General features: G+C 49.7%; 59 protein-coding genes and 1 riboswitch (2 of these 60 cut by a window edge). Of the genes, 21 read left to right on the top strand and 38 right to left on the bottom strand.

Going from position 1 to position 57,232, the window contains the following annotated elements; all coding sequences use genetic code 11:
• The 6 genes from KNQ03_RS12785 to KNQ03_RS12760 form a co-directional block, all read left to right on the top strand.
• Positions 1–752: the 3' portion of a ZIP family metal transporter gene (locus KNQ03_RS12785; RefSeq protein ID WP_023467025.1), read on the top strand. The gene continues 61 nt to the left of window position 1, outside the view; only the last 752 of its 813 coding nucleotides appear in the window; its start codon lies off the left edge, out of view; its stop codon occupies positions 750–752.
• A gap of 357 nt (positions 753–1,109) precedes the next feature.
• A complete protein-coding gene (locus KNQ03_RS12780) occupies positions 1,110–1,946 on the top strand; it encodes an undecaprenyl-diphosphate phosphatase (RefSeq protein ID WP_149426781.1) in 837 nt (278 codons plus the stop codon).
• Between the two features lie 107 nt (positions 1,947–2,053).
• On the top strand, positions 2,054–2,647 hold the full coding sequence (locus KNQ03_RS12775) for a LemA family protein (RefSeq protein WP_050677130.1): 594 nt from the start codon (positions 2,054–2,056) through the stop codon (positions 2,645–2,647).
• Entirely contained in the window at positions 2,644–3,381 is a 738-nt protein-coding gene (locus KNQ03_RS12770) for a TPM domain-containing protein (RefSeq protein ID WP_149426780.1), read from the top strand. Before KNQ03_RS12775 ends, KNQ03_RS12770 begins: the two co-directional genes overlap by 4 nt.
• Positions 3,382–3,399: 18 nt before the next feature.
• Entirely contained in the window at positions 3,400–3,663 is a 264-nt protein-coding gene (locus KNQ03_RS12765) for a DUF1294 domain-containing protein (protein WP_251133417.1), read from the top strand.
• Positions 3,664–3,843: 180 nt separating this feature from the next.
• Positions 3,844–4,806: an EAL domain-containing protein gene (locus tag KNQ03_RS12760; RefSeq protein ID WP_055970200.1), complete on the top strand. Its 963-nt coding sequence runs from the start codon at positions 3,844–3,846 to the stop codon at positions 4,804–4,806.
• Positions 4,807–4,860: 54 nt separating this feature from the next.
• Here the strand turns inward: KNQ03_RS12760 and KNQ03_RS12755 are convergent, their stop codons facing one another.
• Positions 4,861–5,886, bottom strand: a complete 1,026-nt coding sequence (locus KNQ03_RS12755; RefSeq protein ID WP_149426778.1) for an iron-containing alcohol dehydrogenase — start codon at positions 5,884–5,886, stop codon at positions 4,861–4,863.
• A 132-nt stretch (positions 5,887–6,018) separates the two neighbouring features.
• Between KNQ03_RS12755 and KNQ03_RS12750 the strand changes: the two genes are divergently transcribed.
• Positions 6,019–6,834 (top strand): aldo/keto reductase, encoded by an 816-nt coding sequence (locus tag KNQ03_RS12750; RefSeq protein ID WP_214725041.1) that lies wholly within the window; start codon positions 6,019–6,021, stop codon positions 6,832–6,834.
• Between the two features lie 111 nt (positions 6,835–6,945).
• Here KNQ03_RS12750 and KNQ03_RS12745 read toward each other — a convergent pair whose 3' ends face one another.
• The 3 genes from KNQ03_RS12745 to KNQ03_RS12735 form a co-directional block, all read right to left on the bottom strand.
• A complete protein-coding gene (locus KNQ03_RS12745; RefSeq protein ID WP_133208351.1) occupies positions 6,946–7,689 on the bottom strand; it encodes a general stress protein in 744 nt (247 codons plus the stop codon).
• A gap of 128 nt (positions 7,690–7,817) precedes the next feature.
• Entirely contained in the window at positions 7,818–8,135 is a 318-nt protein-coding gene (locus KNQ03_RS12740) for a DMT family transporter (RefSeq protein ID WP_214725039.1), read from the bottom strand.
• Positions 8,132–8,461, bottom strand: a complete 330-nt coding sequence (locus tag KNQ03_RS12735) for a DMT family transporter (RefSeq protein ID WP_149426776.1) — start codon at positions 8,459–8,461, stop codon at positions 8,132–8,134. The genes KNQ03_RS12740 and KNQ03_RS12735 overlap by 4 nt, the downstream gene beginning before the upstream one ends.
• A 269-nt stretch (positions 8,462–8,730) precedes the next feature.
• Between KNQ03_RS12735 and KNQ03_RS12730 the strand changes: the two genes are divergently transcribed.
• Both KNQ03_RS12730 and KNQ03_RS12725 read left to right on the top strand, forming a co-directional pair.
• Complete coding sequence (locus tag KNQ03_RS12730) at positions 8,731–9,285, top strand: GNAT family N-acetyltransferase (RefSeq protein WP_023467014.1); 555 nt, start codon at positions 8,731–8,733, stop codon at positions 9,283–9,285.
• Between the two features lie 140 nt (positions 9,286–9,425).
• Positions 9,426–11,981, top strand: coding sequence for a C40 family peptidase (locus KNQ03_RS12725; RefSeq protein ID WP_251140307.1), 2,556 nt, complete (start codon positions 9,426–9,428; stop codon positions 11,979–11,981).
• Between the two features lie 58 nt (positions 11,982–12,039).
• Here the strand turns inward: KNQ03_RS12725 and KNQ03_RS12720 are convergent, their stop codons facing one another.
• Positions 12,040–12,333 carry a putative quinol monooxygenase gene (locus KNQ03_RS12720; RefSeq protein WP_029340705.1) on the bottom strand — a complete coding sequence of 98 codons (294 nt, stop codon included), beginning with the start codon at positions 12,331–12,333 and terminating at the stop codon, positions 12,040–12,042.
• Positions 12,334–12,410: 77 nt separating this feature from the next.
• Here KNQ03_RS12720 and KNQ03_RS12715 point away from each other — a divergent pair, with 77 nt between their 5' ends.
• From KNQ03_RS12715 to KNQ03_RS12700, 4 genes are all read left to right on the top strand, one after another.
• Positions 12,411–13,589 (top strand): M20 metallopeptidase family protein, encoded by a 1,179-nt coding sequence (locus KNQ03_RS12715; protein WP_149426774.1) that lies wholly within the window; start codon positions 12,411–12,413, stop codon positions 13,587–13,589.
• 62 nt (positions 13,590–13,651) lie between these two features.
• A riboswitch (SAM riboswitch) is annotated at positions 13,652–13,755 on the top strand.
• 94 nt (positions 13,756–13,849) lie between these two features.
• Positions 13,850–14,380, top strand: coding sequence for a peptide-methionine (S)-S-oxide reductase MsrA (gene msrA / locus KNQ03_RS12710; RefSeq protein ID WP_023467010.1), 531 nt, complete (start codon positions 13,850–13,852; stop codon positions 14,378–14,380).
• Positions 14,381–14,610: 230 nt separating this feature from the next.
• The gene (locus KNQ03_RS12705; protein WP_064300613.1) at positions 14,611–15,210 is read left to right on the top strand and encodes a winged helix-turn-helix domain-containing protein; all 600 of its coding nucleotides are present in this window, start codon (positions 14,611–14,613) and stop codon (positions 15,208–15,210) included.
• A 14-nt stretch (positions 15,211–15,224) separates the two neighbouring features.
• Positions 15,225–16,445, top strand: coding sequence for an MFS transporter (locus KNQ03_RS12700; RefSeq protein WP_214725037.1), 1,221 nt, complete (start codon positions 15,225–15,227; stop codon positions 16,443–16,445).
• Between the two features lie 260 nt (positions 16,446–16,705).
• Here KNQ03_RS12700 and KNQ03_RS12695 read toward each other — a convergent pair whose 3' ends face one another.
• The 4 genes from KNQ03_RS12695 to KNQ03_RS12680 all read right to left on the bottom strand — a co-directional run bounded on the left by KNQ03_RS12695 (position 16,706) and on the right by KNQ03_RS12680 (position 19,389).
• The gene (locus KNQ03_RS12695; RefSeq protein ID WP_149426772.1) at positions 16,706–17,188 is read right to left on the bottom strand and encodes a DMT family transporter; all 483 of its coding nucleotides are present in this window, start codon (positions 17,186–17,188) and stop codon (positions 16,706–16,708) included.
• A 12-nt stretch (positions 17,189–17,200) separates the two neighbouring features.
• Positions 17,201–17,869 (bottom strand): Crp/Fnr family transcriptional regulator, encoded by a 669-nt coding sequence (locus KNQ03_RS12690; protein ID WP_023467006.1) that lies wholly within the window; start codon positions 17,867–17,869, stop codon positions 17,201–17,203.
• Between the two features lie 15 nt (positions 17,870–17,884).
• The gene (locus KNQ03_RS12685; RefSeq protein ID WP_050678968.1) at positions 17,885–18,313 is read right to left on the bottom strand and encodes a DMT family transporter; all 429 of its coding nucleotides are present in this window, start codon (positions 18,311–18,313) and stop codon (positions 17,885–17,887) included.
• 137 nt (positions 18,314–18,450) lie between these two features.
• Positions 18,451–19,389: an NAD(P)H-dependent flavin oxidoreductase gene (locus tag KNQ03_RS12680; protein WP_214725035.1), complete on the bottom strand. Its 939-nt coding sequence runs from the start codon at positions 19,387–19,389 to the stop codon at positions 18,451–18,453.
• Positions 19,390–19,480: 91 nt separating this feature from the next.
• Between KNQ03_RS12680 and KNQ03_RS12675 the strand changes: the two genes are divergently transcribed.
• Complete coding sequence (locus KNQ03_RS12675) at positions 19,481–20,020, top strand: gamma carbonic anhydrase family protein (protein ID WP_035399020.1); 540 nt, start codon at positions 19,481–19,483, stop codon at positions 20,018–20,020.
• Between the two features lie 56 nt (positions 20,021–20,076).
• On the opposite strand, the gene paaX is transcribed toward KNQ03_RS12675, so the two are convergent.
• The 12 genes from paaX to KNQ03_RS12615 all read right to left on the bottom strand — a co-directional run bounded on the left by paaX (position 20,077) and on the right by KNQ03_RS12615 (position 30,472).
• Positions 20,077–20,961 (bottom strand): phenylacetic acid degradation operon negative regulatory protein PaaX, encoded by an 885-nt coding sequence (gene paaX / locus KNQ03_RS12670; protein ID WP_023467002.1) that lies wholly within the window; start codon positions 20,959–20,961, stop codon positions 20,077–20,079.
• Between the two features lie 73 nt (positions 20,962–21,034).
• Positions 21,035–21,802 (bottom strand): enoyl-CoA hydratase-related protein, encoded by a 768-nt coding sequence (locus KNQ03_RS12665; RefSeq protein WP_023467001.1) that lies wholly within the window; start codon positions 21,800–21,802, stop codon positions 21,035–21,037.
• On the bottom strand, positions 21,799–23,007 hold the full coding sequence (locus tag KNQ03_RS12660) for an acetyl-CoA C-acyltransferase (RefSeq protein WP_149426768.1): 1,209 nt from the start codon (positions 23,005–23,007) through the stop codon (positions 21,799–21,801). Before KNQ03_RS12660 ends, KNQ03_RS12665 begins: the two co-directional genes overlap by 4 nt.
• Entirely contained in the window at positions 23,004–23,870 is an 867-nt protein-coding gene (locus tag KNQ03_RS12655; protein WP_214725033.1) for a 3-hydroxyacyl-CoA dehydrogenase, read from the bottom strand. The genes KNQ03_RS12660 and KNQ03_RS12655 overlap by 4 nt, the downstream gene beginning before the upstream one ends.
• 74 nt (positions 23,871–23,944) lie before the next feature.
• Positions 23,945–25,453 (bottom strand): aldehyde dehydrogenase family protein, encoded by a 1,509-nt coding sequence (locus KNQ03_RS12650; RefSeq protein WP_214725031.1) that lies wholly within the window; start codon positions 25,451–25,453, stop codon positions 23,945–23,947.
• A 5-nt stretch (positions 25,454–25,458) separates the two neighbouring features.
• Complete coding sequence (locus KNQ03_RS12645) at positions 25,459–26,238, bottom strand: enoyl-CoA hydratase/isomerase family protein (protein ID WP_214725029.1); 780 nt, start codon at positions 26,236–26,238, stop codon at positions 25,459–25,461.
• Positions 26,216–26,539 carry an EthD family reductase gene (locus tag KNQ03_RS12640; RefSeq protein WP_023466996.1) on the bottom strand — a complete coding sequence of 108 codons (324 nt, stop codon included), beginning with the start codon at positions 26,537–26,539 and terminating at the stop codon, positions 26,216–26,218. Before KNQ03_RS12640 ends, KNQ03_RS12645 begins: the two co-directional genes overlap by 23 nt.
• A gap of 15 nt (positions 26,540–26,554) precedes the next feature.
• Positions 26,555–27,049, bottom strand: a complete 495-nt coding sequence (gene paaD, locus KNQ03_RS12635; protein ID WP_035399031.1) for a 1,2-phenylacetyl-CoA epoxidase subunit PaaD — start codon at positions 27,047–27,049, stop codon at positions 26,555–26,557.
• Positions 27,050–27,063: 14 nt separating this feature from the next.
• The gene (gene paaC, locus KNQ03_RS12630) at positions 27,064–27,849 is read right to left on the bottom strand and encodes a 1,2-phenylacetyl-CoA epoxidase subunit PaaC (RefSeq protein ID WP_023466993.1); all 786 of its coding nucleotides are present in this window, start codon (positions 27,847–27,849) and stop codon (positions 27,064–27,066) included.
• Positions 27,846–28,190, bottom strand: coding sequence for a 1,2-phenylacetyl-CoA epoxidase subunit PaaB (gene paaB, locus KNQ03_RS12625; RefSeq protein WP_023466991.1), 345 nt, complete (start codon positions 28,188–28,190; stop codon positions 27,846–27,848). Before paaB ends, paaC begins: the two co-directional genes overlap by 4 nt.
• A 14-nt stretch (positions 28,191–28,204) precedes the next feature.
• The gene (paaA, locus tag KNQ03_RS12620) at positions 28,205–29,176 is read right to left on the bottom strand and encodes a 1,2-phenylacetyl-CoA epoxidase subunit PaaA (protein ID WP_087681930.1); all 972 of its coding nucleotides are present in this window, start codon (positions 29,174–29,176) and stop codon (positions 28,205–28,207) included.
• An 18-nt stretch (positions 29,177–29,194) separates the two neighbouring features.
• Complete coding sequence (locus tag KNQ03_RS12615) at positions 29,195–30,472, bottom strand: phenylacetate--CoA ligase family protein (RefSeq protein WP_214725027.1); 1,278 nt, start codon at positions 30,470–30,472, stop codon at positions 29,195–29,197.
• A 331-nt stretch (positions 30,473–30,803) separates the two neighbouring features.
• Between KNQ03_RS12615 and KNQ03_RS12610 the strand changes: the two genes are divergently transcribed.
• The 7 genes from KNQ03_RS12610 (at position 30,804) to KNQ03_RS12580 (ending at position 37,657) form a co-directional block, all read left to right on the top strand.
• Complete coding sequence (locus tag KNQ03_RS12610) at positions 30,804–31,205, top strand: thioesterase family protein (RefSeq protein ID WP_075642678.1); 402 nt, start codon at positions 30,804–30,806, stop codon at positions 31,203–31,205.
• A 37-nt stretch (positions 31,206–31,242) separates the two neighbouring features.
• Entirely contained in the window at positions 31,243–32,385 is a 1,143-nt protein-coding gene (locus KNQ03_RS12605) for a Glu/Leu/Phe/Val family dehydrogenase (protein WP_050678955.1), read from the top strand.
• A 13-nt stretch (positions 32,386–32,398) separates the two neighbouring features.
• Positions 32,399–33,448, top strand: coding sequence for a pyruvate dehydrogenase (acetyl-transferring) E1 component subunit alpha (gene pdhA, locus KNQ03_RS12600; protein ID WP_214725025.1), 1,050 nt, complete (start codon positions 32,399–32,401; stop codon positions 33,446–33,448).
• A gap of 1 nt (position 33,449) precedes the next feature.
• Positions 33,450–34,448 carry an alpha-ketoacid dehydrogenase subunit beta gene (locus KNQ03_RS12595; RefSeq protein ID WP_058265564.1) on the top strand — a complete coding sequence of 333 codons (999 nt, stop codon included), beginning with the start codon at positions 33,450–33,452 and terminating at the stop codon, positions 34,446–34,448.
• Between the two features lie 13 nt (positions 34,449–34,461).
• Positions 34,462–35,679: a dihydrolipoamide acetyltransferase family protein gene (locus tag KNQ03_RS12590; protein WP_214725023.1), complete on the top strand. Its 1,218-nt coding sequence runs from the start codon at positions 34,462–34,464 to the stop codon at positions 35,677–35,679.
• 1 nt (position 35,680) lies between these two features.
• Positions 35,681–37,078 (top strand): dihydrolipoyl dehydrogenase family protein, encoded by a 1,398-nt coding sequence (locus KNQ03_RS12585; protein WP_214725021.1) that lies wholly within the window; start codon positions 35,681–35,683, stop codon positions 37,076–37,078.
• A gap of 78 nt (positions 37,079–37,156) precedes the next feature.
• Positions 37,157–37,657 (top strand): methylated-DNA--[protein]-cysteine S-methyltransferase, encoded by a 501-nt coding sequence (locus KNQ03_RS12580; protein ID WP_064300599.1) that lies wholly within the window; start codon positions 37,157–37,159, stop codon positions 37,655–37,657.
• Here the strand turns inward: KNQ03_RS12580 and KNQ03_RS12575 are convergent.
• The 17 genes from KNQ03_RS12575 to KNQ03_RS12500 all read right to left on the bottom strand — a co-directional run.
• On the bottom strand, positions 37,631–38,041 hold the full coding sequence (locus KNQ03_RS12575) for a VOC family protein (protein ID WP_214725019.1): 411 nt from the start codon (positions 38,039–38,041) through the stop codon (positions 37,631–37,633). The genes KNQ03_RS12580 and KNQ03_RS12575 overlap by 27 nt on opposite strands.
• A gap of 130 nt (positions 38,042–38,171) precedes the next feature.
• On the bottom strand, positions 38,172–39,176 hold the full coding sequence (locus KNQ03_RS12570) for an aldose epimerase family protein (protein WP_214725017.1): 1,005 nt from the start codon (positions 39,174–39,176) through the stop codon (positions 38,172–38,174).
• Complete coding sequence (locus KNQ03_RS12565; protein ID WP_214725015.1) at positions 39,173–40,669, bottom strand: UDP-glucose--hexose-1-phosphate uridylyltransferase; 1,497 nt, start codon at positions 40,667–40,669, stop codon at positions 39,173–39,175. Before KNQ03_RS12565 ends, KNQ03_RS12570 begins: the two co-directional genes overlap by 4 nt.
• A gap of 29 nt (positions 40,670–40,698) precedes the next feature.
• Entirely contained in the window at positions 40,699–41,697 is a 999-nt protein-coding gene (gene galE / locus KNQ03_RS12560) for a UDP-glucose 4-epimerase GalE (RefSeq protein WP_214725013.1), read from the bottom strand.
• Complete coding sequence (locus KNQ03_RS12555) at positions 41,698–42,870, bottom strand: galactokinase (protein WP_214725011.1); 1,173 nt, start codon at positions 42,868–42,870, stop codon at positions 41,698–41,700.
• A complete protein-coding gene (locus tag KNQ03_RS12550) occupies positions 42,867–44,990 on the bottom strand; it encodes an alpha-galactosidase (RefSeq protein ID WP_214725009.1) in 2,124 nt (707 codons plus the stop codon). The genes KNQ03_RS12555 and KNQ03_RS12550 overlap by 4 nt, the downstream gene beginning before the upstream one ends.
• Positions 44,991–45,004: 14 nt before the next feature.
• Positions 45,005–46,999: a beta-galactosidase gene (locus KNQ03_RS12545; RefSeq protein ID WP_214725007.1), complete on the bottom strand. Its 1,995-nt coding sequence runs from the start codon at positions 46,997–46,999 to the stop codon at positions 45,005–45,007.
• Between the two features lie 25 nt (positions 47,000–47,024).
• Positions 47,025–47,810, bottom strand: a complete 786-nt coding sequence (locus KNQ03_RS12540; RefSeq protein WP_023466970.1) for a carbohydrate ABC transporter permease — start codon at positions 47,808–47,810, stop codon at positions 47,025–47,027.
• Between the two features lie 13 nt (positions 47,811–47,823).
• Positions 47,824–48,786, bottom strand: a complete 963-nt coding sequence (locus tag KNQ03_RS12535) for a carbohydrate ABC transporter permease (RefSeq protein ID WP_214725005.1) — start codon at positions 48,784–48,786, stop codon at positions 47,824–47,826.
• Positions 48,787–48,858: 72 nt separating this feature from the next.
• Positions 48,859–50,169: an ABC transporter substrate-binding protein gene (locus KNQ03_RS12530; protein ID WP_050678942.1), complete on the bottom strand. Its 1,311-nt coding sequence runs from the start codon at positions 50,167–50,169 to the stop codon at positions 48,859–48,861.
• Positions 50,170–50,198: 29 nt separating this feature from the next.
• The gene (locus KNQ03_RS12525; protein WP_050678941.1) at positions 50,199–50,681 is read right to left on the bottom strand and encodes a hypothetical protein; all 483 of its coding nucleotides are present in this window, start codon (positions 50,679–50,681) and stop codon (positions 50,199–50,201) included.
• Positions 50,682–50,902: 221 nt separating this feature from the next.
• Positions 50,903–52,063: an ROK family transcriptional regulator gene (locus KNQ03_RS12520; RefSeq protein WP_023466966.1), complete on the bottom strand. Its 1,161-nt coding sequence runs from the start codon at positions 52,061–52,063 to the stop codon at positions 50,903–50,905.
• 110 nt (positions 52,064–52,173) lie between these two features.
• Positions 52,174–52,878 carry a hypothetical protein gene (locus KNQ03_RS12515; protein WP_214725003.1) on the bottom strand — a complete coding sequence of 235 codons (705 nt, stop codon included), beginning with the start codon at positions 52,876–52,878 and terminating at the stop codon, positions 52,174–52,176.
• 107 nt (positions 52,879–52,985) lie between these two features.
• Complete coding sequence (locus tag KNQ03_RS17185; protein ID WP_255359383.1) at positions 52,986–53,114, bottom strand: hypothetical protein; 129 nt, start codon at positions 53,112–53,114, stop codon at positions 52,986–52,988.
• A 77-nt stretch (positions 53,115–53,191) separates the two neighbouring features.
• On the bottom strand, positions 53,192–54,040 hold the full coding sequence (locus KNQ03_RS12510) for an MBL fold metallo-hydrolase (RefSeq protein ID WP_023466961.1): 849 nt from the start codon (positions 54,038–54,040) through the stop codon (positions 53,192–53,194).
• Between the two features lie 84 nt (positions 54,041–54,124).
• Positions 54,125–56,791: an MMPL family transporter gene (locus KNQ03_RS12505; RefSeq protein ID WP_214725001.1), complete on the bottom strand. Its 2,667-nt coding sequence runs from the start codon at positions 56,789–56,791 to the stop codon at positions 54,125–54,127.
• Positions 56,792–56,822: 31 nt separating this feature from the next.
• Positions 56,823–57,232 carry the 3' portion of a MarR family transcriptional regulator gene (locus KNQ03_RS12500; protein WP_029343331.1) on the bottom strand. Its footprint extends 34 nt past the window's final position, so the window shows 410 of its 444 coding nt (coding positions 35–444); its start codon lies beyond the right edge, outside the window; it ends in the stop codon at positions 56,823–56,825.

The following is a 57,232-nucleotide window of genomic DNA, read 5'->3' as shown; positions in this document are numbered from 1 at the left end:
CGTGGGGGTTAACCGCACTTGGTGCGGCACTCGTCTTCGTCTTTACGACGATTGAAAAACGCGTCATGAACATGATGCTCGGTTTTGCTGCCGGCGTCATGATTGCCGCGTCGTTTTGGTCGCTGCTTGCTCCTGCGATCGAGTTCACGGAGCAGGATGGAGGAATCGCCTGGATTCCTGCCGCCATCGGTTTTCTCGCTGGTGGATTTTTCGTCCGTCTCCTCGACTTCGTTACGCCGCATTTGCACTTATCTGCACCACTCGAGACAGCGGAAGGTCCTTCGACAGGACTCAAGAAAACGACGTTACTATTTCTTGCGATCACGTTGCACAATATTCCCGAAGGTCTTGCGATTGGTGTCGCTTTTGGCGCCGCTGCCTTAAACATGGACGGGGCGACCGTCGCCGGTGCCTTGACGCTCGCACTCGGTATTGGGATACAAAACATGCCGGAGGGAGCTGCCCTATCGATTCCACTACGCGGTGAAGGCATGTCGCGTCGGCGCGCCTTCCATTACGGTCAATTGTCAGCAATCGTCGAACCGATTGCCGCGATGGTCGGAGCAGCCGCGGTCTTCTTCGTTCAACCGCTTCTACCGTATGCGTTATCGTTTGCTGCCGGAGCGATGATTTTCGTCGTCGTCGAAGAATTGATTCCGGAATCACAAGCAGAAAACGGATCCGATTTAGCAACGCTTGGTCTGATGGTCGGGTTTACGGTCATGATGATTCTTGACGTCGCTTTAGGATGATCCCGTTTCAAAACGAGTAGTGGACGATACTGTCTCCTGCTCGTTTTTCTGTTTGTAGATCCAGACATATTCCAGTGAAACCAATCGATTTGAAGTTTTTCTGACCTTGTGTCCTAACAGAAAGATTCCCTTTTCCTTCATGCCGTTTTAGTATGAATGAAAATGACCGGATTTCCTGATCTATCCGATGATACCTAAATCCATCTATTATCTTATCCAAACGAATTTAAATCGGACAACGCGTCTTACACGTCCGATCGTCTCTCAGACCTGCGCCCGATATTCCAATTAGTTCTATCTCACAAGAATAAAACATGATATGTTTTTAACTAGCACATCATATAGAAGGAGATTATCATGACAATCATTGAACTTTTAAAAGCGCTCTTACTCGGTTTCGTCGAAGGGATGACGGAATTTGCACCGGTCTCTTCCACAGGTCACATGATCATCGTCGATGACATGTGGTTGCAAACGACCGATTTTCTCGGTAAATATTCGGCGAACACCTTTAAAATCGTCATTCAGCTCGGATCGATTCTTGCGGTCGTCGTCGTCTTTTGGAAACGCCTCTTCAGCTTGATCGGTTTGTATAAGATTGAAGGCGAACACGACGCATCAGGGACACACAAATTAAAGCTACGTCACGTCTTGATCGGTCTTCTACCAGCAGCTGTTCTCGGATTGTTATTCGAAGATTTCATCGATGAGAACCTCTTCTCGATTGAAACGGTCATCATCGGTCTTGCTGTCGGTGCCCTCTTGATGATCGCAGCCGATAAATTCGGACCAAAGGAACCAAAAACGACATCGCTTGATCAGATTACATATCGCCAAGCAGCACTCGTCGGTCTGTTCCAATGTATTTCCCTTTGGCCTGGCTTCTCCCGTTCTGGTTCAACGATTTCCGGAGGGGTCTTCCTCGGGATGAATCACCGGACGGCAGCTGACTTTACGTTCATCATGGCTGTACCGATCATGTTCGGTGCTAGTTTCCTTTCGCTCGTTAAGAACTGGGAGAACATTCAACCGAACCACTTCGCATTCTATGCTGTCGGTTTCGTTGCGTCGTTCGTGTTTGCCCTCTTATCGATTCGCTTCTTCTTGAAGCTGATCAACAAGATCAAACTCGTTCCGTTCGCCATCTACCGTCTTGTCTTAGCAGCTATCTTAGCTGTCATCGTCTACATGTAAGTTCAAACCGTTAGCTATTTTAGCTGACGGTTTTTCATTTTTTTGAAACTAATTCAGTCGCTTAAGGGTATATAGGGATGAGACATAACTAAAGGAGTGAATGCCACATGGCACGCAGAAGTCGGAGTACATCAAAACTCCCATTAATCATCGGAGTCGTTGTTGTCGCCGTGATTGCCTTTTTAGCAATCGGACAATACAACAGCCTCGTCAATGTAGAAGAAGATGTATCGAATAAATGGTCGCAAGTCGACAACCAAATCAAGCGTCGTGCGGATTTGATTCCGAACCTCGTTGAAACTGTTAAAGGTGTCGCGGGTCAAGAAGAAAAAGTATATGGAAAAGTCGCAGAAGCCCAAGCGGGTCTTGCGCGTGCTGCGTCAACTGAACAACGGATCGAAGCCGACCAACAAGTCACGTCTTCGCTTCGGGGATTGATTGCCTTGCAGACGACTTACCCGGAACTTAAATCAAGCGAACGATTCCAATCCTTGATGGACACGCTGGAAGGAACAGAAAATCGTCTAGGGATCGCCCGCAAGGATTACAATGATGCTGTAACCCTCTACAACAAAAAACGTCGGAGCTTCCCAACGACACTTTACGCATCCGCCTTCGGATTCGAGAAAAAGCCGTATTACGAGATTTCAGACAGCGACCGGGAAAATCCGACCGTCGACTTTAACAGTGATTCGAAATGATTCGGCGGTGGACGCGACTTCTGTTGAGCGCGTTCCTCGTCTTCTTCCTCTTCGTTCCAACAGCTAGTGCCGTTTCAGAACGGACGGGAGCAGCCTTCTTCATTCAGGATGATGCTCAGCTGCTCACCCCTTCGGAAGAAGCCGAACTCGCGCAACTCGGTCAGGAACTCGAACAATATACGACAGCACAAGTCGTCCTCAAGACGGTTCCCGATCTAAAGGGACAGGATTTAAGCTCTTACGCCAATGAAACGTTCCGGCGCCAAGGCATCGGTCAAGAAGGAAAAGACAATGGTGTTCTTGTCGTCGTCGCTCCGAACGAAAAGGATCGCCAATTCCGGATCGAGGTCGGTTATAAACTCGAAGGGATTTTGACAGACATCACAGCCGGACGTATTCTCGATCAGTATGCTGTTCCTTACAAGGAAAACAGTGAGTATGGAAAAGCAGCATCCGAAACATATAAAGCGGTCGTCAGTGTCATTTCAAAGGACCAGTCGCTTGAGTCACAGGATCCTCCGAAAACACAAAATGACGACGGACTTCCGCTTTGGACGAAGATTCTGATCGGTGCTGGATTACTGATCTTATTGTTCCTCGATATGAAGTTCACCGGTGGTATGTTCTTCTTTGCGATTTTGAACATCTTCTCCGCGATCATGCGTGGTGGCGGTGGAAATGGTGGCAGTCGCGGTGGTGGCGGAAGTTCCGGCGGTGGTGGTGCCGAACGGTAGAAAAGGAGTCGTTTTTTCATGAGGATCATCTTAGGGTATTACCTCCTCCTGACACTCATCGGATTTGTATCGATGTGGCAGGATAAACGTCGGGCGCGGCAACATGCTTACCGAACACCCGAAGCGACACTATTGACGATTGCTTTCCTCGGTGGTGCGCTCGGTTCTTGGATCGGTATGTACACAGTTCGGCACAAGACACGGAAAGCGAAGTTCCAATGGCTCGTTCCAATGGTTGCTGTCTTGCATCTCACTTTCTGGTTTGTTTACACTTCACAATGAAAGAATGTGACCGATAGAGGAGAGAACGTACGGAATTGTGTCCGTCGTTCCCTTCTCTTTTTTGTATGAGGTCAATGATTATGAAGAACAGGTTTAATTTCTTTTTCTCTTAGGGTAAAGAATTTAACCAATTTAATAAATACATCTTTTTTTGATGTACTGAGAGGTGGACATCCCTTTATGTGGCATCCTTGCGCCGAATGTACGACATCAATCCGTTTCGTTGAAGCGGGAGCACTCCATATTCAATCACCAACGCCAGAAATTTATTCCTATCAATCGTTCGAACAGCTCGAACAGCTACTGACATCGCTCTTACGTGTAGCGGATTATCCGGTGTCGTGTCGCGCCACACAATCGCGTTATGTGACAGCACCCATCCTAGCTTCAGCACTTCTAGAACAACTGAAGCATCGGTCTGCGATTGATTTCATCCAGCATGGGGTCATGACAAGCCATTTACAACCAATTTATGATATCCAGCGCAACGTGCTCGTCGCGAACGAAGCCTTATTGCGAGCAGCAGATGATAACACGCCTATCTCGCCTGGTGTCTTGTTTTCGACGGCCTCGAAGATGGGACTTCATTCCCGTCTTGATCAGCGGGCGCGTGAAGAAGCCATCCGTGCGACGCATCATATCGGTGGCACAACAAAAACGTTCATCAACTTTCTCCCTTCGACGATCTATAATCCGGAGTACTGCCTGCGCCATACGTTTGAGATCGTCGAACGTTATCAAGTCGATCCGAGTCGGCTCGTCTTCGAAGTCGTCGAAACGGAAAAAATTGAAGACGTCAACCATTTGAAACACGTCTTCGAACAGTATAAGAAGCAAGGCATTCAAGTAGCACTGGACGATGTAGGCGCTGGTTTCTCGACACTCGATATGTTGTCCTTGCTTCAACCGGATTATATTAAAATTGATCGTTCCTTCATCGATCACTGCGATACGAACTCAGAAAACGAAGCCTTTTTACGAAAAGCCCGTCATCTGACACGAGAAATGGGGATTCAAATCTTAGCGGAAGGCATCGAACGGCAAGAAGAACTCGATCTTTGCCGCGAACTCGGCTTCGATCTTGGTCAAGGATACCTACTCGGTCGCCCTGCTCCTTATGCTCGCTTTGCGAAAGCACAATAAAAATACGCACATGGACCGTTTGATGATTATTCGGCACATGTGCGTCTTTTTATGTTAAGTCGTCGAAACGAAAACCATCTCGTTCCGTGTAATAGCATCCACTAGTTGTTCCATTGACACGATCGGACGCAACAGACGACACAATTCCTCTTTCGATGTCCGTAAAGCAAGTGTTTCGACGACATCGAGCGATAATGCGAAGTCTGCGAGTGCCGTCGGCTGTTCTTGTGCAAGAAGATAGTCACGCAACTCTGCATAATCATCATCATGTCCGAGTAACTTCTCTTGAACGAGTAGTCCGTAACCGACCTTACTCCCGTGCAAGAACGCATGCGTTTCTGGATGAGGCGATAACGCGTTATGCACTGCGTGTCCGATTGCACCACGCGTCGCCGCGTCACCAAAACCACCAATGCTTCCGGCTAACGGAATGACGGTTTCGACGAGATGTTGCATTTCAACGGGATACTCACGAAAACGCGTTTCCGTTATATTCGTCGACAAGATAAGATCCTTACAACGTTCAGCTGTCCGAAGCGCCATCTCGATGACGGGATCTTCAGCCGATGATCCGCTTAAGGCACGTGCTTCATACCACTTCGCTAGCGTATCGACGAGCCCCGCTACAAAATAATCATACGGACTCGCTGCGATGATCCGATGATCGAGTAAAAGGGCTTCAATCACGACGGGGAACGTATCAAATCGGATATACTGTCCCTCTTCGTTATACATGACACTGAGCGGAGTCCACGGAGCACAGTTCGAGACGATCGTCGGAATGATGATGATCGGGCGTCTCAATTGAAACGCGACCTGTTTTGCCGTATCGATGACACTCCCGCCTCCGAGCGCGAGAATCACATCGTACGGAGCACATACTTGTTTGAAAGCTTCCACCTGTTGATCCGTACAATGCCCTTCAAATAAAAGACGTGGTAATGCTGGTAAAGCAAAAGCAGCTGCTTCATAGGCTTGACGTCCATGAATCAGGACTGCTGAACGATTACCTATCACTTCTTTAAGTTGATCGAGCGCGTTTTCCTCATGTATGTATTGTAAAACAGCTTGTCGAATCACAGAATCGCCTCCTAATATTTGTTATCGCTCAGTATACGCAAAAGAACTCGCTTCGGCAATCATTCGATTTTCATAGAAGGAGAGCGTACACTAGAAAAGACAACAGTTCACTACAAAGGAGTCGATGAATCGATGCAACAGATCACGTTAAACAACGGCATCAGCATGCCCCAACTCGGATATGGTGTCTTTAAAGTACCGGAAGAAGAAGTATATGAAGCGGTCAGCGAAGCACTCCGCGCCGGGTATCGTTCAATCGATACAGCGATGATTTACGAAAATGAAGAAGGTGTCGGTCGTGCGCTGCGTGATTCGGGCATTCCCCGAGAAGAGATCTTTCTGACGACGAAAGTCTGGAATTCCGATCACGGCTACGAAGAGACACTTGCCGCTTTCGAGACGAGTCTGCAAAAGCTTGGTGTCGATTACGTCGATTTGTACCTGATTCATTGGCCGATGCCAAAAGAAGATCGTTATGTCGAGACATGGCGGGCGCTCGAACATCTCTATGCAGAAGGAAAGACGCGTGCCATCGGTGTTTCGAACTTCCATATTCCTCATTTGGAACGAATTTTAGCCGAAGGATCGATCGTTCCTGCCGTCAATCAGATTGAACTCCATCCGTTCCTTAGCCAAGAAGCGATCCGAGACTTTTGTCGCAAGCACGGTATCGTCGTTGAAGCTTGGAGTCCGTTGATGAAAGGACGCGACGCGTTGACGCATCCGGTCATCGTCGATATCGCCGATCGTCATCAGAAAACGCCGGCTCAAGTCGTCCTCCGTTGGCACTTGCAACACGACATCGTCGCGATTCCGAAATCCGTCACGCCAAGCCGCATTCGCGAAAATCTTGATGTCTTCGACTTCAGCTTATCAGACGTTGATATGAAAGCCATCGATCAATTGAACGCCAACGTGCGTACAGGATCAAATCCGGATCATAAATAAGACGAGACGATTCTCGTCTAATCTCCATACAAAAAGAAGGTACCTTTCGGAATTGATCCGGAAGGTACCTTCTTTGATGATGACCCTGATGCGTGATTCTAATCTATTGTTTTAGCGGTCTAAATTATTTCCATGATCTTGCTTGGCGATGTCATCCGATTGATGTTTCGATTGACGACGTTCTTCGCCGTCTTGCGTTGCATCATGTTCTTTTTCCTCGCGTTCTGTTTCCGGCCGGCGGAAATCGTCATCCCGACGCATCGCGATGTCCGGTTCCCGGTTCCCGTCGAGTTTTTTTGAATGATCGATTGCCTGCTCGTCTTGCGGCATCTTGTCCGTACCGGCACGGTGCAAATCAATCTCTGCATGCTCTTCCTTCGAATCTTTATCAACATCAAGCGGATTACCGGAGCCGAGCTGTGCATTGGAGTTCGCATCTGATGACGTATGCGTCTCTTCGCCACTACCATAACGGACTTTTACATCAGGATGCGTATTGTCTGTATTTAAATGTGGATCGAACTGGATGTCTTGGACTTCAAGTAACAGAACGAAGCCCCCACCTTCGACTTCCGTTTTGCGTTGTTCGATCTCATTGTCTGATAGATCAAGTGACCCGAACAGATCATCGACTTCTTGATCACGACCTTTGTTCCCACGAATCCGATCAATCCAAGACGGTTTCGTCGTCGCGATTTCTGCGTCCATTTGGCTACGGACGAGTGCGATGTTCGACTTCTCCTTGACGATGACGTAGAAGTCTTCCTCCCGGTGTCCTTGAATATGCAGTTCGTCCATTTTTGAAATCAATTCTTCCTCTGAATAGAACGTTCCGATATATTGTTTTGTTTTCATGGATGTTCTCCCCTTATTAACACGATTTGTCATGCGTGACTTCTATAAGGAGTATTTCCTCTTTTGCGTTAAAATATGCCAAAAAATATGCGTTCCGTTAAAACGTCATCTGTTTGACATGTAAACAATCATTCGCCGACGAGTTTCAGACCAATCGTCGCACTTAAGACGAGACCGATACAAACCAGTCGCTTCCAGTCTTTTGATTCGTTATAGAGCACCATGCTGAGAATCGCACCGCCCGCCGCTCCGATTCCCGTCCATACCGCATACGCCGTTCCCATCGGTAAACCATTCATTGCAAGCGTTAAGAATAGGAAACTGAGTCCGAATCCTGTTCCCATCAACAGTAGATTCTTCGCATTCTTATTTTGATTGAACGTATTGATCAAGACGACACCCAACATCTCAAAGATTCCGGCAATGATTAAATAAATCCAACTCATGCTGATTTCTCCTCTCCACTGACTAACTTCAGACCGATGACGCCGACGAGTAAGACAGCGATCAATGCTAATTTCATCACGGAAGCCGCTTGATCGAATAACACGATGTCCGTCACGACCGTCCCTGCCGTTCCGAGACCGACGAAGACAGCATAGACCGTTCCGACCGGTAAATGGTTACTCGCTTTGATCAGCACGGTAAAGCTAACGATGATACAGACGATCGTTGCAGTCCACTCAAGTGGTGTTGCCGCATGTTTTAATCCAATGACCCAGCCGACTTCAAAACATGCCGCGACGATGATCCCAATCCAATACTTTGCCATAGTAATTGCCTCCTGATAGGTAAATTCAAATGAAAAAGCCCGGGAGTAAGCGAGACGATTCGCTTTACTCCCGGGCTTTTATCCCTCCGTTGCATGGACAAACGTCCATGTTCCTCCCTCGGTCCAGCCGTACGGAACCCTAGAGGATACTCCCTATTCCATTCGATACAACCACCCTAGCACGCCCTTTTTCCCGTGTCAAACAGGAATCCGTTCCCCATCTGTCAAATAGAATCAAAGTGACTTCATCTGAAAGAGGAGGATGCTGCATGCGTTATAAAATCAATGATCAACTTCGGATTCGTCGTTTTACACCAGAAGATGTAGAAGCGGTTCACGCCTATGCCTCACAACCCATCGTCAGTCAATTCCAGTCGTGGGGACCGAATACCGAAACGGATACGAAACAATTCCTACACGATGCGCTTGAAAGTGAACTCGAGACACCAAGACGTCGTTATGTCTTTGCCGTGACGTTTCCAAGTGACGTCGTCATCGGTGCCGGTGAACTCGTCATCACAGACGTTGAGAATAAAATCGCCGAAATCGGATACGTCCTCTCGCCTGATGAATGGGGGAACGGATACGCGACGTCGATTGCCTCTTTCCTTCTCCAATTCGGTTTCGAAAAACTAGAACTACACCGCATCACGGCAACGTGTGACCCGCGGAACGTCGCTTCCGAACGCGTGTTGCAGAAAGTCGGCATGACGAAGGAAGGACAGCTTCGCGAGACGGTCTATCTCGAAGACCACTGGCGCGATTCCTTGATTTACGGCATGCTCGACTGGGAATGGCAAGTGGATCACGAAGAAGATAACTAACATAGGACTTCAAACGGTGTGCCGAGGCATACCGTTTTTTATGGACAATCTCCTATTTTTTTGATTTTTATCAATTTTTAAACAAGCGCATGCTACACTATTCATAATGACAAATTTTAAGAATTGGAGTGAACCTCTTGATGAAAAAATGGACTGCTCATGTTGCTGGACTTGCCGCAACGTTAATGTTGAGCTCGGTTTTACCCGCACCGGCTTTCGCTGAATCGCCACCTGCTCAACCGACAGCAGAAACACAAACAGTCACCGAGACGACCGGGGCGGCTTATTTAAAAGAGGATGCTGCGTTGCTACAAACGGCTGATTCCACAACGGTCATTCAACAACTACCAGCAGGAACGACATTCAAGACACTCGGCACGGACGGTGACTTCACTCGTGTCAGTTGGCAAGAAGGTACTGCGTATGTCGCAACAAACGCGTTAACGCAAACAGCACCTGTCTTTCAAAAACAAGCTACGCTGATGTCGAAAAGTCCACTCTCATTAGTTGCTTCACCATTTGATCCCACCGTCGTGACGACACTTCCCGCCTATCAGCGAATCGATACATACGGCACTTTCGACACGTTCACGCGTCTGAAATGGAACGAGCAATACGTCTACGTACCGACGGCACAACTCGAGCAACTTCCGAAATTAGTTGGAACGCGTTATGCCAAACGAACGACTTCTCTTTTCGTTGAACCGAAGACGACGAGCGCGAAGTCAGCTGTCACTCAAAATCAAGCATTCGAAACGTTTGGTACGACGGGTACTTTTACACGCGTGGCCACTAAAACGGGTTACGCCTTCGTATTGACAACTGATTTAGCTGATGCGCAGGTCGAAAATTATCCGGAAACAGGACTGCGTTATGCCAAACGAACGACTTCTCTTTTCGTTGAACCGAAGACGACGAGCGCGAAGACAGCCGTCGTTCAAAATCAAGCATTTGAAACGTTCGGTACGATCGGTACTTTTACGCGTGTTGCGACTAAGACGGGTTACGCCTTCGTATTGACGGTTGATTTAGCTGATGCGCCGGTCGTGAACCATCCGGAAACCGGGCTACGTTACGTCCAACAGCAGACAACGGTCTATGCTACTGCGACTACGAAAGGAAAAGTCGTACAATCGATTCCTGTGAATACTTCTCTTCAGACGTACGGCATCGAGGGGTCATTTACACGAATCAAACGAAACGACGAGTATGCCTATGTGTTGACGGCACATCTCGGTACGTTGAAATACTATCCGAAGACTGCACGCCTCTATGTTCAGCGCGCTACGCCAATCTATTCGGACGCCAAATCTTCAAGTCCTGTCTTGAAGCAACACCAAACGAATACGCTGCTGACGGTGTATGGCACAAGCGGTACCTATAGCCGGATCATCTTCCGTGGAGTTCATGCTTACGTCAAGACAGCTGATCTCGGTACTGGAAAAGTCTATGCATCAACCGGGACACGATACGCGAAACGCAATTTGTCCGTCTACACGTCTGCTTCGACGAAGAGCAAAATCATGTATTCCGTCAAACGAGCTGATAAGCTAACGATTTACGGCACAAGCGGTAGTTACACACGCTTGAAAAAAGGATCGGTCTACGGCTACGTCAAGACGACGGATCTCGTGACGAAAAAGCCGGATCTGTATGACGTCACTGGTCAACGCTATGTGACGGAAGACGATGTCGTCATTCGTTCGCAGGCAAAACTTTCGAGCAAAAAAATCGGCACACTAAAAAAAGGTACCTCGATTTCGATCTACGGAAAAAGCGGTTATTATACACGCGTCAAATATAAAAATGCCTTTGGTTTCGTCGATTCGAGTCGTATCGGACTGAACAAGCCGACGGCAAAAGCAAAAAAAGGCACGACATTTTATGTCCACCTGGACCAGACGCCACTCTTCTCTGCCGACGTAGCTTACAGTCGCCCAGCTGCCTATTTGAAGAAAGGGACGAAATTAATCGGTCTAAAATCAATTGATGATGATTTTTGGCAAGTTCGCCTGGCAAATGGTCAAACGGGTTACGTCCTCAACCCTTATATCAGCACGAGCAAACCCGATATGAAACTGACACAAAAAGCGATCGACCGGGCGAAAATCTATACGGTCAAACAGACGACGTCGTTCTTTGCGAGTCCAACAAGTCCAAAAGGTAGCGGACTCGTTGAACAAGGCAAACGGGTTTATCCGCGTCATCGAGTCGGAAACTTCTATGTCATCCAGTCAGGCTGGACACCTGTTTATCTTCCTGTATCCGCTGTGACGATCACGTCCGATAAACGGGTCGTTAAAAAGAATAATACGCGTGGTGAAAAGCTGATCCAAGCAGCCGTTCAACATATCGGTACACCATACACATGGGGTTCGCAAGATGCCGTGAACGGTGGTTTTGACTGTTCCGGTTTGATTCACTACGCGACGAACAAGGCCGGAAAATACGGTGGTCGGACGAACGTTCGTGGCTACTGGTATGGTGCTTTCTTTACAAATCGCCGGACGAGTATTGCAAGCGGTAAACGCTCGGATATCGTCTTCTTCCAGAACACTTATACAGATGGTCCATCGCATATCGGAATCATGCTCGATAGCGAACACTTCATCCATGCGGGCGGTTCACAACTTCAAATCAACTCGATTTATGAACCGCGTTGGCAAGAGCATTTCCTCGGATTTAAATCGATGTAAGACAAAAAAAGACGAATCCGTCGAAATCGACGGGTTCGTCTCTTCTTATCGCAATACGTTAAAATGTCATCTCTACGTATTTCGTTACTTGTCGATCCATCAAGTATAACTCGATCTGTTCACGGTAGGCTTTATAGTGATCGGATGCGATATGCGCTTCAAGTGCCTCTTCATCCCGATACACTTCATACAGCATGAATTGATGCTCATCCTCGATCGATTGATGTAAGGAATAACGTAAGCACCCTTCTTCTTTTTGTGAGGCATGATAGACCGTTTGTAGAATCGGGAAGACTTGATCCGCAAGTCCTGCTTTGATTGTAAGTACAGCGTTGACGACGATTTCTCCCATGTTTCATTATCCCCTTTCGTGATTACCTGTATCTGTACCCATTTTCACGAAAAGACACACGTCAAAGGAGCTTGAAGATGCAAACTCAACTTTTTGAAGCACTTGAACAATTCGAACCGACGATGATCGCGTTACGTCGTGATTTTCATCGACATCCGGAACTCTCTTTCCAGGAAGTCCGCACACCAGAACGAATTGCAAACTTTTACGCGGAGCAGGGCATCCCTTATCAAACAGCCGTCGGAGGTCGTGGTGTCGTCGCGACGATCGAAGGCAAACAGCCTGGTCCGACGATTGCGGTCCGTGCAGATTTCGATGCTTTACCACTTCAAGAAGAGACGACGCTTGCCTTCCGGTCGATCCATCCCGGTGTCATGCATGCTTGCGGGCATGATGGTCACACGGCAATGGTGATGGCCCTGGCTGCTACGCTCTATCCGTTACGTGATCAATTGCAAGGAACGATTCGAATCATTCACCAGCATGGTGAAGAGGTCTTTCCCGGTGGAGCCATCCAAATGATCGAAGCCGGTGTCCTCGAAGGTGTCGATGCGATTTTTGCGACACATCTCGAAAATGATTTACCGGTTGGTACGATTGGGTTTCGGGAAGGACATACATTATGTGCAATCGACGAATTCGAAATCATCGTTCATGGTCAAGGCGGGCATGCCCAAGCACCACATAAAACAAAAGATGCGCTCGTCGCTGGAGCGCAGCTCGTCTGTAACTTACAGCATCTCGTTAGTCGACGGGTCGACCCGTTCGAGCCGGCAGTTCTTGCAATTGGTTCTTTCCATGCGGGAACGGCGCCGAACATCGTCACGGGTGAAGCACGCATCGTCGGTGAAATTCGGACGTTCAATGAGACATTGCGGCATCAGCTCCGGCAAGAAGTCGATCTTGTCGCCAAAACGACATGTGCCGGCATCGGTGCTACCTATTCAATCGACTTCACGACGGGTTACCCGGCGCTCTGGAATCATCCGGACGAGACAAAACTTGTTCAGGAAGCCGCTTCTTTCTTACCGGAAGCATCCGTCCGGGCACTCACACCAATGATGGCTGCGGATGACTTCGCGCATTATCTAACACATGTCCCGGGAAGTTATTTCTTCACTGGCTCCGGATATACGGACGGTCGCGTCAACTATCCACAGCATCATCCGCAGTACGAAATCAACGAACAGGCGTTGTTGATTGGTGCGAAGACACTCGGAGCGACGGTTTTACGTGCCTTAAAACCTAAGGATTGACTTTATTTCTGTGTGAATGGTATCATCACAACAATGATAACGAATGACATCAACTTCATATACCCTTATCAAGAGTGGACCGAGAGATCTGGATCGATGACGTCCCAGCAACCTGCGCATAGCAAGGTGCTACGACCAGCAAAGCGAAAGCTTTGGTTGATAAAAAGCGGCGACTCCTTTTGCAACCAAGCGAAGGAGTCGTTTTCGTTTTCTCGCTGTCAGACATACAATGGGGATTTCCCACGGAGAGGAAGAGACAGATGGAAAAAGCAACATTTGCAGGTGGATGTTTTTGGTGCATGGTGACACCGTTTGAAGAATTACCAGGAATCGAGGGAATCGTATCAGGTTACATGGGCGGACACGTCGACAATCCGACATACGAGCAAGTCAAAACAGGAACGACGGGACATCTCGAAGTCGTCCAAATCACGTTTGATCCGAGCCTGTTCCCGTACGAGCGTCTGCTCGAACTCTACTGGCCACAAACGGATCCGACGGATGCAGAAGGTCAATTCCAAGATCGCGGCACGCAGTACGCACCAGCGATCTTCTATCATACGGATGCACAGCACGAAGCAGCGATCGCTTCCCGTGACGCCCTTGCTGCAAGCAATCGTTTCAAACAACCGATCGTGACGCGGATCGATGCCGCTTCTGAATTTTATCCGGCGGAAGAGTACCATCAAGACTTCCATAAGAAAAATCCAGAACACTATAAAAAAGATCGTGCTGCTTCTGGTCGCGATGCTTTCATCGAGCAGGAATGGAAAGATACGACGACGGTCTAATCACTTCGAACCATATACAGTAGCTGAAACTGATTTCAAACATCTCGTTCTTACCCTACTTTCAGTAAAAAGTGGAGGATGATCGAGATGTCGTGGAATCAGTTTTTTTTGTATGTAAAAAAATGATGTCTTCTTTACCAACACCCTTACATAAATTTGTAATCGTTTACAAAAGAAGCCTTTTGTTTTACGGTTAATAAAAATTAACCGGTTAAAAAGGAGATCAGTGCATGGAACAAAAAGCGATTCACATGTTAGAGAACTATGAACAGTTAAAAGTGATCAGTGATCCGTTACGAACAAAAATCCTCATGTTTCTCGTCGAAAAACCACACACGGTACATCAGTTAGCCCACTTGCTGACGTTATCCCGCGCGAAGGTCCTCTATCACGTACGGGAACTTGAAAAGCATGACTTGATTCGTCTCGTCCGTACGGAAGAACAGGGCGGCAATCTATTGAAATACTATCAAGCGATTGCTCGAGGATACATTCCTGCCGATCATCTACTGAACTTCGTCGAGACGAATGAAGCGACCCGGCAGTCGTATCTTGAGGTACTAGACCGGGCAAAGACACGCGTTCTTACGGCTCCGACAGCTACTTTTTCTCCTTCATCTTCGAACATCGAGGACTGGATGAGCTTATCACTTCAAAAGGAACTGGCGATGTCTGAAGCCGATTTTCGGCAGTTTGCTACAAAATATCGTGCTCTATTGGACGAGTTCACACGGTCCCCTTCACTAGACAAAAAAGATAAAAAACACTTCTATATCATGACGACTGCCTTTGCAATTGATGAACCACTATTTGAGAATGACGACGTCTAAACCGGAGGTGCCACATGCTGCCTATTGAAATGGATACGCAACAATCGCTGTTTAAAAATCGATCTTTTTTATTTTTATGGGGGTCCGGTATGTGCTCTGCCCTCTCCCTATCAACCTATCTGTTTGTTGAACAATGGTATGTCATCCATACGCTAAACCAGGCGTCATATCTTGGATTCGTCCTCATGGCCACCTTGTTACCCCGTATTTTTCTCATGTTATTCGGTGGCGTCTTATCCGATCGCTATAAACGTTCGACGATCATGCGCATCTCGAGCGCTTTACGAATCAGTTTCATTCTCTGTCTTCTCGCATTACTTCATACCGATCAGCTTACATTGCTGACGATTTTAGGATTCGCCTTTCTATTCGGTAGTGTGGATGCATTCTTTTCGCCGGCGAATGCTTCCTTACTTCCTACGCTCGTTCCGAAAGAACAACTCACTAAAGCCAATTCACTGATTCAGACATCTAATCAAATCGCCCTCTTTTCAGGTCCGATTCTTGGTGGAGTCATTCTCAGCTATTCCTCTTACTCGCACGTCTTTCTCGTAATTTTCGGGACACTCTGTCTGACGCTCCTTTTCACGTATGGTATTCGTGAATCTAAGATCAAGCGATCGCTTCAGCATTCAGCTCTCTTTGAACTAAAAGAAGGGCTGCATTACGTTTTTCACTTTCAGCAACTCAAGCAGACACTTTTTCTTGTCATCTGTGTCAATTTCTTTTTCTTTGGACCACTCTTACTCGGAATCCCCTTACTCGTTCATGATGTGCTCCAAGGAGATGCGATGGATTTAAGTTATATGCAAGGTGCTTATCAAATGGGAATGCTCGGAGGGGCGCTCTGGAGTGGTTTTACGCAAACGAAAGTAAATGGGCTTACCTCATCGGTCCGATTAATTGGCGCCTTAGGTCTGCTTCTCTTCCTGCTTAGTCAAGCGCAGCAGATCTTGTTGTACCTGATCATCCTGTTATCACTTGGTGTCCTTTCTTCGATCATCAATATTCGCTTCATTACGTTCATCCAGTCTCAGTGTGCGGAACAGACGATGGGACGTGTCATGAGTGTCGTGAATGCCGCGTCAAATGGTCTCATTCCATTATCTTACGCGCTCCTCTCGTTTCTACTGTCGTTTCACGTTTCGATCACGACAATCATATTGTACTGTGGTCTTCTCATTATTGTTCTCTCACTTTACTTCAGAAGACGAATGGTTCATCTATTCGATTGAGATCAAGTCACAACACATAAAAACATGCGAATCTCCCGATCGAATTAGCGGGAAACGCGCATGTTTTATTTAGTCAATCTAGAACGTGAGTGTTCATCCTCGACTCCTGCAGGGAAAGAAAGCGCGAGTCGCGCTTTCGTCAGGGTCAGGTAAGACCCGGCAAATCGCATAGAATGCGGGATGACGCGGCTTACCTCCCGCCTGCGGAAAGCGAGGATGACAGAAACGTTCGTCAGTCGATCGAACTAGTATCAGATTTTTTAAGAGACTTGCTTCGGTATATCCTTCGCCCTCTCTTCCGGCGCCACGACTTGATACCGCTTCAAGACGAAAATCCCACATACCATGACAGCGAGACCGACGAGTTGACCGAACGATAAATCAATTTGTGGTAAACCGAACCAGCCGAACGTATCGACAGCGAGAGCAAAGCTTAACTGCGAAATCAGAACGACAGAGATTGCGACGGACGGACCAAGTAACTGAATCCCACGCATGACACAAAAAACGACGCCGACACCGACAAGTCCACCAAACCAATAGAGTGGCGATACGTTTTGAATCTGTCCGATTGTTCCACCACGAAACAGAACATACGTGACACTTGCTCCGATGAAACCGACGAAGAAGACCAGCGTCGTCGTCGCCCAAGCGCCAAACGCGTCACTCATCCGAGCATTCAATACCGTCTGTAAACTGATTAACATCCCTGCAAACACGGCACACACGATGCCTATTATCATGTTCGTTCCTCCCTACTCATAGCTGTTGCCGTTCGCCTTCTCGCGAATCCGCTCCAGATCGACGATGATGATTTTCCCGCGTCGTCGAACGAGAATCTCCTCTTCACACAATTTCGTGATGATCCGATTGAGATGGCGATAACTCGTTCCAAGCCAGTCGGCGACGTCATGTAAGTTCGACGTCCGCATCTCCTGATAAAATAAACTGTCACTGGCTTCAGAAGCGATCGACAACAAATACCCTGCAAATCGCTCTTCAACTGTATACAACACATGGTGCGACGCTGATTTCGAGTCGGCATACCACTTCGCTGTGATCGTGCGTAATAAGAATTGCAGAAAGACGTTCGTCGTATTGTGCTCGCGTAAAATCGCATACGGTACGCTCAACACCTCGACATCGGTCACTGCTTCGACTGTATTCAGCACTTCCCGTTCGTTGATGAATTCAGCGTCACCGATCACTGTCAGTGGTGTCTTGAATCGCAGAATCCGTTGTTTCCCTTCTGACGAGGCAGCAGATATCTTAACTTTGCCTGCGACGATGAAGTACATCCGGTCGATCGCTGCCCCTGTCGTACAGAGGAGTTCCCCTTTTTGGAAGGTTTCTTGACGCAACCAAGCGCGCGTCTCTTCCGTCAAAATCGTATCCAGTCCGTACTGTTGAATGACGGTTTCCATGTTTATTCCCTCCCTTTAGGCAAGTGAGAAAATCGCAACTCCTGCAAGCATGAGACCCACACCAACCCACTGACCACGATTTCCTTGTTTTTTTAAGACACCGAACCATCCCTTTAAATCAATCACAAAAGCACATAAAATCTGTGCGACGAGTAATAAACACATCGCCCATGTCATCCCGAGTGTTTGGATTGCTGTCAGTTCCGTTACGACGACTAGCACGCCAATCAAACCGCCGCTTGCATAAATCCACGGTAACTGACGGAAGCCACCGATTTTCCGATCTCGTACGAAACTGTAAATGACTAAACAACCCATCAGACCCACAAAGTGGACGATCAATACGGACAACCACGGTCCGACGCCTGTCGCAAGGCGCGCATTGAATATGCCTTGCAGGGCGATGAACAGACCGCTCATCAAAGCAAACACGACTCCTTGCACGTCATCTCCTCCTTTAATCTCTACACTAGAGTAGACCTTACTCGTGCCCTACTTGAAAAGGACAAATGTCCCATTTTCAAAAAAACATGAAAAAACCCGCTGTCCACAAGTAGAATCACGGGTCCCTCACTATATGCTCATGTCGTAAAACGAGTCGTCGTTTGCTTCAGCTGTTCCTCTGCTTCCGTCATCATGCGCGTAAACAACTCCGCAACAGTCGGCACATCATGAATCAATCCGGCAACCAGTCCAGCGTTGACATACCCTTTCTCCTCATCGCCCTCAAGAGCGCCCGTAATATGATACGACTCATTCGTCTGATCGAGAAAAGCAGCAGGTGTCTCTGCTGTGAGTCGTTCGACGTAAGGACCATCAAGGACACGTCGGACGAATCCGACGGAACGTCCGATGATGCGTGTATCGGTATCGGTCGCATCCATTAAGTGCGCCTTGTATGCCGAATGAACCTTCGCCTCTTCCGTCGCGATCAATCGTGTTCCGAGCTGGGCACCCGCCGCACCAAGTAACAGAACAGCTGCCAATCCACGCCCGTCACCAATCCCACCCGCTGCCAGGACCGGAATGTTGACCCGATCGACGAGTTGCGGAATCAAGGTCAGCGTCGTCAACTCGAGCGGTGAATTGATGCCTGCCGCTTCAACTCCCTCCGCTACGAGTACATCAGCGCCTGCTTGTTCTGCCTTTAACGCCTGTTTGACTGAAGCGACAACAGCGATCGTTTTGATGCCAGCAGTTTGAAGTCGCTCTATGTACGGTGCCGGATTTCCTGCCGACAAGGAGACGACCGGAATCTTTTCTGCGATCGCGAGATCAATCAGTGCTTCCGTATAGGGAGACACACGAATCGCGATGTTCAAGGCAAATGGTTGATCCGTCAGCATTCGTGTCTCGTGAATCCGCGACGACACTTCATCGACCGACAATGTCCCGCACCCGAGCGTTCCGAGTCCTCCGGCATTCGACACCGCTGCCGTGAGCGCCGCATGACTAATGTTACCCATTCCTCCTTGGATCAAAGGATATCGAATTTTAAAGAGCTCACAAATCGGAAACATATCTTTCCTCCGTTCTCGACTTCACTCACATGCTATACTGACATGGAATGAATAGCAGTTCATCTTATTATAGAAACGAGGTCATTCTGTTATGAAGATTCCGTATCAATCGATTCATCCGAACGTCGCCTCCGATGTATTCATCGCTCCTGGTGCTTATCTGATCGGAGACGTCACGATCGGTTCCGAGTCTACCGTCTGGTTCAACGCTGTCTTACGCGGTGACGAAGGACCGATTACAATTGGGAAACGATGCAGTATTCAGGACAACGCGACGATTCATCTCTATGAAGGGGCACCCGTCGTCATTGAAGATGAAGTAACGGTCGGACATAACGCAATTTTACACGGTTGCAAAATCGGACGTCGTTCGATCGTCGGAATGGGTGCGACCGTTCTTGATCACGCAGAGATTGGTGAAGAATGCATCATCGGGGCGAATACGCTAATTCCATCGGGAAAAGTTTTCCCACCCCGTTCGCTGATCATCGGCTCACCCGGTAAAGTCGTGCGTGAACTAACAGAAGCGGATCTTGCGATGATTCAGGAGTCGATTGATTCTTATGTCGATAAAGGATATGCCTTCCGAAACATTCTCGCAGAATCCGCTGAACAGAACACATCTGAATGACACGAATGCGGGGCGGATCAACTGATCCGTCCCGCTCTTTTCATTCGAATAAATCTTCACCGCTCTGCAAACAGCGGGTGTTCCGCCGCGTCGTACGAGGCACTGCGTTGGGACACATCGTGCGTCTCTTCAAAGATCGATTCGAAGAACCGACTCGCTGGTTGTGCGAGCAATCGGTAATATTGTTCGAACAAGAGCGCCGCGTGATGTCCGCTCCACGCATCTGGTAACAGTTCTTGCGGTAATCCGGGATCCGTGAATAGAAACTTCCGGTATTCATGTACGAGCATCGTCCGTTCGACGAAACACTGTTCATCCGTCATTTCTCCGAGTTGGAGCTGACTTTGATGGACGATGTATTGCCGGCTGTAATCCGTGATGAACGTCTCGTAACGCTCCTGCAATTCTTCCAGCGGGAACGCACGCTCGACGAGGGATTGATCCTGCTTCGGACCGTGGTATTCACCGACGAAGAAATCGACATACTCTTCGATCTCGTACGACGCGATCAATCGTTCCGCCTCTTTTTCAAGTGGGTTCGGTGAGATCCAAACCCCGTTCGATAAGTTACCAAACCCACTCCACGTCAGTTCTTTGCGGAGCTCATCACGAATCTGGCGTTTATCCTCCGGAATCGTGTACATCAGCGTCCGCCACTTCCCGTCCCAGTCGTGCGGTGTTGATCTGTAGATCCGGCGTGCGGCCTCCTCCATCCGTTCCACCCCACGTGGTGTCAATGAATAGAAGCTTTTATTTCCTTGTTTCTCGGAGACGAGCCAGCCTTGTTTAACCATTCGGGACACAGCAACCCGAACGGCCTGTTCGTTATGTCCGAACTCTTTGACGAGTCGAATTAAACTCCCGACCCAGATTTGATTGCCGTAATGGCGAATGTAATCGCCGTAAATCGTAAAGATCATCGATTGGGTGTTCGCACTCATGGTATTCACTCTCTCTTCAGTCGTTCATAGTGTGTATCGTTAGTATACGGGTTATTTCAAACGTCGACCATCCTCATCTTCCTTCAAAGCGTGGTGGTCGTTTTTCAGCGAAGGCTTGTAGCGCTTCCTGACGATCAGCCGTCGGAATGACGACTTCATAAGCTTCTGTTTCGAGCTGTAGTCCTTCTTCGAGTGAGACATCCCGCCCTTGATCAATCGCTCGCTTCGCTTGGCGCAAGGCAATCGGACCATTCTGTAACATCTGATTAGCAAACTCAAGGCACGTCGTCATCAACGCTTCCCGGGCAACAACGGCTGTCGCGAGTCCGTACCGTTCTGCTGTCATCGCATCGATTTTTTTCGCCGTGAAGATCAATTCCTTTGCCCGCGTCTCCCCAATCAGTCGTGGCAATCGTTGTGTTCCACCGGCTCCTGGAATGATCCCGAAGCTGGTCTCCGTCAAGCCGACGAGTGCATCCTCGACGAGAAAACGGAAATCACAGGCAAGGATCCACTCGAACCCACCGCCGAGCGCGTGACCGTTGACGGCTGCGATCGTTGGTTGCGGCAATTGTGCGATCGACGTGAAGACGTTGCGGATCGCAAGGACATTGCGCCGGACTTCTTCTTCGTTTAAATGCACGCGTTCTTTTAAATCGGCACCAGCACTAAATGCTTTCCCCGTTCCCGTAAACAGGACGACCCGCGCTTCCGGGTCGACCGATAACGCATCGACCTGTTCTTGCAAAGCGACAAGCGTCGGATAATCGAGACAGTTCAAGCGTTCCGGACGATCAATCCGGACGATTGCGATATAGCCTTCTCGTTCTAAGTGAATCATACGAGTCCCTCCCGATCGACTACAAGTGCGATCCCTTGTCCGACTCCGACACACATCGTCGCGAGACCGTACGTCCGGTTCGTCCGGCGCATCTCATGCAATAATGTCGTTAAAATCCGGGCCCCACTTGCACCAAGTGGATGACCGAAGGCGATTGCTCCGCCATTGACGTTGACTTTTTCACTTGGTAAACCAAGTGCTTCGATACAGGCAAGACTTTGAGCCGCAAACGCTTCGTTCAACTCAATCTGATCGAGCTGTTCGACCGTCAAGCCTGCTCGTCGGAGAACTTTTTTCGTCGCGTCGATCGGTCCGATTCCCATAATGGCAGGTTCAACCCCAGCTGTCGCACTCGCCCGGTAATACCCGAGCGGCGTCAAACCGAGTTCGTTTGCTTTTTCTTCACTCATCAATAACAACGCCGACGCACCGTCGTTGACACCTGAAGCATTCCCCGCCGTCACGGTACCACTTGGGAATAATGGACGAAGTGTCGCCAGTTTCTCACGTGTCGTCTCGGGACGAGGATGTTCATCGCGATCGAAGACGCTGACGTTGCCTTTCCGGTCTGTTTGTGTGACCGCAACCAGTTCGTCCGTGAAGCGCTCTGCCTCGATGGCTCGTTTCGCGCGTTGTTGGCTTTCGAACGCAAAGTCGTCCTGTGCTTCGCGCGAGATTCCGTACTGACGGGCGACGTTCTCGGCTGTCTCCGGCATCGAATCCGTTCCGTATTGATCTGCTAAACGATCATTGACGAAGCGCCAACCAATCGTCGTATCGTACATCGTCTGATTGCCACGTGGATTGGCTTGATCCGGCTTCGCGAGAACGAACGGTGCACGCGTCATGCTTTCCGTTCCACCAGCGATATAGATATCACCTTCACCTAAGGCAATCCCACGCGCTGCCGCGATGACGGCATCCAGTCCAGATCCACATAAGCGATTGATCGTCGTACCGGCGACTTTGACCGGTAGACCAGCTAGTAATCCAGACATCCGCGCGACGTTGCGATTGTCTTCTCCCGCCTGATTCGCATTACCGAAAATGACTTCCTCAATCGTCTTCGGATCGACTTGTGGATTACGCTCAAGCAACGCTTCGATGACACGTGCTCCTAAGTCATCTGGACGAACCTGACGCAACGCGCCGTTATAGCGACCGATCGGTGTCCGAACGGCATCGATGATGGCGACCCGTTTCATGATGTCACCTCGCGATTCGTATAGTCATAGACGCCACGACCTGTTTTACGACCGAGTCGTCCGGCTTTGACATACTGTTCGAGCAGTGGTGCCGGACGGTATTTTTCGCCGAGCTTCTCATGCAGATACTTTAAGTTGTGGAGCCGAGTATCAAGTCCGACCAAGTCCCCGAGTTCGAATGGTCCCATCGGATAGTTTAAGCCGAGTTTGATCGCTTTATCGATCTCTTCTGGTGTCCCGAGTCCTTCTTGTAACATATAGAACGCTTCGTTTCCGACGAGCGCACTGATCCGCGAAGTCACGAACCCAGGAAACTCACGGATGACGACCGTTTCCTTCTGCATCTGACGCGCTACCTGTTCAAGAGCTGCGATCGTCTCATCCGATGTCTCAAGACCACGAACGAGCTCGATCAGTGGCATCAGATGGACCGGATTGAAGAAATGCATCGCCATGACCCGGTCCGCCCGGTTCGTAAAGGACGCAATTTCCGTTGGACTCATCGTCGACGTGTTCGTCGCGAAATAACAGTCCGGACGTGCATTCGCTTCTAGCGTTTCAAAGACTTGCTGTTTGATGCTGAGTTGTTCCGGTACTGCTTCAATGACGAGATCTGCTTGTTGTGCCGCCTCGGCTAGGTCGGTCGACAGATGCAGCCGATCGAACAGTCCCTCGACCTCATTCGCGGACATCTTCCCTCGCGTGATTCCTTTCTCTGCGATGCGTTCGAGTTCTCGATAGGCACTTTCGATATATTCTTCTTTAATATCAACGAGTGTCACCTGAAATCCGCGGTGTGCGGCAACATAAGCGATACCACGTCCCATGACGCCGGATCCGACGACGACGATTTGTTCTACCATCTGAATTCCCCCTTATCCCCTGTGCTGTTAAAAAAGGCTGGACTTCCCGACGGAACTCCAGCCTTCCCTCTTGCTTATAGTCCGAACGGATTGAGTGGACGACTGCCGTAGTACGACAAGATACTTTTTGTTTCCGTGTACAGATCAAGCGTCTCGATACAGAGTTCTCGACCGAAGCCCGATTGTTTATAGCCACCAAACGGTGTGCCCGGGAAGGCAGAAAACGGACAGTTGACCATGACGATGCCGGCTTTGATTTGACTCGCGACACGTGTCGCTTTCGCGCCGTCTTTCGTCCAAACGGCTGATCCGAGTCCAAACGATGTATCGTTTGCTAGGCGAATCGCTTCTTTTTCATCTTTGAACGGCATGACGACGACGACCGGTCCGAAGATTTCTTCATTGACCGCTTTCATCTCGTGTGTGACGTCCGTGATGATCGTCGGTGCGTACCAGAAGCCTTTTTCGTATCCTTCTGGTGCTGTCGCGTGACCACCTGTGACGATTGTTGCCCCGTCTTCTTTCGCTGACTGGACGTATCCATCGATGACATCGACCTGTTGTTGGTCAATGATCGCTCCAACGTGTGTCCCTTTATCGAATGGGTTACCGAGGACGAGTTGTTTTGTCTTCGCGACGAACTGTTCCATGAATGCTTCGTAGATCTCCTCGTGGACATACAGGCGCGAGCGCGCTTCACACGATTGACCACTGTTATAGAAGATTCCGAACAATGAACCATCAACAGCTGCTGTCACATCCGCGTCTTCAAAGACGATGTTCGGTGATTTTCCACCGAGTTCGAGTGTGACTCGTTTTAACGTCTCGGACGCACGTCCCATGATGTCTTTACCGACTGGCGTCGAGCCCGTGAAGGCGACTTTATCGACGTGAGGATGCTCAACGAGATGGTTGCCGATCTCGCGTCCGGATCCCGGGATGACGTTGACGACACCTGCTGGTACGCCAGCTTCTAGACAAATCTCACCGAGAATGATCGCTGTCAATGGTGTCAATGTCGCTGGTTTGACGACGACCGAGCAACCGACAGCGATTGCTGGTGCGACTTTCCAAGCTGCCATCATTAACGGATAGTTCCACGGAATGATTTGTGCACAGACACCGACCGCTTCTTTTTCCGTATAGTTATGGAATTGTCCCGGTACGTTATTGACGACACCACGGTGACCGACGATTGCACCCGCATAGAACTCGAAGTCTTCGATCGCTTGCGTGACTTGTCCTTGCGCCGCTGCCAGTGATTTCCCTGTATCAAGAATCTCCAGTTCGACGATTTCGTTGAAGCGTGAACGCATGATGCTCGCAATCTTATTCAAGATTTGTGCCCGACGCCCGACCGGCCACATCTTCCACTTCCCGTGATCAAACGCATCGCGTGCGGCTTGAACGGCGCGATCGGCGTCTTCCTTCGATGCTTTTGCAACTTCTGCGATCACTTCGCCCGTTGCCGGATTGTATGTTTTGAACGTCTCGCCTGTTGCACCCTCGACTTGTTCGCCGTTGATGAGCAAATGATAGACGGACCGTTTCATTTCAAGTGTTTTTTCATGTACTGTCGACATTGTATTCACTCCTGTTCCTGTTGATTGAAAATCGGTGATCGTTTTTCGAGAAATGCTTGCATGCCTTCTGTTTGATCGGCTGTCGCGAACAAGAGATAGAAGTTACGGCGTTCGTGCTCCATCCCATCTTGTAACGATAAATCGACGGCTTTGTTTGCCGCGTCCTTGATCAACCGCAACGCCATGCTCGGTTGGTTCGATAACCGCTCTGCCATTGCCAGCACCGCCGCTTCGACATCAGCCGTCACCCGGTTGATGATACCGAGTCGTTCCGCTTCCTCTGCCTTCATCCGGTCGCCGGTGAAGAGCCACTCGAGCGCTCGCGTCCGACCGATGCATTTCGTCAAGCGCTGCGTCCCGCCTGCTCCCGGCATGACGCCGAGTCCGACTTCCGGGAATCCGAACTGTGTCTCAGAATCGGCGTAGATTAAATCACAAGCGAGTGCCAGTTCAAAGCCGCCGCCAAGGACGAAACCGTGGACACCCGCGATGATCGGCTTTTTGATTCGACTGATCCGGTCCCAGTCTGCGAACGGATCGAGGAGTTCCATCGAGATCGGTGTCGCCTCGAGCATCTCCTCGATATCGGCGCCCGCTGAGAACGATTTTCCGTTTCCGGTCAAGACGATGACCGTCACCCGTTCGTCTCGGTCGAATGTCTCCATCGCCTCGACGATTTCCCGGACCATCGTCCGGTTCAGCGCATTGTATCGTGCCGTTCGGTCGAGTCGAATCCGACCGATCCGATCGACTATTTCCATCTTAACGTACTGTTGTGTCGGCATGGACATCTTCACCAATCATCAATGTGACGAGATCCCCCGCAAAGCTCATCAAGTCTTTCCCGGACGCTTTTCCTTCGAGCGAACGCATGCCTGCTTGCATCGCTTCCTGACTTTCATAGACCATCTCGCACATCAAGTAATACTTTCCGTCTCCGCCCATTGGTGAGCCGACGATTTTTGTGACATTCATTTCTTGCAGTCCTGGAATTTTTGCTGTCAATGGACCATGGACCTCAAAGTAATGCTGATCGAATGCTTCCTTGTTTTCCGGATGTTTGTACAGTGCGATTAATTTTGCCATATTGATTACCTTCCTTCACATGAGAGTAGAGACGGGTTTCATCGCCTCGAATGGATTTTTACACGATTTACAGTAGAGAATACTTCGACATGCTGTCGGTCCGAATAAGTTTTCCATCGTCACATACGTCGATCCACAATACGGACAGTCAATCTCCCACTTCCCTTGCTCAAACCGAGGAGGAGCGATGCCGAATTCCTTCAATCCTTGCATGCCTTGTTCCGTGATCCGGTCCGATGTCCACGGTGGATCAAACCGGAACTGGACGTCGACCTGTTCGACATTCGGAATCACCTGCAAGGCGGATTCGGTGTTTTTTTTGATGATTTCAAGCGCCGGACAACCGAGGAACGTCGGGAGAAGCGTGACGCGCACTAGGTAACCATGCTCCGTCGCTTCCGCGTCCATCGTCTCGACCATGCCAAGATCTAAAATACTGACGCTATCAATTTCCGGATCCTTCACCCCATTCAGGGCTTCCCGGATTGCATCCTGGAGTGTCGTCGTCATGCTTCCCTCTCCTTTCACCACGTCGCCGTCTGATCGATCAAGTAGACTTCTCCGAGTGTCGCAAGCGCGTCGTTCAAATCTTCCGTGTGATCGCCGTCCCGCCCGTTACGCGTCATCTGCATTTCCGGAAGCGTCACGTTCAATTCGACGAGTAACGGTGTGATCGTCTGATACCAACGATCGAGTAAAATGCCTTGCCCTTCGATTAACCGCATCTCTTCGATCAATTGACCGTGTTCGCCATAATCGAACATGTCACCGAAGTCATAGAGGACTTTTTCTAGGGCTGCATCCATCTTCTGCCGCGCCGTCTCCGTCGATTGATAAAGCTGGGTAAACCACGTTTGCCAGTGCAGCAAATGATAGTACAACTCCATGTTGATCTTGACGGCAGCCGTAGCGAGTGGCTCGTAACTGCTCGACTTCAAAGCATCAATCCGGATCTTTTTCGCGACCGTGTAGCAATAGTTCCGTACGACGGCGAATGCCCAGTCATATTCAGGCTTCTCCATGTAGTAGCCAGGTCCGTTGACACGTTCGACGAGAATCGAATTCTTTCGTTCATGCGCCAGTCGGACATGAGCTAATGCATCAGCATTTCCTTCGCCAAGTTCTTCGAGAAGTTGGTAATACATCGCCGCGTGTCCCATCGAATCTTGCGCAATCGACGACGAAGCGACGTCCTCTTCGATATGCGGTGCGAGTCCGAGCCATTCCGAACCACGATACGCGTAAAGGAAATCATCATCCGCGAGTTGATAGAGTAAGGAAGCGAGTGCCGTCCGTTCTTGTTCCGTCATTTGGAATCGCCTCCTTGCCAAGACATGATCTCTTTTTCATCGAGCATCTGTTGCTCGTAATGACGCCATTTTTTCTTCAAGTAGCCGTACCCTTTCGTCGTCCGGTAGTCCTTATTATCAAGGCGTTGTAACATCTGCTTCTCATCGGGTGATAAACCACGGATATCTTCGCGTTTGACGACCCAGATGTCGACGACCGGTTCCCGGCGCATGAAGTTTTCTTGCGCCATCAACAGTGCCATCTCCTTGTTCGGAGCGAGCAAGCTGAATTGATGGGTGAACGCCGCGTTTGGCGTCCGTTTGCTAAAGACTTCGAATTCGTGATAAAACGTCTCGTTCATCGTGCTTTCCCCTCTCATGCCTTCGTTTCAGCGAGTGCATCCCGTACCCAGGCGTTATTTTCATAAGATGTCCGGCGCAAGTCCAGTCGCTCTTTCGAACGTGGTCCTCCCCCTTGGATGATCGTCTTGAATTTTGTCCAGTCTGGCTGTGCATATTCCCACTGCCCTGTCTCTTCATCAAAACGTAACGTCGGATCCGGAATGACGAGTCCGAGTGAACGAATCCGTGGTACGTACTTCGTAAAGAAGTTTTGCCGTAACTCTTCATTCGTTTTCGTCCGAATCTTATAGGCGATCGTCACGTCCTGTTTCGATGTCCCGGTCGTCTCTTTCGAGGCTGGTCCAAAGAACATCAACAAGGATTCCCACCACTCATCCAGTGATTCCTGAATCATCGCCCGCTGTTCCGGTGTTCCTTCCGCGAGTGCCATAATGATCGACTCTCCGTGTTGCGCGTGGAAGACTTCCTCTGCACAAATGCGTTGCAAAGCCCGTGCGTACGGTCCGTAAGAAGCACCGAGCATGTTCGTCTGCGTGATGATTGCCGCGCCATCGACGAGCCAACCGATCATCCCGGCATCAGCCCATGACCGCGTCGGCATGTGGAAGACGTTATGGAACTTCAATCGTCCCGTGAATAAATCGTCCATCAAATCCCCACGTGTCTTGCCATATGGCTTCATCAAATCTTCGACGACACGAAGCAACAGTTGCCCGTGTCCCATCTCATCCTGGACCTTTGCCATGATGCCAAGCTTCCGACGAAGCGATGGTGCTTTTGGAACCCATTCTTTTTCCGGAAGCGCACCCATGATTTCACTGATACCGTGCATCGAAATCAATTTGATCAGCGTATCCCGGTAAAAAGCAGGCATCCAGTCATCGGCTTCGATCTTTTCACCTTGCTCAATCCGTTCCTTAAAGCGTGCTAATTTTTCTTCTTCCGTCAGTTGGACTGGTTCGAACAGTTGTGTTGCATCATACATGCTAGTTCCTCCTTTGAATCAGACGAGTGATGTCGAGCGTCGATCAACGATTCGAACGGCTTTCCCTTCCGATCGTGGTAACCCTTGATGCGGGTGACAGACGAGATCAATAGAAATGAGACATTCCGACTTGATGGCGTCACATATCGAACGCCTTTGTTGCTCCGAGATATTTTCGAATTCGATATGTAGCTCAACGGCATCGAGTCCCGCTTTACGCACGAGATGGATTTGATAATGCGGCGTCACGTCCGGTTGTTGGAGCAAGACTCGCTCGATTTCTGACGGAAAGACGTTGACCCCTCGGATGATCAGCATGTCGTCTGTCCGACCTTTGACACGTGACATCCGTGTCGTCGTCCGACCACAAGCACACGCCTCATGCGTGATCGATGCTAAGTCACCCGTCCGGTAGCGAATAATCGGAAGCGCTTTCTTTTTCAAGCTTGTAAAAACGAGTTCCCCGACCATGCCATCTGGTACCGGTTCCCCCGTAACGGGATCGATGACTTCCGTAATGAATAAGTCATCCATGATATGCAGACCTGCCTGCTCCTGACATTCCATCGCGACACCTGGTCCCATGATTTCACTGAGTCCATAAATATCGAATGCCTGTAGATCAAAGGTCTGTTCGAGTGTCTGCCGCATCTCTTCCGACCAGGGTTCAGCTCCGAAGATGCCGTAACGCATGCTTGTCTTGCGTGGATCGATCCCCCGTTCGATCATGCGTTCTGCTAATCGCAAGATATAAGAAGGTGTCCCACAGATGCCATCCGGTCGGAAATCCTCGATCAATGTGATTTGGCGATCCGTATTGCCGCCGGAAATCGGCAAGATTGTCATACCTAGTTTTTCAGCACCTGCATGAAGACCGAGTCCACCTGTGAACAGTCCGTAGCCGTATGCATTGTGCAACAAGTCGGCTGATGATCCACCGGCTAAGACTAAGCTCCGTGCCACGGCACCTGCCCAGTCGTCTAAATCTTCTTGCGTATACCCGACGACAGTCGGTTTACCACTCGTACCAGACGAGGCGTGAATTCGGGTGACCTGTTCTCGTTCGACGGCAAATAGCCCGAACGGATAATGATCGCGTAAATCTTGCTTGCATGTGAACGGAAATTTTCGTAGATCTTCGATCGTTTGAAAATCATGTGCCGTCATCTGCAATGTATGCAGACGTTCTTGATAGAACGGGACGCGCGTGACGTGTTCCATCGTTTGACGTAATTGCTCCATCTGCAGTTGCTCCCGCGTTTGCGCATTCATCGTTTCGTGATGTTGATCGTACATACCTGCACCTCCTCATCATGTATACAATAATTAAACGGTCGTTTATTTTTAGTTATATGTTTAACGTACGATACGTTCACAATGTTGTCAATCTTGTTTTGTTAAATGCTCCCAAACGATTCTCACTTTATCACTTCAACGCACCTTACCAGTAAATCAATTGGCTTATAAAGCTATTTTTCATGATCGAGAGTCTTTTTTTGGAAAATATTTCTGAAATGATTTGCTCATTTTGTAACGGGTTGATAAAATATCGTGTGACAAGTGTTATACTATTTTTGGTAAGACCACTTGATTGAATGAGGATTCGTTGTAGTGAAGGGGGATCACGATGAAACCAGGTTTAGCTGTCGGGGATACAGCAGAGATTCAAGCGGTCGTCTCGCAAGATATGTTTGCACGGTTCGAAGGTCAATTGGTTCATCCAGCATACTCCACCGTTTCGATGGTCTACCATATGGAATGGGCAGCACGTCAACTCATCCTGCCTTACCTAGAGGCAGGCGAAGAAGGTGTCGGGGGCGCGGTTTCGTTGAAGCATCTTGGCATGGCAGCAGAAGGCGCACGATTGATCGTGACCGCTACAGTAACACGCGTCACAGCACGTCGCGTTGACGCTGACATCGAAGTCCGAGATGGACAATCGATCATCGGTACAGGAGAAGTGACACAATTCATTTTAGAAAAAAGCCGGATTCAAGAAAAATTGCAAGTGAATGCTCCAACAAAATGAAAGCGCTTACTTATATTTGATAGAGGAGGACTCTACTATGAACATGTTAAACCCATCTACGAATCCAACGCTCTCGATCATGGAAAAAATCGCGGGTCACGAACAAGTCGTCTTTTGCAACGATCCTGTCTCAGGGTTACAAGCAATCATCGCCATCCACGATACGACGCTCGGCCCCGCTCTCGGTGGTTGCCGCATGGCGCCTTACGCTTCTGTCGATGAAGCACTTGACGATGTCCTCCGCCTGTCGCGTGGCATGACGTATAAATGCGCTGCCGCTGATGTTGATTTTGGTGGCGGTAAAGCCGTCATCATCGGCAATCCGGCAACGGATAAATCACCAGAGCTTTTCCGCGCCTTTGGTCGTTTCGTTGATTCGCTCGGTGGACGTTTTTACACCGGAACGGACATGGGCACGACGATGGATGATTTCGTTCACGCTAGCCGGGAAACGTCACGGATCGTCGGCATTCCGGAAGCCTTTGGCGGGAGTGGTGATTCATCGATTCCGACGGCTGAAGGCGTCGTCTACGGACTGCGGGCGACGATCGAGATGTTATTCGGTTCGGACGACTTAAGTCGCGCGACTTATGCGATTCAAGGACTTGGAAAGGTCGGCTTCAAGGTTGCAGAACAACTGTTACTCGCCGGTGCGACGATTTATGTTTCAGACGTCAACGAAGCAGCGCTCGCAGCAATCGTGACCCAAGCCGAAATGGCACCTGGCACGGTTCGCGTCGTCTCGCCTCACGAAATCCATTTAACAGACGCTGATATTTTCGTTCCATGTGCATACGGTGGTGTCATTCACGCTCAAAACATCGCGCTCTTACCGTGCAAAGCCATCTGTGGTTCGGCGAACAATCAACTTGCAGATGAACAGCTCGCTCACGTCTTGATGGATCGCGGCATCTTGTATGCACCAGACTATATCGTCAACGGTGGTGGGTTGATCCAAGTTGCTGACGAACTGTACGGAGCAAATCATGAACGGGTTCTCCTGAAGACGCGTCACATCTATGACGCAGTACTCGAAGTCTTCAAGGAGTCGCAAGCAGAGAACATCACGACGGTAGAAGCCGCGAACCGGATGTGTGAAAAACGGATGCAAATCCGAGCAAAACACAACAACATCTTCACGAATACGACAAAACCAAAATGGGATATCCGTAACCACTGAAGGAGGGACTGACATGGAGCAACATTTTCCGATTCAACGCATCATCGATGAAGAAGGTCGTATCATCGACGCATCAAAAGAACACGATCTGACGAAAGAGCTCGCCATCACCCTATATGAACAGATGCACCGGATCCGGACGTTCGACCGGAAGGCGATCAACTTACAACGCCAAGGGCGCCTCGGCACTTATGCACCGTTCGAAGGACAAGAGGCGGCGCAAGTCGGTAGTGCACTTGCGTTGTCCGATCAGGACTGGTTATTCCCGACATACCGAGATCACGGTGCGACGTTGACGTTCGGTGCCGACATGGTGCGGACCCTTCTCTACTGGAACGGGCGCGTCGAAGGTTGCGTGCCGTCTGAGAAACACATCTTCCCTCCTGCCGTACCGATTGCGACGCAAATTCCGCATGCCGTCGGTGCCGCATGGGCAGAAAAACGAAAAGGTACGACGAACGTTGCGGTCGCCTACTTTGGTGACGGGGCGACGTCTGAAGGCGACTTCCATGAAGGAATGAACTTCGCGAGTGTCTTCCAAGCACCAGTCATTCTGTTCAACCAAAACAATCAATTCGCGATCTCTGTCCCGATCGAAAAACAGATGCATTCCGAAACGATCGCACAAAAAGCGATTGCCTACGGGATGCCAAGCGTCCGGATCGATGGGAACGATGCATTTGCCGTCTATTTCACGATGCAAGCAGCCGTTGCGCGTGCCCGATCTGGCGGTGGACCAACATTGATTGAAGCCGTCACGTGGCGATTTGGTGCGCATACGACAGCAGACGATCCAACGAAATACCGTGATCAAGCCCGCTCGCGTGACCGGGTCGATCCGCTCGATCGACTTGAACAGTTCTTACAACACCAAGGCTACTTTGACGAAACCTGGATGCAACAGCTACAGGAACGGCACCAAGCAGAAGTCGAAGCGGCAGTAACTGCGATGGAGCAATTCAAGGCACCAGACGTCAATGATTTGTTTGACCATACGTACGCGACCTTACCGGTTGATGTCCAGCAACAAAAAGAAGCGTATCTGCTAGCAAGGGGGAAATGAGATGGCAACACCAATCAATCGTCAAACAGAGATGACACTCGTTCAAGCTGTCACGGATGCCCTGCGGACAAAATTGTCGGAGGATGAGACGACACTCGTCCTTGGAGAAGACGTCGGAAAAAACGGTGGTGTCTTCCGAGCGACGGACGGCTTACAGGAAGAGTTCGGGGAAGACCGAATCGTCGATACACCGCTTAGCGAAGCCGGCATCGTCGGTACGTCGATCGGTCTTGCCATCAATGGCTTTAAACCGATCGTCGAGATTCAATTTCTTGGCTTCATCTACCCTGCCTATGAACAAATCATGACGCACGTCTCCCGGATCCGGATGCGGACGATGGGACGGTACAGTGTGCCAATGGTCATTCGTGCGCCTTATGGTGCCGGCATCCGGGCACCGGAAATCCATTCCGACAGCACAGAAGCACTCTTTACATCGATGCCTGGTCTCAAGGTCGTCTGTCCGGCGACGCCATACGATGCAAAAGGGTTATTGATTGCTGCGATTGAAGATCCAGATCCCGTGTTGTTCCTTGAGTCGATGCGCAGTTATCGCTCATTCAAAGAAGTCGTACCGAGCGAATCATATACCGTTGAAATCGGAAAAGCGCGCTGCGTCAGCGAAGGGACGGACGTGACGTTGATCGCCTGGGGAGCAATGGTTCAAGTAGCCCAAAAGGCAGCAACGGCTGCTCAGGAACGCGGGATTTCTTGCGAAGTACTCGACTTACGGACGCTTTATCCGCTTGACCGGGAAACGATTGCTGCTTCCGTTCAAAAGACGGGTCGTGCCGTCATCGTTCATGAAGCCGCAGCAATGGGTGGTCTCGGTAATGATCTCGTGACATTGATCAACGATACGGCATTTCTTTATTTACGGGCACCGATTGCCCGCGTGACCGGTTTTGATGTTCCGGTTCCGCTGTTCGCCCTCGAAGACCATTACATTCCGACGCCAGAACGTGTCCTTGCGACGATTCAGCGTACGGTCGAGTTTTAAGGAGCTGAATGCCATGATCGAAGTTAAATTACATGATGTCGGTGAAGGAATGACAGAAGGTGAAATCGCCCATTACCTCGTCCAAGTCGGAGACCATGTCACGACGGATCAACCGGTCGTCGAGGTCGCGACCGATAAGATGGTCGCCGAACTACCGGCTCCTGTTTCCGGGATCGTCAAGGAAATCATCATCCCGGTCGGTCAGACGGTGCAAGTCGGTACGACATTATTGCACATCGAAGCAAGTAACGCTTCCGACATGCCGGTCGCGGTAACACCTGAAGCGTCGTCCGCTCCTGAACCAGCATCGGTTGCTGTCACTGCCCCACCTGTTCAAGTTTCTCCAGCAAAACGGGTCCTCGCGACACCATATACACGAAAAATCGCTCGTGATCACGGGATTGATATCGAAGCTGTCACGGCTTCCGATCCATCGGGTCGCGTCTCGGAGGACGACGTGCTTCGCTTCGTCCAGGCTGCTACTACCCCACAAGAGACAGCTACGCCGATCATTGAAGAGGTCACGTACCAAGAAACCTTACCGGAAACGATTCCGTTTCGCGGCATTCGCAAGCAAATCGCGAAAAAGATGACCCAGTCACTTTACACGATTCCCCATGTCACTCACTTCGAGGAAGTCGATATGACGCGTTTGCTCGCACTACGTGCCGAATGGAAAGCAGCTGGACGAAACATCAACGTCAACGCCTTCTTCATCAAAGCCTTGATTGTTGCCTTAAAAGAGTATCCTGTCTTTCATGCCAAGCTCGATGAAACAAATGCATGTATTCGATTAGAGCAGGATTTCCATTTTGGCATGGCAACGGAAACACCGGACGGGTTGATGGTTCCGGTCATCCGTCATGCCGATCAGCTTTCACTGACGGAACTGCATGAACAATTGGTTGCGCTGCAACAACGTGCTCAAAACGGTGCCTTGCGCGCAGCGGACTTAAAACCAAGCACTTTTACGATGAGTAATGTCGGTCCACTCGGTAGTACGGGAGCAACACCGATCATCAACTATCCGGAGACAGCACTGATTGCCTTCCATAAGACGAAAAAACGAGCCTGTGTCGATGAGAACGATCAAATCGTCGTTCGCTCGATGATGAATTTGTCGATGTCGTTCGATCATCGTGTCGCGGACGGGGCAACGGCTGTTGCCTTTACGAACCGATTCGTGTCACTGATTGAACATCCGACCACCCTACTTTTGGAGTTGATCTAACATGGTTGTTGGCGAACTTACACAAGAACGGGATCTCCTGATCATCGGTGGAGGTCCCGCAGGTTACACGGCAGCGATTCGCGCCGCACAAGGCGGTCGAAACGTTACATTGATTGAACAAGCTGAACTCGGTGGACTTTGTCTGAACCGAGGCTGTATCCCGTCCAAGGTCTATGCGCATGCGGCAGAAGAGATGTTACGCTTGCCGCACCTTGAAGACCTTGGATTCACCACTTCTGCTGTCCATGACTTCAGCAAACTGAATGCTTACCGAAATCGCGTCGTGCAGCAATTACGTCAAGGGGTGGTCGCCCTCTGTCAGGCGAACCAGATTGAGCATATCTCTGGTGCAGCTTCCTTCCTGTCAGAGGACCGAATCGGCGTCGAGTCGGGACATCAGTTCGATACGTACCGGTTCCAGGACGTCATCATTGCGACCGGTAGTCACAGCATCCAGCACGAGGAATCGTGCCGTTTGAATGCCGAACAGCTTTATCAACTCGAGCAACTACCAGAGAGCTTATTGATCATTGGGTCTGACACGTTAGCACTCGAAGCGGCCGCCTGTTTCCATGCACTCGGGACAGAGGTGACGTTGTTCGCGGATCAATTCTCACTCGAACCAAGCCTTGAAAAGGAACTGAAGCGGACATTCAAAAAACAAAAAATCCGTCTCGTGTCGGATGTCGTGACACGTATCGAGGCTTCATCGGACGCGACCGTCACCGTCATGAAAAACGGAGAAGAAGTCGCCTATCAGGGTGCTTATCTGTTCCAGTCTCTTTCCCGGATCCCGAACAGTTTGACACTCGGTCTCGAACGGATTGGTGTGACGCTTACAGAAGACGGGACGATTCTAGTTGACGCAACTGGACGAACGAATCAACCGCATATTTACGCAATCGGTGATGTCACACCGGGTCCACAGCTCGCCATCCGTGCGATTCATGAAGCGAAGCGGACGGCAGCGCATCTGTCCGGTCAAGACGTCGATTCAACGACACCGTATTATCCGACGGTTCTACGGACCTTCCCACCGATTGCTTCGGTCGGGATGACAGAACAAGAAGCAGTCGAAGCCGGGCATGCTGTTCAGAGCGGACAATTCCCACTGAATGCAAACGGAGCGACGACGATTGAAGGTGGCAGTGGGTTCGTCAAGGTCATCGCTGATGAGCAAACATCACTGATCCTTGGTATTCACATGATCGGGGACGATGCTCATCGTCTCGTCGGACAATTCACTCAAGCACTGGAACTGACAGCAAAACGGGAGGATCTCCTCTTCCCTGTCATGGCACATCCGAGTCGAAGCGAAGCTTTGACGGAATCGATGGAAGCCTTATTTGGTCAATCGATCCATCTTCCACCACGTCAACAGGTCGGTTCGCGCGCGTAATCGAAAAGAGGTACCTCTGCGTCAGAAGCACATCTTTTGGATTCATCACTTCATTTCGTGTAGAAAGGAAAACATGTCATGGAACTGTACTTCACTCGTTTGCACTGGAATACGCATACGTTTCCGGTCGCCGCTACAGCAGATGGTCTCTGTTATGTCGGCGCTTGGGATGAACCGGAGGATTTATTCGACGACTGGTCGCGGAAACACTTCCCGCGAGCCGATCGGATTGCTTCTGATACCGCGCTTGCTCCGTATACGGAGCAGCTACTGGCTTATCTAAATCAGCAGTCGACGACACTGTCCTTTCCAATCGCACCAGTCGGTACCCCGTTTCAACTTGAAGTCTGGAATGCTTTACGCGCGGTACCATACGGTCAAACCGCCACCTACTCCGATATCGCGGAACGTCTCTTCCGGCCGAACGCGACTCGCGCGATTGGCACGGCAATTGGGAAAAATCGATTACTGCTTGCGATTCCGTGTCACCGGATCATTGGCAAAAAAGGCGATCTGCTCGGCTATCATGGCGGTCTGAATATGAAGCGGACACTACTCGCGCTCGAGCAACGCCTCTGATTCTCGTCCCTCTTCGCTGAAAGATAGAGCGAACAGAATCCCGAACGGATCGCGGACTTGCGCATACCAACCTCCAAAGTCTGCTACATCAAGGGGTGTGACGATTTGACCGTCTGTCGTTAATCGTAGATACACTTGCTCGAGCTCTTCAAGCGACGTAAAAGTCAACAACAGATGGAGCGAAGAAGAGGTATTCGGCGCGGCGCTCTCGTCCCAGAGCATCAATTCAAACGCACCATTGGATAAATGTGCGTGGTAGACGGTATCTCCTGCTTCATCGAGTAAGAGACGACGACGTGTCATCGCAAATACGTTTTCGTAGTAAACGATCGCCTGCTTGGCTTGTCCCGAAAAAACGAGACAAGGAGTAGCGGCATACTGCATGGAAAGCCCTCCTTTCATTATGGTTTAGTATCACCTTTCGCACTTTTCTTCCCGATTTCCTTTTATACACAAAAAGCCCCACTTTCCTGTCCAACCAGACACGGAAAGTGGGGCTTCTTCTTCGAATCCATCAAGATATTACGCCAAAGCGATAAGCTGTTTTCCAGTGATATATCTCACCGGGTGACAACAAGATTGATGGAAAATCGGGTTCATGGACTGCATTCGGATGGACTTGTGCTTCAAGGCATAAACCAAGTGATGGTCGAGCCGGAACACCATGAATCGTATAATCTGTCAGCAGTTGCGTTCCCGTATAGAGCACGACCGCCGGCTGATTCGTTGTCACGTCGACGAAACGACCGGACACCGGATCTTCAAGTCGAAGTGTGTCATCCCGCAACACGAAGGGATGATCATAGCCGTTTCCAACAGCAATCGTCTCGGGATGCTCAAGCGTAATCCCGTCACGAATCGACTGACCGTTCCGGAAATCGAACGGGGTTCCAGAGACATCCCATTGTTCCCCTGTCGGCAAGCCGTCTGGCTGGACCGGTAAGTAGCAGTCGCTTGGTAACGTCAAGACATGATCCAACACATCCCGCTTCGCATTTCCCGATAAGTTGAAGTACGTATGATTCGTCAGATTGAGTGGTGTCGTCTGATCCGTCACGGCCGTCATCTCAAGCGTCAGTGTTGTTCCCTCTAATCGATAATATACGTCGAGTGTGACCGTTCCCGGATAACCTTCTTCTCCATCCGGACTGTTCAAGCGCAAATGGAACAATGTATCCGTCGCTTCAATGACATCGAACCATGCTTGATCGAATCCGTGAATCCCCCCATGCAAATGATTCGCGCCGTCGTTTGCGACGAGCGGATAGTCCTCTCCCGCTACTTCGAAGCGTGCTTGTCCGATTCGACCAGCGACGCGTCCGACGATTGCCCCGAAGTAAGGCGAGTGCTGTTGATAATCTTTCACCGTTTCAAGACCGAGGACGACACTTTCCAAATGCCCCTCCCGATCGGTCGTCCGGATATCTTGGATGATGCCGCCGTAGTTCCAGAGTGTCACTTCGATGCCTTCCTGGCGTAACGTATGTCGGATCAACTCTTTCTCAAGTAGTTGTGTCATCGTTGTTCCTCCACCGGTTGGCGCGTCACGAGTTGAACGAATCGCCCGAACGCCGCCTGACCTTCTTCCGTCTGTTTAAAGACGCCACAGTCTTCGAGACCACGTACGAATTTCGCAGCGACCGCTTGCTCGACGTACATCGTGACATCTTGACCGTCATACGCTTGTTTTAGTTCTTGCGCCCAGTCAGCATGAGCGACAGCCACTTCGTCGACTTCACCTGTGATGAACTGTTCGACCTGTTGCAATTCTTGGAGCAGGCGTGCCGGTAAAACTGCCAGTCCCATCACTTCGATCAAGCCGATATTTTCCCGCTTGATGTGGTGAATATCGGCATGCGTATGGAAAATACCGTCCGGATGTTCTGCTGACGTCCGGTTGTTCCGTAAGACGAGATCGAGCTCGAATTGTCCATCACGTTGACGGGCGATCGGCGTCACCGTATTGTGTCGCGTCTCACCGGTATGTGAACGGATCTCTTGGCTCTCATCCGTATACGTCAACCACGTCTCATAGACGGTCGTCGCAGCATCGAGTAGTGCCGACGCATCTTCACTCTTCAGACGCAACACACTCAGTGGCCAGTGTAAGGTTTCACCAGTGACTGTCGGCTGATCCGGGAACATAAAAGATGTTAAAGCGTTTGCTCGGTCCATCGCAAACGTATAACGACCGCCCTGATAATGATCATGCGTTAGAATCGATCCGCCGACGATCGGCAGGTCCGCATTCGAACCAGCAAAGTAATGCGGAAACTGCTCGACGAAAGCGAGCAGGCGTGCAAAGGCATCCCGATTGATGACCATGTCACGATGTTCCTGTGACAAGATGATGCTATGTTCGTTGTAATAGACGTACGGTGAGTATTGTAATGCCCACGGTTCTTCCATCAGCGTCAGCGGAACGATTCGGTGATTCGCACGAGCTGGATGATTCGCACGGCCCGCGTAGCCGACGTTTTCGACGCACAACAGACACGTTGGATAGTTCGACGCCGTTGGTGCCTCCGTCCGAGCTGCTGCGATTTCACGTGGATCTTTTTCCGGCTTCGATAAGTTGATTGTGACATCGATCGTCCCGTAAGCCGTCTCTGCTTGATAGCGTTTATTTTTAGCAATCCGTTTCGTTTGAATGTAGTTACTTGCTTGACTGAGCTGATAAAAATAATCCGTCGCCGCTATCGGTGATTCAGCGTACAGACGACGGAATGCCGCCGTCACGTCAGACGGACGGGCGACGAAGATATCCATCACATCTGCTGCGAACTGCTCTTTGTCTTCAAAACGCGCCGGCAACTGTCCACTTACGATCAACACTTCAATCATGTCATCCAAGATATCTGGAATCGGGCGAGATGGTACGTCTGCCTGTTCTTCAAAATCGGCTTGACCGACCCGCGCTAGAATCCGGTTTCGGGCGTAGATCGCATCTTCCGGTTCAATCAAGCGTTCCTGGATTGCTTGCGCTACTAACTGTTGGATGAGTTCATTCATCGCCGTCACTCTCCTCATTCTGTCTCTCTTTAACGAACGCTCGTCCGGTACCCTTCTGGATTGTGCGCATGCCAATTCCAAGCATCACGGATGATCGTTTCGATGTCGGTGCGTTGTGGTGTCCAGCCGAGAACTTCTTTTGCTTTGGCGGATCCGGCGATTAAGATACTCGGATCCCCTGCACGACGTTCAATGATGCGTTCCGGAATCGGGTGTCCCGTTACGCGACGGGCTGCTTCGATGATTTCTCGCACGGAAAACCCTTGGCTTGAACCGAGGTTAAAGACTGCGCTGTCGTTGCCGTCCGCTAAATAATCGAGTGCTCGTACATGGGCATCAATCAAGTCTTCAACATGGATGTAATCGCGAATGCACGTGCCATCCGGCGTTGGATAATCATCGCCATAGATCGAAATTTCTGCCCGTTGTCGGTTGGCTACTTCAAGGACGAGCGGAATCAAATGTGTTTCTGGTGTATGGTCTTCTCCGATTTCACCTGTTGCCCGTGCACCGGCGACATTGAAGTAGCGTAACGCGACGTAACGTAAGCCATACGCTTGTGCAGACCATCGCATCATCTTCTCCATCATCAACTTCGTCTCGCCATACGCATTCGTCGGACGCGTTTCCGCTGTTTCGAGAATCGGCATCTGTTCCTGTTCACCGTATGTCGCTGCCGTCGAAGAGAAAACGATCTGTTTGATGTCGTGAGCAATCATCGCTTCGAGCAACACTTGTGTCCCGTAAACGTTGTTATCAAAGTAGCGTAATGGTTCCGTCATCGACTCGCCAACGAGTGAAAAAGCAGCGAAATGAACGACTTGTTCAATCGTCTCTTCCGTAAAGACGCGATCGAGAAAAGCACGATCGCGTATATCTCCCTCATATAAACGTGCTTGCGGGTGAACCGCTTCACGATGACCGGACTGCAGATGGTCGATGACGACGACATCCTTTCCGGCATCAATCAATTGATAGACGGCATGGGAGCCGATATAACCAGCTCCACCTACGACTAACGTTGCCATTTAGATGACCTCCCGTTCGATTTCACGTGCTCCGTCACCGACCGTCGCCGTATAGAACGTCGCCGGATATCCGATCCGTGCTTCATAGTGTTCGCCGACAGCTTGTTTGAACGCGTCGACTGCTTCGTCTTCAACGATCGCAATCGCACAGCCACCAAAACCAGCACCTGTCATCCGTGCGCCGAGCACGCCCGGTTGTTCCCAAGCGGCTTCGACGAGTGTATCGAGTTCAATCCCTGTCACTTCATAATCTTCCCGTAACGAGACGTGTGAAGCGTTCATCAACTGACCGAACGTCGTCAGTTCTCCCGCTTCAAGTGCTGCTAGTGCCTGAAGTGTTCGTTCATTCTCTGAAATCGCATGGCGTGCGCGACGCATCAAACGTTCGTCTTCCCATGCGACTTTTGCGAATTCTGACGTCGTCCATTGTCCGAGTGCTTCCCGTGGCGTGAATTGATTGAGATAAGCGAGTGCTGTCTCGCATTCCGCCCGGCGCTCATTGTATTTCGAATCCGCCAGTTCACGGCGTTTGTTCGTATTCATGATGATGATCGTATACCCCGTCAAATCGAGTGGGGCATACGTATAATCGAGCGTCTCACAATCGAGCAACAAGCCCGCTCCCGCTTTTCCCATGCCGATCGCAAATTGATCCATGATACCACTGTTGACGCCAATATAACGGTTTTCGACTTGTTGACCGAACCGGACGAGATCAAGACGTGGAATCTCTAATCCGTATAATCGATCGAGCAAGACACCGATGACGAGTTCAAGCGAAGCCGATGATGAAAGACCAGCTCCATTCGGAATGTCACCTTGAATCAGGATGTCACATCCTGAATCGATTCGGTACCCTGCTTCCTGTAAGACCGTGATCATACCCTTCGCATAGTTCGCCCAACCGTGCGTCGCGTCATACGCAAGTTCATCGAGCGTGACTTCGATGATGCCGTCCTGCTCGAAATTCAGTGAGTAAAAGCGGAAATGTTGATCGTTTCGTTTTCGTGCGATCGCATGTGTACCGAACGTCAACGCACATGGAAAGACGTGACCGCCATTGTAATCCGTATGTTCGCCGATTAAATTGATCCGTCCTGGTGCAAAGAAGCGATGCGTCGACGGTGAGCCAAACCGCTGTTCAAATTGTGCTTCTAACGTCTGGTCTGTCATACGATCGTCTCCTTTGATTTGAGTAATGAGAGCGCACGGTGGACTGGCTGAATCCGCAAGCAGCGGGCTTCATAGTCCGTCGTGTATGAGAACGTCAAGCCTTGTTGCATCAAGTAAGCGCCGCTTAACGTCCGGTCCTCGACTTGATAACGCATTGCTGGGTCGAGTCCTTTTAGTTTGAAGTGATACTGATGTGTTCCGTACTGTCGAAGTGGCGCGATCGCAAGTAGGACCGTTTCTTCTTCTGATGTATACTGCATGACGCTTGGCGTCTGTTGTGTAAATGCAGATAAGCGATACTGGATACCGCGTTGAATCGTCGGACGAATCGCTTGATATGTCTCAATCCAACCTTTTGCTTCCGCAAGTTCATCCGTTGACCATTCGCTTAAGTTACCACCAATGCCGAGTGTGCCTTGCATCGAGGAGACGAAGCGTGTTGCAAGCGGTACATTGCGTCCATTTAACCAGTTCGGTCCGTCCGTCACCCAGCAACTCATCATTTTCGCATTGTAGGCATACGAGAAGTCGTGCTGAATTTGTAAGCGATCGAGTGGATCGGTGTTATCACTCGTCCAGACTTGTTCTGTCCGTGAAAGGATTCCAAGGTCGATCCGTCCGCCACCACCGGCACAGGCTTCGAAGTCGACCGTCGGATGCAAGCGACGTAATTCGTCAAAGATCCGGTACAATGCATCGACGTGACGTTTCCATAGTTCTTGCTGTCGATCCGTCTGGTCTTTTGGAACGCCAGGTTCCGAGAAGGCACGGTTCATATCCCATTTGATGTAGTCGATCGCGTGACGCGTCAGCAAATCATCCATCATCTCGAGAATGAACTGCTCGACTTCTGGTAATCCAAGATTCAAGACGTATTGATTCCGTGACGTCGTCCGGACTGCATCGCGCGCATGGTAAATCCAGTCTGGATGCGCCCGGTATAGATCAGAATCCGGATTGACCATCTCCGGTTCGACCCACAGACCGAATTGTAACCCTTGCTGTTTCACATACGAGATCAAAGGCTCTAGACCGTTCGGGAATTTTTCCCGATTAACGTGCCAGTCCCCGAGTCCCGCTTGATCGGAATGGCGTTCACCGAACCAACCGTCATCGACGACGAACAGCTCACAACCGATTCCTGCTGCCAGATCAACGAGTTCACGTTGACCAGATTCCGTGACATCGAAATACGTCGCTTCCCATGAGTTATAAAGAACAGGACGATCGGTCGCACGTGGCATGATGACGTCACGCTGGAACGCATGCGCATGGGCGCTCATATCCGCGAAACCGTCCGCATAGCCGATGTAGAACGTTGGTGTCGTCAACTGTTGTTGATGTGATAGTTTCCAACTGAAGTCAAACGGATTCATGCCCCCTGATAGTTGGACAAAACCGAACGCATCTTGTTCGACGTGAATCGCCCAGTTGCCAGAATAAGCAAAATGTCCGTAGACGACTTCACCACTGTCTTCTGTCGCGTCCTGCTCAAGTGCGAACCAAGGATTCGCTTGGTGACTTGTCACTCCACGTCGACTTTCAATCGTCTGGCGCCCTGGTGTCACTGGTGTGATCTGTTTCTTGAACTCACCTGTCCACATCCCAGCGAAGTGATGCAGTTTTAAATTCGGTTGATGCCAGCGGCCCATCGCAAAGGACTGGGCTGCTGTCAAACGAACAGGTAATCGTCCCGTGTTTTCGACGACGATCGAACGACCGATGATGTCATAATCAGCGAACACTTCGTACTGCACTCCGACACGCATCTCCTGCAAGGGATCAAACAGCCAGAGCGTCAATTTCGTTTCGGTCTGCTCGGAGCGTTCAAATTGGAACTGGTGAATCCGTTGTCCATCTTCTCGTTCCGATTTCAAAGTTGGCTCCGTGTACAACATCTCGCCGAATGGTACGAAATCGTACGTCGCGACGCCATCTGGTGATTCAAATGAACTGTGTGCGACGATCGGACTCGGTAATGCTTCATAATCATCTCGATATGGTAACTTGGCACCGAAATACGTGTGAATCAGCTTACCGTTCCCACCAATCGTGACGACGTGAGCGACCCGTTTCCCTTCGATGACGAAACGACGTCCTGCTACTTCAAAGATTGCCATGGTTCTCTTCCTCCTTACGTCGTCAGAATCAGTGTCTCAAGTGGTGCGAGCTGGACCGTTCCACGATATGTCTCATCTTTTGTCAATGCTTTGTATGTGCCGTCTAACGTGACGTCCCGCGTTTCTTTCGTGTCATGGTTCATCAAGAAGAGGAAATCACGTTTTTCGCCGTGACGACGCACGATTTCGACTTGATCCGGCGCCTCGATCATCTCGATGCCGGCCTCAGTGAACGCTTGACGGTAAATCGTATCGATCATCGCGTCATCAATCGATGAGCCGATGTAGGTAATCATTCCTTTATAGGCATTGCGCGTCACAGCCGCTACACCCTCATAGAACGTATCTTCATAGACAGCGAGCGTCTCTGCTGTCGTTGGTGTAATGAGGTCACACCAGAGGCGGGCTGTTGAGGATTGTCCTGCCATCTCGCCGATGCCTGTCACCTGATGTTGCTGAACGGATTGGAGTGACTCGTATTCGTCGATCTCGATGCCCGCATACGGCGCGAACTTACCTGGTAACGTCGTCGGTACAACATGGTTCCGTGCATCCTTGACGCCTGTCCGGTACGTGAAGATGACGTGACTGCCTTGTTCCATGTACGCAATCAAGGCGTCATCGAACGTTGGATTCGTTAAGAAATAGAGCGGAACGATGATCAGTTTATAACGAGATAGATCATCACCTGGGAAAACGATGTCGGTTGCGACTTGTTGACGAACCGCTCCACCATAGAAGCGGACGAACTCCGTCCGGAAATCAAACGCATCACTGTGTGGCTGGTGTGTCCACGCCCAGACGTTTTCTTGATCGAAATAGACACCGACTTTCGCGTCATAACGGCTCGCGTTGATCTCATCGCCATACGTATTCAGTTCCGTCATGATCTGTTTGACTTCTTCGAATTTCCGCTTCGGTTTGCCGTCATGATCGATGATGCCGTGACAGAACTCCTCTGTTCCGAAATGAGCAGCCCGGAAGCGGAAGTAGACGATCGCTTCCGCTCCCCGCGCGACCGCTTGGTACGTCCAGAGGCGAATATGTCCTGGTCGTGGCAAGTAACCGATTTTGCTCCAGCCTTGTGCGCCACTCAACTGTTCCATGACCCAGAACCCTTTTCCTTGCTTCGAAGAGCGGCAAAGATCGTGATCACTCGCCATCTTCTCGAACCGGTTCGGCTCCGGTAGTCCACCCCAGACTGGGTAGTTATCGAACGCCACGTAATCGAGGTCTTGCGCCATTTGTTGCTGATTGACCGCCATGTCACTGTAGACCAGATTGTGCGTGATGAAGACGTTCTCTGGAATGTAGCGACGTAAGACATCGACTTGTAATTTGTTGTAGTACGTATAGCCGTCGGCACAGAAGCGATCGAAGTCGACGAGCAAGGATGGGTTGTGTTCCTGATAGACTTTACGCGGTACCGGGATTTGCTCCCACGCCGTGTACGTCTGACTCCAGAAGACGGTTCCCCATGCTTCGTTCAAGGCATCGAGCGTTCCGTAACGGTTCGCTAGCCAACGCTGAAAAGCAGCGCGGTCGACATCGCCGTAAGAACGATCCGATTTCTCATGCCCGTATTCATTATCCGTTTGCCACCCGATGACACGAGGATGTTGACCGTAGCGTTTCGCCATCTCTTCCGTGATCTTGACGGATAGACGCTGGTACGTTTCGCTGTGGACCGTATAATGGCGACGAGCACCAAAGCTGATCGTCACACCGTTCTCATCGACCGGTAAGATTTCTGGATACTTCGTACATAACCAAGCCGGTGGTGTCGCAGTTGGTGTCCCGAGTACGATATCGAATCCTTCCGCACTCAAGCGTTCGATGACGTCATCCCAAAAGCTGAAGTCATAGACGCCTTCTTCCGGCTCCATCATCGACCAAGCGAATTCCGCGAGACGAACGACGTTGACGCCAAGTTCCTTCATCAGTCGGAAGTCTTCCTCCCATAGTGCTCGTGGTGTTTGTTCTGGATAATAATCGACTCCTAAATACATTGTGCTCCCCCTTACGCAAAAACAATTATTTTACTGCACCCGCCGTCATTCCTTTTTGGAAGAAACGTTGGAAGAAGATATAGAAGATCATCGTCGGTAAACTGATCAAAACAAGTGACGCGTAGATTTTTCCTGGATCCCCACCGAGCGCATCTTTGAAGAAACTTGGTGCCATCGTCACTGTCTGATAGGCAGGATCCGTCATGAACGTAAGAACCATCAAGTATTCGTTCCATGAGTTAAGGAACGCATAGATTAAAGCTGTTGCGAGCGCTGGTTTTGCGAGTGGTAGCATGACTTTAAAGAAGACTTCAAGAATCGTCGCCCCATCGATATACGCCGCTTCCATCAGTTCGTTTGGTAGTTCATCGAAGTATCCTTTGATGAGCATCAGACCGAATGGTAAGAAGAATGCGACTTCCGCTCCGATCAGTCCCCAGTGGTTGTTCAGTCCGTCAAACGAACGGAGCGTGAAGAACAATGGAACGATCATCGAAGCGACGGGTAACATCAGACCCGCTAAGACCATGTTGAACAAAAGGCGTTTTCCAGCAAACTCAAGTTTCGAGAAGGCGAACGCCGCGAATGCCAGAATCGTGATCGAGATGATGATCATGAAGAAGGCAACGAAGAAACTGTTGAAGACGAACGTTGGGAAGTTCGGGTTTTGCAGTGTCGCGATATAGTTGTCGAATCCATTGATTCGGAGACTCTCTTTGAACATGACGAAAATCGGGAATAACCAGACGATTGATGCCAGCACCAATACAAGGTTGATCATCCAGCGGCTTTTTTTAGATTCTACATCCATGGGTCGTTCCTCCTTAGTTATCCATTTTCTTTTGTACGCGCAATTGGAAGTACGTGATGAGTAAGGCAATCGTCAACAGGATGATGGCAACAGCACTCGAGTAACCGACTTCCTGTTGCAACATCGATTTCCGGAATAGATAAGTCGAAATGAACTCCGTCGACGATCCCGGTCCGCCGGCTGTCGTGATCCAGACTAAATCGAATGTCTTCAGACCACCGATGACACCGAGGATCGAAAGTGTGAACGTCGTTCCTTTCAAGTTCGGGAAGACGATGCTCCACAGTGTCCGGAAGAATCCAGCTCCATCGATTTTTGCTGCTTCGAAGATTTCCTTCTCAATCGTCAACATCGCCATGTAGTACATGACCATTGAAGAACCCGTCCACTGGAAGATGTTGATCGCAATGACGGAATAAAGCGCGATATCCGGGTCACCGAGCCAGTTCTGTTCGAGGCTACCGAGACCAATTGCACGGAGGAACTCATTGATGTAACCAAACTGGAAATCATAGATTTGTGAGAATGCCGCACCGAGTACGACAGGGCTCAAGACGACCGGGAAGAAGAAGACCGACTTCATCGCCGTCCGCATTGGTCCCGGTGTATGCAGGAAGTACGCCAAGACAAGACCGATACCGGCTTGGATCGTGACTGTTAAAATCGTGAAGATGAACGTATTCTTCAGCGAGAGATAGAAGTCTGGATCTTGGAACATCTCAGCATAGTTGTCGAGTCCGACGAACGCTTTGTCAAACGAGATTCCGTCCCACGAGAAGAACGAGTTATAGGCGTTATAGAAGATCCCATAATAGATGAAGCTGACAACGAACAAGACGATCGGGGCAACGAAAGCCCATCCGACCATGTTCCGCTTCATGTTCTTTTTCTTCTTTGGCGCAGGCGTACGTGTCGCTACCGGCTGGAGCGGTTCTGCTTTTGGTTTAATCGGCAATTCCTGTCGCTCTGTCTGCATATGGATTCCCCACTTTCCTCAAGTCCAAAAATCAGGAAGTGGCACGCAGGCGTACCACTTCACTGTCGAGTCTTATTTCGCTGATTGATCCGCTGCGTCTTGAACGCGTTGTAATGCTTCTTTCGGATCTTGTCCTGTCGCGATGTTTTGAAGTTCCTTACCGAGGATATCGTTTAATTTCGTATCCCGGATACCACGGCTAGCAACCGCTTTTGCTAATGTGTCGTTCAACATCTTGTACGACTCTTTTTCACCTTCCGATGTGAAGGCAGCATCTGAATCGACTTTGACGTCCTTGATTCCAGGTGCCATCTCGAACTCACCCATGTAGACTTCTTGTCCTTTTCCTTGGCTCATGAAGGCGATGAACTCCGCTGCACCTTCTTGTTGTTTTGACTCTTTGTTGACACCAAGTGCCATGTCGATCGATGCGATGACGGGTTGCTCTGTTCCGCCTGCTAAGTTCGGGAGTGGAACGAATCCGAGCTCATCATCGATTTTCCATTTTTCTTTTTTCTCTTTCGTCGTCATCGAGTGTGCTTCCCATGAACCGATGACCCACATCGCTGCTTTTTTATCGAAGAATTGGTTCATCCCGTCATTGTACGTCGCTAAACCAAGTGCACCTTCTTGGAAGACTTTATCCTTGAAGAGGTCTTGCCAGATTTGCGCTGTTTTGACCATCTCGTCGTCTGTCCACTTCGCTTCACCCGAAAGAACTTTTTGGATGTAGCCTGGTGCCACTTGGTGACTGAGGACGTTGTAGACGTCGATATCGATCCACGCATCTTTTGCTCCGAGCATGAGTGGGATGACTTTATCGCCCGAGTCTTTGATCTTCTTGACTGCACTGACTGTTTCTTTGTAGTTCTTCGGTGGTGTCACGCCGTATTTGTCGAGCATCGTCTTGTTGTACATCAAGTACGCTTGACCTGTGAACCCGATTGGCACTGCATATTGTTTACCGTCGAGTGTCGTTTGTTCGATTCCAAGCTCGACGAACTTGTCTTTCCAGCCTTTGCCTGCTGCTTTATCCATGTACGAATCAACGGGTACGACACGATCCTTGTACTGCTGGATCATCGGTTCTTTTAGACCGATGATGTCTGGACCCTTACCTGACAACATCGCGACTTGTAATTGTTTTTCATAGTCTTCACTGTAGCGTTTGAATTGAACGACGTATTTGTCTTGCGATTCGTTGAACGCATCAACGACTGCTTTCCCCGCTTCTGGTTGTGGCGCCCAGCCCCACCATGTGACGATCGTCTTGCCGTCTTTCGTTTTCGTTTGTTGCTCGTCTTCGCCACCACAAGCAGCAAGGAATGCGGATAATGTTAGGACTGATGCTGCAGCAACGAGTTTCGTTTTTTTGAATTTCATGTAAGAGCTCCCCTTTTATGTGTAAGTAGTCAAGCGTATCGTCTAGCGTGTTCCCCTTCAATTTGTGCTTGTTTGCACCATTCTTCGATCACTTTCGTCTGAATCGGCATTCCCTGTAGCTGAATCAATACGCGGGCAATCAATCGAAGACGGTACGCCAGCGTATCAACGTCCGGTCGGACGAAGAGATATAACTCCCCACCGAGCGTTAAACAACCGGCAGAGCGCATGTGTTGCATGAGTGCGCGTAATTCAATGTATCCGCTCTCATTTTTTCGAATGTGTAGCTCGGATGAACGGATCGTCAGGACCCCTTGTACCGATGACATCCGGAATTGAAACACACCGTCACGTCGTGGTCGGACGAGCACGATATCCTGCTCGTCTGTCGGGACATCGCCTGGACCCTGTTCTGTCATCTGTTGCGTTGACCGATGAAAATAAAAACCGCGGATTGCTCCGTAACGCCCGAAAGCTTCACGGTACGAAACCCATGGATCGTATGGTTCCATTGCGCGATGCCTCCCTTTCCTGCTTCAGCTTGATTAGCCCCTGCTAACCTGCATCCACCTCCACTTAGTTGACCATGAACTTAGTAAATTAAATTTATTATCTAACTTTACATCGACTATAGCACATCACTTTTTAATTTGTAAACGGTTTCATTAAATTATTTTTGAATAACAAAACCGATTCCATCTCTTGCTGGTTCGCAAGACACGGAATCGGCTCATTAAATCGTTTGAAATAAACTGTTCGTTGCAAGGGCCGCTGCACTGAGTGCTCCCTGTTTTTCACCCCACGGGACCATCTTGACATCGGTTTCACGTGAAGCAGCGGTCAACGCCGTGTGCTCGACCCGTTCCTTGATTTGATCAACGATCGTAGGTGCGAGCTCGAACATCGGTCCCCCAAGTAAAATCCGGCGTGGATTCAAAAGATGAATCGTATTCAAGACACCGATTCCGATATATTCCCCCGCCCGTTCATACGCACGAACCGCCTGCTCGTCTCCCTCGTTCAACCGCTTGCGCAAATCAGCAAGCGTCGAGACTTGTGGATCAACGACAGCATAATCCCGTAATAATGCTTTTTCGCCTGCCAACGCTTCAAGACATCCTCGGTTCCCACACGAGCAAATCGGACCATCGAGATCAAGGCGCATATGTCCGACCTCTCCCGTAATATGATGTTGTCCGTCGACAAGCTGTCCGTCGAGCACATAAGCACCCCCGATCCCTTCCCCAGCATAGAGATAGAAGAATTGTTCGACCCCGACGCCTTCACCGAACAATAACTCAAACGAAGCGAGTGCCCGGACATCATTTTCGATGAAGACAGGATAGTCAAAACGTGCTTCGAGTTGTACCTTCAACTCAACGTCATGCAGATGGAATCGTGGAGCAAAAAGAATGACACCTGTCTCCGGATTGACCATCCCGTGGACGGAGATCCCGATTCCGTGAATCGTTCCCCGTCCTTTTGTCTGTGCAATCAAGGTCTCGCATAAGCGACCGATTGCTTCAATCAGTTCTTCATTCGTCTCAAAGCGTCCCACGGCTTCGGACTCATGAATCGTGTTCCCACTTAAATCCGCAACGACACCGATGAATTGGTGACTTGTTGCATCGATGCCGATGACGTATTGCTCTGTTGCGACGAGTTCGAGCATGATCGGTTTTCGTCCCCCATTTGATACCCCAAGCTCTCGCTCCGTCACGAGTTGTTCTGCAATCAATTCACTGACGATGTTTGATACCGTCGGCTTCGTCAAGTTCGTCCGTTGTGCTAACTCGACCCGCGAAATCGGTTGATGCATCCGGATCAGTCGCAAGACGAGTGCTCGATTATAAGAACGCATCCATTTAGAATTACGCGGTGTTTCTTTCGCCATGTCCCCCTCAACCCCTTTGGTCTGTCTCTTTACTATCTTCGCATATTTTGTAAGGGATTTCACGGTCTCACACAAAAACCGTTCATCTGCTGAACGGTTTTTGTGCACTTTCATGCTTCGTCGTATGGTTGTTCCAAGATCAAGACACGTGAACCGTCCGAATTTTCGGTCAGTTCGATTTCAACGATGGCTTGACCGACCAGCAAAACAATCGGTTGAGACGGATCATTCTCGCGAAAGAAACCGATTTTTCCGTGGTGTGCATCCATATAGTCCGCATATAAAAATGTGCCGTTGACGTGTAACTCATCCTTCATGCGATTAAACGTCAGACGTGGAACACCGTACCAGGCTTCCCCATTCAAATAAAGCAACGGACGCTCGCCGACCGATTCATTCATCGCCCGTCGGACCTCGATCGCCCTCGTCGTATCGTAATACAATCGATCCTGACCACGTGTCGCGATGACGATCGGATGTTTCTGATACAAGACGACTTCTAAAATTTCATCCGCTTGTTCGACGAAATAACCAGTATCATCCGACTGGGCAAAACTAATCGTATACAATTGCATCCAGGAAACAATATCCGTCACTTGAACCGGTTTATGAAAAAGCGCAGAAACAAGCAGTGTTTCTTGCGGAGTCACAATCAGATTGACGGAGATATCCGCTAAGCGGATCGTCCGGATTTGTGTCGAAGGATACGTATGGTCATAACTCGGAACAAGCATCGCTTCATAGTGATCATCCTTTTCGACCAGTTCAATCGATGGCATGCGTCGATCAAAATCCGCAATTTGAATTCGTTTCATCCGACATCTCCTCTCACCTTCTCGAACAGCCTCACGCAAGTTATTACCCAATATCTGGTTTTCGTGCACTCCCCTGAATTCAAAAAACCGGAACGCATGCGTCCCGGTCATTGTAAATACAAATCATATAGTAGATATAGAATGCCTCCGACGATGATTAAAAATGAGAAGATGCCCGTTTTCCCAAAAAAGACGCGATCGACGGTTTCATCTCGTTCGAATCTTTGCTTCGTCATGTAGTACCGCTCCCTTTAACAAGCTCGTAGTACTTCTCTTTTTCGACGTCTCGTATCCAATCCCTTGTTATGATCTGTCATTTCGTTCCATTTGCGAAATAAATCAATGTTTCGGTCTCATCTTCTGTCAACGGTCGTCCTGTCTCTTCTGCATATAAGGTCCGCATGTCCTTCAGTCGTCCTCCGGTCGCTTCTGTTACGCGAATGGCTCGACGCAACATGTTGATCTCTTCTTCAAATTCCGACTTCGGCATCGCTTCTCCATGCGACCAGATATAATAGTCGGCATCTAAACGATCGAGTGTCGTTAGTAAACGCGTCGTCCGTTCGACCGTATAATTCCACTTCGGTGAAAAGATATCGGCATACATCGCGTCGCCTAAGAACACGACACGTTCTTCCGGAATGTAGACGAGTAGACTTCCCGGGGAATGATCGTTTTCGACTTCAATCAACTGACAGTGTACCCCGCCCAAATCAAGATCCAGTTGTCCTTCAAAGCCGATCGTCGGTAAAACGACTTCGATATCACGTGTCGAACCGAACTCGAGCTTGATCGCGTCCGCACAAAACGGAATCTCGATGCCTTGATCCATTCGTTCTTGTAACGCTCCATCCGTCCAAGCGTATGGTTGCATCTCCTTCATTCGTTCGATCGTTTGCTTGGTCGCGATTGACGGCAGACCGAGATGTTTCATCCCAAAAATATGATCCCAGTGCCAGTGGGTCAATGCCAATAAATCAGGTGATCCAAGATTGTGTTTCTTCATTTCTTCTAAGAATAGTGCTGCATGAGCTGACGAGTTTCCCGCATCGATCATCAATTGATGATTTTCCCCACGTACGACGGCGAGAATCGGGCGGTCCGTCTCGCTGACCGGTGTCTGATACCAAATCCGTGAAGTTAGTTGTTTGAAGTGTTGCATGCTCTACCTCCTTATCATCTGCTTTTAGTATACGTCATGACAAAACCGGGTTCATCTAGAAGACGAACCCGGTCTGGTTAGTTATTATTTTTTAGCGTTTGGTCGAAACGGCCACCAGACCCCTTTGCCAAACGATACCGTGATCGCTGGAATCAAGAGTGGTAAGACGATCAAACCATACAAGAGTAAACCTGTGATGACGATCGTCGCGATTTGAACGAGACTCAAGACACCAGACGGCATCATCGCTCCGAAGGTTCCTGCGAGGATGATCGCTGCCGTGATGATGACAGACCCCATCTTTTTCATCGACAGGAACATCGCTTCCTTCGTATCGAGTCCCTTGATGGTCTCTTCCCGGAAACGGTCGAGTAGGAAAATCGAGTAGTCGATACCAAGGGCAATCAACATAACGAATCCGAAGAACGGAACGGCCCAACTGATACCGTCATATCCGAGTCCGTTGACGAAGATCAGCTCTGCGATCGACATCGACGTATAATACGTCAGCAATAACGAACCGATCATGAACAACGGCATGATCAACGAACGGAACATGATTGCTAGAATCACGAAGAGACTGATCAGCATGACCGTCACTGTTCGTTTGAAATCGGCTTTCGACGTATCATTTAAATCACTGTTGACGCTTGAAATCCCACCATATGCAACGGTGCTGTCTTCAAACGGTGTCCCTTTGATTGTCTTCGCTGTCGTCTCTTTGATGGCAGCGACGGTTTGAATCGCTTCCGGCGAATACGGATCATCTTCGAGAATGACTTCGAACTTCAATCCCGTCTGTTGATCGATCGCGTAACGATCAATTGCTGGTTTAAAGGCTTTATCCGACAGCGTATCTTTTGGAACGAACACACCTGTCCCCCGAATCGATGTCGCTTGTCCCATCTCGGTCAGAAGATCAGAAATGTCTTCAAGACCACTTTCAATTTTCGTCAATCCTGCGTTCGCTTGACCGACACCGTCCGCGAGTTGCGTCAACCCACTTCCAAGTTGACCGGCTTGCGCACCTTGAGACGCAATCCCACTTGCTGCTTGACTGATGCCGGCTTGAACTTGGCTCAATTGACCAGACAAGGCATTCAACGTTCCGACGGTTTGCGGAATGTTTTGGGTCGATTGTAGACCTTGACCGACGAGCGTCAACTGTTGGTTAATTTGCCCAAGTCCGTCTGCTGCTTGTTGCAACTGACTCGCACCCGCTGAAGCCGCGTCTCCTGCTGGTAGCTGTCCTGTAATCCCATTCAAATTATCTTCCACCGTCGTCAGACCAGACTGAACATCCGTGAGACCGGCGGTAGCTTTCTTCATACCATCAGCAACTTGTTTTAATTGACGATCGACGTAGAAATCATTGATGACTTCGCCTGTCGGACGAGAAATCGAACGAACCGATTTGACCCCGTCAATCTTCACCAGTTCGCGACTGAGTTGTTCCGCATAAGGAACTGTTTTTTCAGTAATCAAATCATCGTCACTCTTCAGGATGACGTTGACCGGGAGCGACTCACCTGCACCAAATCCATCCGAAATCGCATTGAGTCCTTTTACCGTCTCATACTTCGCACCAATCTCATCGACGGTATTAAACGAAAGGTCATCATCATACGTAAAGAGTGTCGGAACCGTGATGATCGCAACGATGATCATCGCAAGCAACGGACGACGAATCGATAGTCCACCATACTGTGCCCACAGTTTACTGTCTTGGTGACTCGCCGCCTTCTTCGATGGCCAAAATAGCTTTTCTTTTAATGTCGCCATGAAGAATGGAACAAGTGTAAACAAGACAAGCAAGAGTACGGCAATCCCGACTGCAACAGCGACCGACGATTTAAAGATCGGGAAGTCCGCAAATCCAATCGCCGAGAAGCCGACGAGAACAGCGAGACCACTGATTAGTAACGTACGCCCTGCTGTCTTATACGTGTTGACGATTGCTGTCTCAACGTCGTGTCCTGCCGTCAACTCTTCCTTATACCGGCTCAGGAGCAAAATACAATAGTCCGTCCCAATCCCGAACAGGATGGCAACGAGGAAGATTTGCGTATAGTTCGATACTGGGAAGCCGAACCAATCGACGAAAAAGGCGACGAGTGATTGGCTGATCAGGTACGTAAACCCAACCGCAACGAGTGGGACGAACGGTGTGACGACTGAACGGAAGACGAGCAGAAGCAGTCCGAAAATCAATCCGACCGTAATCAGTTCCGTTCGCTTCAGTCCCTCTTGCGAGCTCGTATTGACGTCATCATTGATTAACGCTTCACCCGTTAGATAAATCGTTTGATCCTTTGGTAAGAGGTCCGTCCGGATTTGTTTTGCCAGTTTGACGATCTCTTCTTGCGAACCGTCGACCGTGATTGGCACGAGAACTGTCTTTTTGTCTTTTGAGACGAGCTGTCCTTCCGTCTCTTTGTTTTCAAACGGATCCAACACATCCGTAACCGGACGATCAAGTGCTTCTAAATCCTTAACGATTTGCCCGATTGATGTTCGATCGGCATCGCTGACTTTGTCTTTGAGCGGAATGACGAGAGAAATGGTTTCTTCACTTGCCCCCGCTTTTTCTAAAATGTCAGCTGCCCGTTGTGAATCGGCATCATTTGCAAGCTGAATCGCACCTGCTTCTTCTGCTTGTTTAGCCAAGTTTGGTGCCGTAAATAGTAAACCTACTGTGACGATGAGCAATAACGCAAGAATTGCCCAACGCCATTTGACGATTTGTCGCATATCCGATTCTCCTCTTCCTTCGATTCTGTCTTTAGTCGTTCAACTGCAAAATCTCTTTGATCTTCTTAAAGGTTTCGATGAACTGGATGATTTCTTCTTCCTCGACCTTTCCTTCAATCAAATTTTCAAGATACGTATAGATTTCTTGCTCCGCTTCAGTTGCCACTAACCGACCTGATTCCGTCAGTGAGATATACTTCGTCCGGTGGTCGTCTTCTCGTCGTTCGACGATGACGAGACCTTTTTCCGTCAACTTTTTCAGCCGATTCGAGATGGCACTTTTGTGAACACCCTGCACTGCCGCGAGACGCCCAGACGAAATCGGTCCATATTTTCCGACGAGCTTCAACACATGAAGTTGTTCCGGTGAATACATTTGCCAAACGGGTGCTTCGACCGACTTCAACACGCGTTCTGTTCCGTGGATCATGACTTCTTCAA

Origin of the sequence: Exiguobacterium sp. s143, assembly GCF_018618895.1 — a bacterium.
In the GTDB taxonomy this organism is placed as follows: domain Bacteria; phylum Bacillota; class Bacilli; order Exiguobacteriales; family Exiguobacteriaceae; genus Exiguobacterium_A; species Exiguobacterium_A abrahamii.
This window is presented reverse-complemented; position numbering and strand designations above follow the sequence as displayed.

Coding starts and splice junctions, on each gene's coding strand:
- KNQ03_RS12765 (WP_251133417.1), top strand. CDS start 3,400: ATGAGGATCATCTTAGGGTATTACCTCCTCCTGACACTCATCGGATTT.
- KNQ03_RS12575 (WP_214725019.1), bottom strand. CDS start 38,041: ATGCAGTATGCCGCTACTCCTTGTCTCGTTTTTTCGGGACAAGCCAAG.
- KNQ03_RS12730 (WP_023467014.1), top strand. CDS start 8,731: ATGCGTTATAAAATCAATGATCAACTTCGGATTCGTCGTTTTACACCA.
- KNQ03_RS12515 (WP_214725003.1), bottom strand. CDS start 52,878: ATGAAACGAATTCAAATTGCGGATTTTGATCGACGCATGCCATCGATT.
- KNQ03_RS12665 (WP_023467001.1), bottom strand. CDS start 21,802: ATGATTCACTTAGAACGAGAAGGCTATATCGCAATCGTCCGGATTGAT.
- KNQ03_RS12675 (WP_035399020.1), top strand. CDS start 19,481: ATGAAGATTCCGTATCAATCGATTCATCCGAACGTCGCCTCCGATGTA.
- paaA (WP_087681930.1), bottom strand. CDS start 29,176: ATGTATGATGCAACACAACTGTTCGAACCAGTCCAACTGACGGAAGAA.
- KNQ03_RS12735 (WP_149426776.1), bottom strand. CDS start 8,461: ATGGCAAAGTATTGGATTGGGATCATCGTCGCGGCATGTTTTGAAGTC.
- KNQ03_RS12640 (WP_023466996.1), bottom strand. CDS start 26,539: ATGGCAAAATTAATCGCACTGTACAAACATCCGGAAAACAAGGAAGCA.
- KNQ03_RS12720 (WP_029340705.1), bottom strand. CDS start 12,333: ATGGGAGAAATCGTCGTCAACGCTGTACTTACAATCAAAGCAGGACTT.
- KNQ03_RS12715 (WP_149426774.1), top strand. CDS start 12,411: ATGCAAACTCAACTTTTTGAAGCACTTGAACAATTCGAACCGACGATG.
- KNQ03_RS12525 (WP_050678941.1), bottom strand. CDS start 50,681: ATGGAACCATACGATCCATGGGTTTCGTACCGTGAAGCTTTCGGGCGT.
- paaX (WP_023467002.1), bottom strand. CDS start 20,961: ATGAGTGCGAACACCCAATCGATGATCTTTACGATTTACGGCGATTAC.
- KNQ03_RS12650 (WP_214725031.1), bottom strand. CDS start 25,453: ATGTCGACAGTACATGAAAAAACACTTGAAATGAAACGGTCCGTCTAT.
- pdhA (WP_214725025.1), top strand. CDS start 32,399: ATGGAGCAACATTTTCCGATTCAACGCATCATCGATGAAGAAGGTCGT.
- KNQ03_RS12750 (WP_214725041.1), top strand. CDS start 6,019: ATGCAACAGATCACGTTAAACAACGGCATCAGCATGCCCCAACTCGGA.
- galE (WP_214725013.1), bottom strand. CDS start 41,697: ATGGCAACGTTAGTCGTAGGTGGAGCTGGTTATATCGGCTCCCATGCC.
- KNQ03_RS12570 (WP_214725017.1), bottom strand. CDS start 39,176: ATGACACAACTACTTGAGAAAGAGTTGATCCGACATACGTTACGCCAG.
- KNQ03_RS12535 (WP_214725005.1), bottom strand. CDS start 48,786: ATGCAGACAGAGCGACAGGAATTGCCGATTAAACCAAAAGCAGAACCG.
- paaB (WP_023466991.1), bottom strand. CDS start 28,190: ATGAACGAGACGTTTTATCACGAATTCGAAGTCTTTAGCAAACGGACG.
- KNQ03_RS12510 (WP_023466961.1), bottom strand. CDS start 54,040: ATGCAACACTTCAAACAACTAACTTCACGGATTTGGTATCAGACACCG.
- KNQ03_RS12545 (WP_214725007.1), bottom strand. CDS start 46,999: ATGTATTTAGGAGTCGATTATTATCCAGAACAAACACCACGAGCACTA.
- KNQ03_RS12530 (WP_050678942.1), bottom strand. CDS start 50,169: ATGAAATTCAAAAAAACGAAACTCGTTGCTGCAGCATCAGTCCTAACA.
- KNQ03_RS12590 (WP_214725023.1), top strand. CDS start 34,462: ATGATCGAAGTTAAATTACATGATGTCGGTGAAGGAATGACAGAAGGT.
- KNQ03_RS12690 (WP_023467006.1), bottom strand. CDS start 17,869: ATGGAAACCGTCATTCAACAGTACGGACTGGATACGATTTTGACGGAA.
- KNQ03_RS12520 (WP_023466966.1), bottom strand. CDS start 52,063: ATGGCGAAAGAAACACCGCGTAATTCTAAATGGATGCGTTCTTATAAT.
- KNQ03_RS12780 (WP_149426781.1), top strand. CDS start 1,110: ATGACAATCATTGAACTTTTAAAAGCGCTCTTACTCGGTTTCGTCGAA.
- KNQ03_RS12605 (WP_050678955.1), top strand. CDS start 31,243: ATGAACATGTTAAACCCATCTACGAATCCAACGCTCTCGATCATGGAA.
- KNQ03_RS12700 (WP_214725037.1), top strand. CDS start 15,225: ATGCTGCCTATTGAAATGGATACGCAACAATCGCTGTTTAAAAATCGA.
- KNQ03_RS12695 (WP_149426772.1), bottom strand. CDS start 17,188: ATGATAATAGGCATCGTGTGTGCCGTGTTTGCAGGGATGTTAATCAGT.
- KNQ03_RS12745 (WP_133208351.1), bottom strand. CDS start 7,689: ATGAAAACAAAACAATATATCGGAACGTTCTATTCAGAGGAAGAATTG.
- KNQ03_RS12775 (WP_050677130.1), top strand. CDS start 2,054: ATGGCACGCAGAAGTCGGAGTACATCAAAACTCCCATTAATCATCGGA.
- KNQ03_RS12705 (WP_064300613.1), top strand. CDS start 14,611: ATGGAACAAAAAGCGATTCACATGTTAGAGAACTATGAACAGTTAAAA.
- KNQ03_RS12585 (WP_214725021.1), top strand. CDS start 35,681: ATGGTTGTTGGCGAACTTACACAAGAACGGGATCTCCTGATCATCGGT.
- KNQ03_RS12740 (WP_214725039.1), bottom strand. CDS start 8,135: ATGAGTTGGATTTATTTAATCATTGCCGGAATCTTTGAGATGTTGGGT.
- KNQ03_RS12680 (WP_214725035.1), bottom strand. CDS start 19,389: ATGTTTCCGATTTGTGAGCTCTTTAAAATTCGATATCCTTTGATCCAA.
- KNQ03_RS12550 (WP_214725009.1), bottom strand. CDS start 44,990: ATGGCAATCTTTGAAGTAGCAGGACGTCGTTTCGTCATCGAAGGGAAA.
- KNQ03_RS12610 (WP_075642678.1), top strand. CDS start 30,804: ATGAAACCAGGTTTAGCTGTCGGGGATACAGCAGAGATTCAAGCGGTC.
- KNQ03_RS12565 (WP_214725015.1), bottom strand. CDS start 40,669: ATGAATGAACTCATCCAACAGTTAGTAGCGCAAGCAATCCAGGAACGC.
- KNQ03_RS12555 (WP_214725011.1), bottom strand. CDS start 42,870: ATGACAGACCAGACGTTAGAAGCACAATTTGAACAGCGGTTTGGCTCA.
- KNQ03_RS12595 (WP_058265564.1), top strand. CDS start 33,450: ATGGCAACACCAATCAATCGTCAAACAGAGATGACACTCGTTCAAGCT.
- KNQ03_RS12660 (WP_149426768.1), bottom strand. CDS start 23,007: ATGAAACGGGTCGCCATCATCGATGCCGTTCGGACACCGATCGGTCGC.
- KNQ03_RS17185 (WP_255359383.1), bottom strand. CDS start 53,114: ATGACGAAGCAAAGATTCGAACGAGATGAAACCGTCGATCGCGTCTTT.
- KNQ03_RS12725 (WP_251140307.1), top strand. CDS start 9,426: ATGAAAAAATGGACTGCTCATGTTGCTGGACTTGCCGCAACGTTAATG.
- KNQ03_RS12645 (WP_214725029.1), bottom strand. CDS start 26,238: ATGCCGACACAACAGTACGTTAAGATGGAAATAGTCGATCGGATCGGT.
- msrA (WP_023467010.1), top strand. CDS start 13,850: ATGGAAAAAGCAACATTTGCAGGTGGATGTTTTTGGTGCATGGTGACA.
- KNQ03_RS12655 (WP_214725033.1), bottom strand. CDS start 23,870: ATGGTAGAACAAATCGTCGTCGTCGGATCCGGCGTCATGGGACGTGGT.
- KNQ03_RS12540 (WP_023466970.1), bottom strand. CDS start 47,810: ATGGATGTAGAATCTAAAAAAAGCCGCTGGATGATCAACCTTGTATTG.
- paaD (WP_035399031.1), bottom strand. CDS start 27,049: ATGACGACGACACTCCAGGATGCAATCCGGGAAGCCCTGAATGGGGTG.
- KNQ03_RS12760 (WP_055970200.1), top strand. CDS start 3,844: ATGTGGCATCCTTGCGCCGAATGTACGACATCAATCCGTTTCGTTGAA.
- KNQ03_RS12580 (WP_064300599.1), top strand. CDS start 37,157: ATGGAACTGTACTTCACTCGTTTGCACTGGAATACGCATACGTTTCCG.
- KNQ03_RS12505 (WP_214725001.1), bottom strand. CDS start 56,791: ATGCGACAAATCGTCAAATGGCGTTGGGCAATTCTTGCGTTATTGCTC.
- KNQ03_RS12770 (WP_149426780.1), top strand. CDS start 2,644: ATGATTCGGCGGTGGACGCGACTTCTGTTGAGCGCGTTCCTCGTCTTC.
- KNQ03_RS12615 (WP_214725027.1), bottom strand. CDS start 30,472: ATGTACGATCAACATCACGAAACGATGAATGCGCAAACGCGGGAGCAA.
- paaC (WP_023466993.1), bottom strand. CDS start 27,849: ATGACGGAACAAGAACGGACGGCACTCGCTTCCTTACTCTATCAACTC.